This window comes from Lactobacillus gasseri ATCC 33323 = JCM 1131 (genome assembly GCF_000014425.1).
GTDB lineage: Bacteria > Bacillota > Bacilli > Lactobacillales > Lactobacillaceae > Lactobacillus > Lactobacillus gasseri.
The window spans coordinates 1,262,768-1,320,438 of the sequence record NC_008530.1; the positions used below are offsets into that span (position 1 = coordinate 1,262,768).

Genomic DNA, 57,671 nt, shown 5'->3' on the forward strand with positions numbered 1-57,671 from the left:
CATTTAATGGAACGTATCCATGAGTTAGGTTATCAGAAACGTAACCAATCATTGCAACGTTATCACCAACTGCTTTATTAGCAGCCATCCATGCATCGTCGTTACTTCCACGGTTTAATCTAGTAGCAGCAAATAAGTAATACTTGTTGCCCAAACGAACTACATCAGGACGTTCAATTTCATCACTTACCATTGGAGAACTAATAAATGGTGTGTAGACCTTCTCAACACCAGGGTTCTTAGTATCATTGTTTAACTTAATAATACCGATTGCAGCATTAGACCATTTTGCTCTATCTTTAATATCAGAGTTAGACAAGATTTGGAAGAAATCACCTAAATTATCTTTGTTAGTGCCACCGTAATTTAACCATTGATAAATTTGGTCAGCACCTTGATAATTCTCTGTACCAGTACTTGCTTCAAAGACAAGGTAACGATTACCATCTTTATCATCAATTACGTGTGCATCACGCATTGCAATATTATCTGCACCCTTGTTGGTCTTCTTCCATTGATTGTAAGTTTGGTAATGGTAGCCATCACCCTCAAAAACGATGTGGTCATTATCGACGTGTGCAATAGAAATCTTGTCTTGATCCTTTTCAAGATTTAAGTAGACAGTTGCACTTGCAATCTTTTGGTGGTTAGTGTTGTTATCACTTGTATCAACCTTAGTATAGTAAAGTTGGATTGAACCATCTTTATTTAAAGTTGCTGAGCCAGACCATTGTTGAATAACTGGAGTACCTAAGCCAAAAATAGGACCAGCATTCTTCCAATTATTAAAGTTATTGTCACCGTACTTGTTGTAAAGAAGATAAATATGATTGTCATTAGTATTTGGAACTCCCATCATTCCAACTACTAATTGATAACCATTCCAGTTAGAAACATAACCAGTTTTTGCGTCTTGAACTGGCCATGAATCCCAAATTTCTAAGTCTTCTACTTTTCCTGTTTGGGCATCCATAGTTTTTGCTGCAGGCATGTTCTTAATTTTACTTGCATTAAAGAAAGGAATAGCGTAACGAGCATCTTGTTCAATTAAAGTTTTAGCAATTTTCTTAAAGTCACTGTAAGTTAATTGAGTACCGCTCTTTGCTTCTTTAGAAAAGTTAATCTTATTTAATTCATTAATTTGATCATTGGTTAATTTACTGGTATCTACATCAGATTCTTTAACAATATCTTTAATTTGACCCTTTAATTCAGCTTTGTTATCGTTTGATGCTGTTTTTGTTGAAGTTTCGTTAGCTTTTTCTTCAGTATTTGTCTTAAATGAAGTAGCTGCTTTTTCATCTTGTTTTACTGCATCGTTCTTTTTAACATCAGCAGAAGAATTAACAGGTGTCTTCTCAGTACCATCTACTGTTTCTTTAGTAGTTGTTGTAGAGGTGGTAGCAGCTTTAACATTATTTACTGGTGAAGTATTAACAGCATCTGCTTTAACTTCTTTAGTTGCTGCTGAAGTCACAGTAGTAGCTTTTTCTGCTTTAGTATCAACACTCTTTTCTGAGCTTGAATTTACTTGATTATTATTTTTATTATTTGCTGAAGTAGTAGTACTTACTGCTACAGTTTTGTTTTCATTAACGTTGTCTGCATTAGTAGTAGCAGCATTTACAGTGGAAGCACTTAATACAATTGCTGCTGTAGACAAGGTTCCCATTAATAAAGATTTTCCGCTTAAAGACATCTTCTTATGATTTTTATTTTCCAACATCTTTTCTCCTCCTACATGCTAAGCGTTTAACATTTCATCTTACAGACTATCACCTTTTGTTATAAAAATAAATATTATTTTAAAAAAATTGTATAGATTTGGCAAAATTTACTGTTTTTGTATTCAATTGCCACTTGTCAATCGTTTATCACATTAATACTAAAAAAGCCACACCAGATAATTACTCTAGTGTGGCTTTTCCAACTATTTATGGAGATGAGGGGAATTGAACCCCTGTCCAAACGTATTCCGTCGTTAACCTCTACGATCATAGTTATATTACTTAAACTTCGCTTTGATAAAACGCCATATAACAGGGCTAAACTATCAAAACTAACCTAAGAATCTTATTTCTAACTATTAAGGTAAGTAGTTAAACGTAGCTCGTTAAATGGTAAGACCCGCAGACAGACACGAGCAATCCGTCATTGGATCACGCAGCCTGACTAAGCAGCTACTGCGTAAGAATTTTCGTTATTTGCAGTTATAATTTAACTGTGACGTTTTAACGTAGACGTGACCTACGAATCGCAGTCAACGCGAATCTACGCCTGTCGAATCCCAAAACATCCCCAGATGTTTCAATGATATCACAGTCACTGTTAAAATGCTATAACTTTGCTTTCACAGCTATTTATCTAATTTAGCTAAACGAACAACGTCACGTGCAATCATTAACTCTTCATTTGTTGGAACGATCATCGCAGTAATCTTTGATTTCGGTGTAGTGATAATTCCTTCCTTGTTAGCTTTATTAGCTTTTTCGTCATATTCAAGACCAAGCCAAGTAAGACCATCCATAATCTGTTTTCTTACACTTGCATCATGTTCACCGATTCCTGCAGTAAAGACTAAAACATCTAAGCCACCCATTTCAGTCATATAAGCCCCAATATAGCGAACAATTCGGTTAATAAAAATGTCTTTTGTAAGTTTAGCCTGTTTATCACCATTTTTAATTGCTTTTTCAATGTCTCTCATATCTGGGGAGATTCCTGAAAGACCGAGTAAACCAGATTTAGTGTTTAACATCTTAATAACTTCATTAAAGCTGGTAATGTTGCCTTTTTTCATAATAAATTGAAGCAAGGAAGGATCTACATCCCCACTTCTAGTACTCATTGTAATTCCTGCAACCGGACTGAATCCCATTGAAGTATCAAAAGACTTTCCATCTTTAATAGCAGTAACTGATGCACCACTACCTAGATGACAAAGAACCATCTTCAAATCTTCAACTGGCTTCTTTAATAAGTCAGCTGTCCGACGTGATACATAGCGAGCAGAAGTACCATGTGCACCATATTTTCTAGCACGGAACTTTTCATAATACTTATATGGTACTGAATATAAGTATTGAACAGGATCTAATGATTGGTGAAAAGAAGTATCAAAAACAGCAACCTCAGGAACGTTAGGTAAAACTTTCATAAAAGCATAGATACCGTCGGCTTCAGCTGGGTTATGCAATGGTGCATAGTCACTCATATTATAAATCTTCCAAAGATTATCATCTGTAATGACTGTACTATCAGTAAATTCTTCACCACCAGCAACAACACGATGTCCTACCCCAGCAATATCTGCTAAAGAATCGATCACATTGTATTCTTTAAGCCAGCTAAGCAACTTTTGGACTGCTTCTTCTTGATTAGCAATATCACTTTGTTCATCATGTTGACTGCCATCTGCTAAAGTCATTGTGAAAACAGATCCTGGCAAACCAACACGGTCAGCCATACCAGATGCAATTACTTTTTCATTATCTAGAGAAAATAATTTGTATTTAAATGATGAACTACCTGAGTTTACTGCTAAAACTTTTTTCATTTTATATACCTCTCGTATTATATAAATTAATCTTCACTCTTATGATACCAGTCATTTAGTTTCATATTAAATGCTACTAAAGATTCTGGTTTCTTTAATGAATCTAATTTAGCCACCAGAACCTCACGCTTAACAGCATGTTCTCCATGATTTTGAAAAACTAAAATAGATTTTTGTTGAATCTGACTTGAAAACATATCATCGGGCAAATCGACAATTGCCTGAATATTAACTTTTTTAGCTAACCAAGTCATGAATTCAGTAGATCCTTTACCAGTAAACAGTAATCTAGGTACTACTAAAAATGCAAAACCATCACGTTTAAGGTTATTTACTATTTGTTCAATAAATAAAGTATGAGCAAAAGAATGTCCCTCTTTTGCGTGATTTTCGAAGCGCTCAGCATTATTATCCAATGGATAATAACCTACTGGCACATCACTTACCACTATATCCGCCTTTTCAATCATCCATGGATCTAAAGCATCTTGACAGTATAAATCAATTTTTAAATCTTCAAGATGAGCACCAATATCTGCTAAATCCAATAATGCTTCTTCATTATCAATTCCAATTAATTTGTAATTGTTTTGTGAATGATTTTCCTGAATCAACTGTCTAATAACCGAATAAAGTAAATTTCCAGTTCCAATTGCGGGGTCAACCACAGTTTTTTTACCTTTAGAAACGATTCTTTGCCAAATTAAAGCAATTATTGTAGCAATCACTGAAGGTGTTGGCATCAAGTTATAGTCACTGGCATCTTGAGTAACTGCTTTTAAAGTTAATAGAGTAAATATTTGTACTTTTAGAGCACGTGGCAAATTATCATAATCTAATTGACGATACTCTTCAGTTAATTCAGCTACAGTTTCTTTATCTGGGGCACCCGATTCGACTTTGATCTTACCATTTTCTAGATTATCAAAGGTTTCCGTTAATGCCGATGAAAAAGAGACATTCAGAGCTTTTTGTAAATGCTCAATAGCCTTCTGAAACTTTGGATATAATTCTTCTACTTTTTGCATTTTTCTTCCTTCTTTAATATTCCTTCTAATATTTTATAGGTATCATCAAATACTAGCAAGCAAACAATGTTACTTGGAAAAATAATTTATTAAAGAAAGATTACTTTCCATATTTTCAGTAAAACTATGTTGATACATCATTACGAAAGCAATACAAATATTAATAAGCAGTAAACTACTAATTAAGGCACTTCCCTTAAGTCTTTTTACTATTATCTTTTTTCTCATCCTTTATTTTATCTTCCTTCTTCTCTGGTAAATCTGTTTTGAAAAACATCTCACTTTGCCTACCATCTTTTTCAGTTACTAAAATAGTAAAAGAATCTTTTGCAGTAGAACATTTTATTCTTTTAACTTGAAAAAGCAGTGGCATGTGCCCTCCCTCATCTGTTCTCATTCTCAAAACATCATTTGAACTCATATCAATTACATATGTATCGTAAATTAAATCACCATTCTTTTTCTTCTTATCCGATAACTTTCTAAGAACAATTTTAGTTGGATCTGAACCAGTTGTACTTACTTCAACATGTCCACTTTCTTTTAAGAAATTATTTATTTGTACATAACTATACGTAATCTCATTAACTCCGGTTTTTTGGCGATTAATTTTTCTAAGTGTACCTACAAGTCCAAATAATATTTGTGCACATAAAATAGTAACTGCGATTGCAAACACAGCTTCTAATAAGGTAAAGCCCTTTATCTTTTTCATTATTCTTACCTACGATAGAGATGATCATGCACTAATAACGTTTTTTTATCACTATGTCTAAAAATATATTCCGCATATGCCTTATCTACTCGTTTTTCAATTTGTTTCTCAGTCTGCCTATTTTGTTTAATTGTCATCCCTAAAAGCAATACTCCTAGACAAGCTATCGTAAAGCCTACACATGCTTCCCACAAAATGAAGCCCTTTATTTTTCTATTCTTCAACCATCCTACCCCATGTCATCTGTATTTTTATCTTTTTCTCTTTACTTCCACTCTTAACAGTAATTGTTCTTGGCGATATCGTTCCGCGATTGCTAATGTATAAATTATTAAAATTATAAACTCTAACATGTCGATTCAAATATACTTTTGATACTTGATGTGGCTCCATTATCTGAATTGAAGAATTATTGTCAAAATATGATAAAAAATATGACTTCTTTTCTACTGTTGAACGGTGTAAATACTTATTTATAGTTGATCTAATTTGACGCGTAGTACTATCCAAAATTATTTGTTCCTTAATATTTTTCACGTAAAGCGTTGGCATTAACACAAGTAAACAAACTATTGCTAAAGTAACTATCGTTTCAACTAAAGTAAAAGCCTTTATTCTCTTAAAAATCATTTTTGTGGTAATTTTTCATATCTCTCTTTTTGTTTTTGAGAAATATATTCTTTCTTTACCAGCTCTTCTAATGAAGTACCATCTCCATTATCTGCAGCTAATTGTCTTTGAGTCTCAACCGTTGTTCTTAAGGCTTCATCTGTTTTACTAGTTGCTCTCTCTTTTTGCTTACTTAGTCCTGGAACAATTAGCAAAATCAACATCGCAATAATGGCAATTACAATTACCATTTCAACTAAGGTAAATCCTTTTACCCGTTTATTTTTCATAATAAATTGTTTTAACTTTTTCATTTTTCCCTCTACATTGTTTCCATTAAATGATACATTGGCATTAAAATTTTCAAATACATCCCCAGAATACAAATTCCAATAAAAATAAAGCATAGTGGCTGCAAATTAACGATTAAACCATTTAATTTGAGATTTAGTTCATAAAAAAGTGTCTTGCTAAGTAATAGCGCTCTTTTCCCAATTTGCTCTCTTGTTGTTCCGGTTTCTAAAAGCATAACTAAGTTATTAGAAATAAAGGCTTCATTCTCAATAATTGTTTTAATCTCAGTTCCTTTTTCTAACTGATTCTTCACTTTTGTTCCTAAGACTTGCTGTAATGAGTTCTTTGGTTGCTGATCAGTAAGTTGGCAAATTTTTTGTAATGAAAAGCCGTTGATTAATAAAACAGCTAAGTCAGACACGATAAGATAGTGAACATATAAATTTAATGTTGGTCCAATTACAGGTATCCTAGTTAATTTCTTCAGTGCATAATAATCTTGCCTATTAAGTAGCCTGATTACCTTACTAATAAAAAATGCACCTATAATAACTAACATCACAAGTCCACCCAGCATTACATTACTCGTCCAGTCATTATCTGACATTTCTGTCTTTAAAAAAGTTTGCATACAAATTAATAGCGTAACCATCATTCCAATTAAAAGTGCTGGATAAGCTAATTCTCCTCGCAGCTTCTTTAACTGCTTATTTTTCAAGCGAATAAGTTTACTTAATTGGTCCAAACAAGACAATAAATTGCCATCAATAATTGCCATATTTATTTGTGCAGCTAAAGTACTAGAAAATCCTACTTCATGCAATACATCCCCAAGTTGCCTACCTTCTTCAACCTGTTTACTTATATAAACTAATTGATTAGAATCACCACTCCATATTTTAGGCAGCAATTTTAAACTAGCATTAAGCGAATAACCGTTAATCAGTGCTTGTCTTAAATAATCAATAAAAATTAATTGAGCAGCGCTATTTAGCTTATCCTTCTTCATAAAGATGCTTCGTATCTTCACTAATCTTTCCTCTTTCAACCAACTGCTCTAAAGCACTTTGCCAGTTGCGCAAATCATGACGCTTATCATTAGACATAATAGCTTGATCAAGTATTTTTCCATATCCAATATCCATTAAACAGGCAACTTTATTTCGATCTTTTATCGGTAACAATCTTTGATAAGAAGCAGCCGTCAAGCAATTGCACAATTCGTCTTTAGTGATTCCTAATCCTTCAAGCCGTGAAATTGTTTGTAAAGCTGTTTTTGCATGAATAGTTGCTAAAACCAAATGTCCACTTAGAGCTGCGTTAATACTGATTTTGGCAGTTTCTTGGTCTCGAATTTCTCCAATAATTAAAATATCCGGTCTATGACGTAAAGCAGCCTTTAGTAAATCTGGGTAAGTAATTCCCGCAACAAGATTCACTTGTGTTTGTAAAAAACTTGGATTCCAAACCTCGACTGGATCTTCAATAGTCATTACAACCTTTTTTTCTCCAACTAATTGCGCTAACTCATACATGGTTGAGGTCTTTCCTGATCCTGTCGGACCGCTAGTCACTATCAGCCCACGTTGATTGGTGAGTCTTTTTAGCAAATCAAATTGTTCGGGGAGAAAATAATTATTACTTTTCCCTTCATAAATTAATCGAACTACTAAAGACTCATCTCCTTCAAATTCCCCTACACTTGAGAAGCGTAAAAAGACCTTTTCACCCCGAAATTCAGTCTGATACGCCCCCACTTGTGGTCTACGACGCTCAGATATATCCATTTGCGCCTGAAACTTGAAATAATTAAGTAATTCCTTTCCTACTTTCTGGCTTAATTCTTTTATTTTACTCAAACCTAGGGCAGTTCGAATCTTTATTTCATATCCTCTAATAGCGGGAAAAATAAAGATATCACTAGCATGGCTTTCAATTGCTTTTTCTAAAATAGCTTCTGATACTTCGTTCATAATTAATCCCTCCTTTGCCATACACTTATTAGTACGCGAAAATAGGCCATATTTTTTTATCATTTTAAAAATTAAGAAAAAAAAGACTGACACAAAGGTCAGCCATAAAAAATAGACCTAACAAAATTAGGTCTACTTCTTGATAAATTATTATTCATCATCATCTGCAGCAGCAGTATAAACATTAGAAACATCATCGTTATCTTCTAATGCATCAATTAAATGAGTAAATTGCTCTTTTTTATCTGCTGGAACTGGAGTGGTGTTTTGCGGAATCATAGTTAATTCAGCGTTAGCTAACTTGTAGCCAGCTTTTTCTAAAGCATCACGTACAGCAGTAAATTGCTTAGGATCAGTGTAGATTTCGAATGCATCATCACTAGTTTCTAAATCATCCCCACCAGCATCCATAACATCAAGTAAAACTTGGTCTTCATCAGCATCAGTAGTGGAACGATCAATTACGATGTAACCCTTACGGTCAAACATGTAAGCAACGGAACCAGTTGCACCGAGTGAACCACCATTACGAGTAAAGGCAACACGGACATCAGAAGCAGTACGGTTCTTGTTATCAGTTAAAGCTTCAACTAAAACTGCAACACCACCTGGTGCATAGCCTTCATAGGTAATTTCATCATAATGTTCATCTGAATTACCTTCAGCCTTCTTAATAGCACGTTCAATGTTAGTCTTAGGCATGTTTGCTGCACGTGCTTTATCCATAACCATACGTAAAGTAGGATTTCCTGAAGGGTCAGGACCACCACTCTTTGCAGCCATATAAATTTCACGAGATAATTTTTGGAAAACTTTACCTCTCTTAGCGTCTTGCGCATTCTTGCGGCCTTGAATATTGTGCCATTTTGAATGTCCTGACATAAGAATCCTTCTTTCTTTTTATTTAATATAGTTAACCTTGTCAATCATAACGCACTCAAGGTTTAAATTCAATCTATGATTAATTAGGAATTGCTTTTTTCTTGATGGTGTCTAATCCAGTAAACAAAAATACAGAGTAAAATAGCTAAAAGCGCTCCAGCTGAATCAAGAGCAACATCGTGAAGACTTGGGGTTCTATCTCCTGTCAAATATTGATGAAATTCATCTAATCCAGCTAATCCAATAATTCCTAACCAGATAAACAAAGGTCCACACCATTTTTTAAATAAACGATCTAATCCTAAACAAGCAAATAAACCAACTAAAAAATACGATGAAAAATGGGCAAATTTTCTCATGACAAATTGTGTCATTCCAGCTTCCCCATTGTCTAAAAATGCATTATGCCAGCGACCAGCATAATAAATATTCCATTTTCCAACTATTCTTTCAATAATCGGAAAATGTCGATGAATAAATCCTGGTGACATCTCTTGTTCGTGATAAGTCATCGAACTGGAAATAAATAAACCTAAAAGCACTAAGAGCATCAAACAGACAAAGATCATTTCTCGCTTAGTTAATACTGTTTTTTTCATTTTTCAACTTTCCTACTTTCAAGTTCTTCAGCAACCAAAACAATTATTTTTTTAGCAATTTCAACTTTAGTTGTTTCTGTAATATTTTCAGTTGTTTTATCTTGCCTTAAAACCATGACTTTATCTTCATCACTACCAAATACTCCATGACTGACATCATTTGCAACAATCATGTCAGCTTTTTTCTCTTGCAATTTTTTCGAAGCATTTTCTAATAAGTTATTTGTTTCAGCAGCAAAACCAACAACAACTTGATTCGCTTTTTTTATACTTCCCATTTTTTTCAAAATATCAGGAGTTTCTTTCAAATAAATTTTTAACTCATCCCCCTGATCCTGCTTTTTGATTTTATGAGCAATATAATTTACCGGTTCATAATCTGCTACAGCTGCTGCCATAATTAAAGCATCTGCACCTAAAAAAGCTGTCTTAACTGCTGAGAACATCTGTTCTGTAGTTTCTACCTTAATGTTTTTTAAACTAGGCGAATTAGGTAATGAGACAGCAATATGACCCGAAATTAAAATCACCTCGGCTCCAGCAACAAGAGCAGCTTTAGCTAAAGCTATTCCCATCTTACCACTTGAACGGTTACCTAAAAAACGAACCGGATCAAGCGGAGATATTGTTCCACCTGCAGTAATTACAATTTTTTTACCAGCTAATATTTGTTTAGCTTGAAAAGAATCATCTATCCAAGCCATAATGTTATCTGGCTCTGGCATCCTTCCCTTACCACTATATCCTTCAGCTAAGCGCCCAGTAGCAGGATCCATTACCGCAATTCCATCTTGTTTTAATAAGGCTAGATTTCTTTGAAAGGCTGGATTACTCCACATATGACTATTCATAGCTGGAACTACATATTTAGGTGAAGCTGTTGCTAGGAAAGTTGTACTTGCCGCATCATCAGCAATACCATTTGCAATTTTAGCAATAAAATTAGCCGTTGCTGGAACTACAACAGCAATTTCTGTCCAATCGGCTAATTCAATGTGCTGAATCTGATCAGCTCTTTCTTTTTCCCAGAGATCAGTCAACACTGGATACTTAGTTAAAGCAGCTAATGTTTGCGTACCGATTAAATGGACAGCTTCTTTTGTCATAACTACTCTTACTTCATGTCCCTCTTTTTGAAAATTTCGTACAACGTTAATTGCTTTATAGGCGGCAATACTACCTGTAATATAAACTGTAGCTTTCATTTTTCTCAACCTTAATTTCATAATTTCTTTCTACTATAACACAAGCTAACTAAGACAAATTATTAAAAAATAAATTATCAAATTAAAAATCATTAACGGATTCTGATATGATTTATATTGAATAAAGATATCGATCACATACCTTGAAAGGATAAATATACAAAATGAAAAAATATTATCAAAAGATTTTTTCTCTTTTTATTGTAATGGGGGCTTTATTTCTAGTTCTTACTGGCTGCTCCAAAAAAGAAAATTCATCGTCTAACAAAATCTCGATTGTTACCAGCACCAATGTTTATGCTAATATTGCACAAAATGTTTTAGGTAAGTACGGCAAAGCAACAGCCATTATTACTAGTAGTTCCACCGATCCCCACGATTTTGAACCAACTACTGCAGATGCAAAAAAAGTTCAAGATGCCAAAATTGTTGTAGCTAATGGTTTAGGATATGATTCCTGGCTAGCAAAACTGGCTAAATCAAGTAATAAGTCTGCTGTTTTAGTTGGTGAAGACTTAATGAATTTGAAAAGCGGTGATAATCCTCATATCTGGTTTGACTTAAATATGCCAACAAAATATGTCAACTATTTGGTAAAGCGCTTATCTAAAATTGATAAAAAACACGCAAACTATTATAAAGAGAATGGAATTAAATATTTAGCAAAAATCAAAAAAGTCAAAAAAATAGCTGATTCAATTGATGGTACAAAACAAAAACCAGTATATGTTAGTGAACCAGTATTCGACTATGCTTTGAAAGCCACCCACTTTAAGATCGGCGATAAAGATTTTGAAGAGGCAATCGAAAATGAAACTGATCCGAGTGCCAAAATTGTTCATCAAATGAATCAAACTATTAATAATCGTGGTATCTCTTTCTTTGTTAAAAACTCCCAAGTAAGTAGTTCTACCGTTAACAATTTCGTTAAAAGAGCCAAATCAAAGAAGATTCCAATCTTGCAAGTTCGTGAAACTATTCCAAACAATACAACTTATTTGAAATGGATGACAGAAAATTATCAAAATTTAGCAAATATCGCTAAAAAGTTAAAATAATTACCAAAAAAGAGGCATGAGCCTCTTTTTTATTACCCTAAAATATCCTTTAATTTGTTATTAAATTGCTTAGGAATTTCTGCCATAATTACGTGACCAGTTGGTGACATAATAAAACTATCTACTTGATCATTTTTTTCTTCAAGCAACTTTTCATATCCTTCACGATAATACGGACTCTCCTTAGCAATAAAAAAAGTAATCGGAATTGTTGCGTTTTCTATAACTTTTCGCCAATCTAAGGACATATGATTTTCTAACAAGTCCACATTATCTTTTCTATTAAAGGGGTTTTCTTCTTTTGCTTTCATAAGTTTGGCATAAACACCATCATCTAGTCCTGCGAAAGTTTCATGAACATGGGGTCTTTCCTGACATTTTTTATGATAATTTTCACTTGTATAGTCCATAAAGCCATACTTCCAATTCTTATCATTAAGCATCTTAGGTGATTGATCTACCACTAATGCACGCTTAACAACAGTTGGCCATCTTTTTATTAGACAGAAAATAATCGAAGCGCCCATTGAATGTCCCATGAAAATAGCCTGTTTAATTTTCAGAAAAGAAATTAATTCTTCTAAATCTTGTGTTAAACGAACAATATTATGTCCTCTTTCTGTGCGTTGGCTCTTCCCCATATTTCGGTGGTCATAAGTAAGTACTTGATACCCTAAATTATTAAGAAATGGTACTTGAGCAGACCATATTTCTTGATATGCACCAAAACCATTTACTAGGACAATCGTCTTCCCTTTCCCAGTTAATTCATAATTAATTTTTACATTATCACTTGTTTCAAACAGCATTTTTACTCCTTATTCTGTTTAATTCTAATGAATAAACATCCAACTGCAGCAATAATCGCAATAATCAAAGCTTGACTTAATCCACTACTTAAGCTTACGTTGATCCCGTCATAAACGCTTTGCTGGAGCGAGCTTGTGGCAATTCCAGCCGCGTATGATAAAACACCATATGAACCAATTGCAGCAATCATAAGCGGTAAAATTGCAATCTTTTTACCAAATAAAACCATTACCATTGCCAAAATGTAGAGACCAATTAGTAGGAAATAAATCAAATGATAAATCTCAGCTGCTTGTTTTACATCCGCAGAATTCTGTCTTAATTGTTCATTTACTAATTGCAATATTAACTGATTAAAAACTTGTTCTTGTTGCGTATCATTATTTAGTTTTAGATCAGATGCAGCTAATTTACCATTGGCTAAATAATTAGTACTCAATTGATTTAGCCCTTGATATGATGTTTTTAATTCAATATTCTTGGGTAATTGTGATAAAAGCGTATCTTCGATTCCCGATTCTTGCAAAAAACTGACTCCCATTTGCAAATCACTATTATTCGCTTGGTCAACTACCTTATTAATTGAGCTTTTCACAAGACCAGCAGTACTATCAACTTTCAATTCAACTGGACTTGTTAAAGTCAAACTTAGTGAGATAAAGATTAATCCAATTACAACTAATCTCCAAATCCATTTTATTAATTTCATTTTTTCTCCTAACGAAAATTTTAATAGTCTTTTATAATCGCTAAAATACTACATAAAGTTTTTTTTAGTGCTATATAATAAAAGTGTAACAAATATTAAAGGAGTTCAGCATGATTGATGAAAAACTAAAAGAATTTTTCAATAAATTTCCTCATATTAAGGAAAATAAGCCTTTACAAAATACTCTGAGCAAGAAAATCAACAACCTAATAAAAAAAGAAATCCAACATGGTGCAAGTCAAGTTGAAGCGGAACAGAAAGCACTTTTAAATTTAACAGATCTAGACACTCTATTATCACAACTAAAAAATTTAGAAGAAACTGACTACAGTAAATATAATGATTTCTTTGCTAAAATCTTTGATTCAAAATTAGTTAATGAATTAAAACTTAAATTAAATCAAATTGATGAAATTCACCTTAATTACCGCTTGGGTGATATTTTAGTATTACCCACTAATTCATCAAACTTAATTGTGCATGATTTTATGTCTAGAGATATTGAAAATCTTCATTCAACGGTCGAAAAAATTGGTAACGTCTTAAAAATTACTCAAGGTCCACGTAAGCTGGTAGGAATTTTCAAAAATAAAACTTTATTATTTTTACCTAAAAATTTTACTGGCTTCCTAACAATCAGAAGTCAAAGTGGTGATATCTATATTAATAAAGTTCCAAATTATTGTATGCTGGATGTTACTGCAGTTTCTGGCGATTTATTATTGGCTCATTCTAAACTTAAACGTGTTCAAGCAGACTTAAAGTCAGGCGACATTGCTGTTTCTAATACATCTGCAAATGTATTTCACATTAATGCTCATTCTGGAATTCTAACTAGCGATCATGTTTGTGCAAAAGAAGAGATTTCTTATCATACAAGTAGTGGAAATATAGACTTAGAAAGTATTTCTACTAAAAACTTTTTTATCGATACTAAGAGTGGAAAAATTACTATTAATGACCTTAATAGCGAAAGAATGGATTTAGTTACTGATACAGGAAATATGAGCTTAAATAAGGTTAACGGTAGCGGTGATATTAAGTCTGGAATTGGGAAAATATCCTTATCAATTGCTGATAAATCTAATTTTAATTTTTCAATCACAAGTAAAGTTGGAAGTATCCGCGTAAATGTACCAAAGAAAGAATTATTTAAATTCAAAATCAATACTAAAAAAATCGGCCCTACTGATCTTCCACTTGACTCCATTATTTATGGTAATAATGAATATGATGAAATTGAAGGATATGTTGGTAATGAAAATTCAAGTAACTCACTAACGATCACAAGTGAAATTGGAAAAGTATCAATTAAGAACGAAAATTAAACAACTTCAAGCGAAAATGCTAGCAAACCTAAAATTTGCTAGCATTTTTTCTAAATTATTAAGCCTGCTTTATATCCTGCAAAAACTAAAATTAAGCCGCCACCATAGGATAATAAAGCATAAAGAAGGAATGTTTTGTAATTATGATCCTGCCAATGAGAAAGCAACTCAACATTTAATGTGGAAAAGGTCGTATAACCTCCCAGTACCCCGGTTCCAACTAAAGCATAAACAAATGGCGAAAAATTGCGCGAAAAAACTAGCCCTAACAAAAATGCCCCAGTAAGATTTATTAATAAAGTAGCATAAGGAAAGTTGCTAGACCAATGTTTTTTACCATAATTAGTAATTCCGTACCTAAGAATTGCTCCCCAAATTGCTCCAAAACCAGCTGTTACAAGTGTCGTTATCATGCTCTTATTGCCAACTTTCTACCCAATATTTTTCCTGTAATCATTCCTAAATAAGCAAATAAAAATCCAATAAAGATTGAACTAAAGAAATATATCAGCGCCTGATTATTCATTCCGCTTTCTAATTGCTTGAATGTATCCAAATGGAAACTAGAAAAGGTTGTAAATGCTCCTACAAAACCTGTACTTAATCCTGTAACTAGCCAATCTCGTCCTTCCCTAAATTCAATAAAGAAATATGTTAGAAAGGCTAATAAAAAGCAACCAATAATATTAGCTACAAAAGTTCCAGCCTGTGACCAAATCACATTTAAATAAGCACGTAATGCTCCTCCACAAAATGCAAATAAACCAACACTGATATAATTTTTCAACTTTTTATTCATTAAAAATCAACCTTCTTATTGCATACGCAATTCCATCTTCATTATTTGTTCGAGTAACATAATTAGCTCGCTTCTTTATCTCTAATACCGCGTTTCCCATAGCTACTTTATAAAAATCTGGAACGTCAAACATGGAAATATCATTCTTTTGATCACCAAAAATCATTATTTCATCTTGTCTAAGATTAAGTTTCTGCGCCAATTCTTTTAAAGCGTTTCCTTTTGAAGCTTGCTTAGAATTAATTTCGATTAATGTTTTATCAGAGGTAGAAACGTTATATTTTTCAATAACTTCTTTGGGCAGGTGCCGATAAACTCTTTCCATTTCTGATGGAGCACCTGAAAACATGGCTTTTGTAAATTTTAAATCTTTAGCTATATCTTTAAATCCACAAACCTCAATCGACATTCTAGTCAGCCAGCTTTCACGCGATAAATAATAATTAATAAAGTGATCTAATGTAATAAATTTATCACTCACTTCAATATGAAAGTTAGCCTTCAATTGTTGAGCTATTTTTTCAAAAAAAAGGAAATCTTGATAACTTAATAATTCTTCAACTACTGCATTTCCTTGTGCATTCAAAACTAGAGCACCATTAAAAGCCACAACATATTGATTAGGATCTTGCAGATCTAACTGATCTAAATACTCTTTAATTCCTGGAAATGGTCGCCCCGAACAAGGAACAATTTTAATTCCTAATCGAGATGCTTTTTGTAAAGCTTCCCTTGTTTTAACACTTATTTCTTGTTTATCATTCAATAAAGTTCCATCAAGGTCAACGGCAATTAATTTTGTCTTCATCAATTTTCTCCTATGTAATCGTTCACTTTCCTTTCTATTATACAAAAAAAGACGACACTACTCCCTTATTACACATAAGAAAGTAGGCGTCGTCAGATCTTAATCGGTTAAATTGGTGAACGCCATCACCTATTATAATTTAATAAAGACAGTTTACTTTGAACCCATCTCTTCTTCAACGACTTTAGCAACTTCTTCACAATACTTATCAGCTAATTCTTGTGTTGGTGCTTCAGTCATAACACGAAGTAAGCTTTGAGTTCCAGATGGACGAACAAAAATCCGTCCTTCATCGCTCAACTCTTCCTCTACCTTTTTAATAGCTTCGGTAATTCGCTTATGTTCTTTCCAGTCTTTCTTATCTTTGACAGGAACATTGATTAAGCGTTGTGGATATTCTTTAAAGTCGCTTAATAATTCACTTAATGACTTACCAGTATCCTTCATTACGTATAATAAATGCAATCCGGTAAGCATTCCATCACCAGTATTATGATAGTCACTGATAATAACGTGACCAGATTGTTCACCGCCTAGATTATAACCATTAGCTCTCATTTCTTCTGAAACATAACGGTCACCAACTTGAGTTCTGACATTCTTAAGGCCGCGTCTTTCTAAAGCCTTAGTAAAGCCTAAGTTACTCATTACGGTTGTAACAATCGTATCTTTCTTTAAACGGCCATGATCGGCAAGATAGGAACCAATTACATACATAATATGGTCGCCATCAACTTCATTACCGTTTTCATCAACAGCGATACAACGGTCAGCATCCCCATCGAATGCTAAGCCCAGTTGAGCACCTTGCTTTACAACTTCTTCTTGTAACTTTTTAGTATGAGTTGCACCTACATGATCATTAATATTTAAGCCATTGGGATGAGTTGCGATTGTAGTAAAATCAACGCCCATATCAGCAAATAATCTTGAAATCAAAGCACTAGCTGCACCATTTGCACCATCTACAACAACTTTAATTCCACCTAATTCTTCAGGTAAAGTATTTTCAATAAATTGCAAGTACTTTGAAGCACCTTCGTGGTAATTAGTTACAGTACCTAAGCCTTCAGCTGAAGGACGTGGAAGCTTATCTTCTGGTGCATCAATTAATTTTTCAATTTCTTCTTCTTTAGCATCAGATAGTTTCAAACCATCACTACCAAAGAACTTAATTCCATTATCTTCAACTGGATTATGAGATGCTGAAATTTGAACCCCAGCATCTGCACCTTGAGCACGAACTAAGTAAGAAAGGCCCGGTGTTGTAATCACACCAACTTCTAAAACTTCAATTCCGACGGAAAGTAAACCAGAAATCAATGCATACTCTAACATTTGTCCAGAAATACGAGTATCGCGTGAAACTAATACTTTCGCTCTTTCTCCATCTTTTTTATCTTTTGTAAGAACATATCCTCCATCACGACCTAATTTAAAAGCCATTTCTGGAGTTAAGCCAGCATTAGCAACCCCCCGTACACCATCTGTTCCAAAATATTTAAGCATAATTTAACAACCTTTCCTTGTTTTATTCTTTTTTAGCAGTAGTATCAGTTACCTTAATATGAACTGGTATTACTGATGGTGAAGCCTTAACTACGCCCTTCGGCAATTTAATTGTTACATCTTTTGTAACATCTCGATTGATACCACTTAAATCAACTTTTAAGGGAAGAGATGTTATCTTCTTTAGCGTATTCTCATCACCATATATCTCAACTGTCTCTACTTTTGCGGTTAATGAATAAACATGAGTTGATGATTCATTTTTGGACGTCACGTTTATTTTAACCTTCTTTTTCGACAAGTTAATTGGGATAGTAATGTGCGCTGTTGCTGGATCAATAGCAACATTGAGTTGATGTCCCTCTTTATCAAGTGCTACCAGCATTTCTTCACGCTCAAATGTGCTGTCTATTCCCTTTGGTAAATTTGCGTGAGCTACAACACGATCAACTTGGTTAACTTCGCTCTTAGCGCCAGTAATGTTCACAACTTCTGGATCACTCTTTGCTGTGCCAAGATTATACCCATGAGATACAGCACTCTTATTATACTCTATTTGCACAGGAAGGGTACGAGATTTTCTCTTTTGAATGTTTACACGTACTTTACTTGGACTCACACTATAAGTTAATTGAGTACTTAAACCATTTACCTTAATTGGCACCGTATGTTCTCCAGTTTTTAAATGGCTTAAATCAATATAAACACGGAAATTTTGAGTATTAATAGTAGAAGTAACCAGCGCATTTGATCCTTCTAAAGTAAGATTTATTTTTTCAGGATAACCAGTTACATAATATTTATCCGTATTAACAGAAACTTGTAGAGGAGCTTTAATTACTTGCGTCTTAGTTGCAGTTTTCAAAGTTTCTTCTCGACGTCCTTGAGTTACAAATCCCTGTTGATTAGACGAAACATAAATAGCCAGTAAAATTGCCAATATCAATGCAACAATGCGATAGAACCAAGGTTTATCAAAAAACTTTTTCATTTTTTATTTGACCCCCAATTCCAAACATGGTTTACAATTCGTTGATACCATTTCGGCTTTTCTTCTTCTTCCTTTGGAACTAGTTGAGCATTTAAGTACTTCAAATACTCTTCTCTAGTCAAATCAAGCATAAACTGGCTATTACGAGTAATTGTTACCCCACCAGTTTCTTCAGATACAACAATTGTAATCGCATCAGTAACTTCTGAAATACCTACCGCAGCCCGGTGACGAGTTCCAAGTTTTTTAGGAATCATACTATTATCTGAAAGTGGTAAATACGCAGCAGCAACTGCAATCCGATTATTTCTAATAATTACTGCACCATCATGCAATGGAGTGTTAGGAATAAAGATGTTGATTAATAACTCGCCAGTAATATCTGCATCAATTGGAATACCTGTTTCAATATAATCCTCTAAACCAGTATTTTGCTGAATTGTAATTAAAGCACCGATTCTTCTTTTGGACATATATTGAATCGCCTTATCTAGTTCTCCAATCATTTTTTCAGCGGCCTGTTTTTCAGTCATAGTTGTGCCACCAAAAATTGGCGATCTTCCTAAATGTTCAAGTCCACGTCTAATTTCTGGTTGAAAAATAACGATTATTCCAATTACAGACCATGAAAGAATTTGATCAACGAAATACGTTAGTGTATGTAAGTGCAATAAACCGGCTATAATTCTAACTATGATAATTAGTGATATTCCTTTAACTAATTGAACAGCCTTGGTTCCTCTTACCAACATAATTAAGCGATAAATAATATACCAAACAATCAGAATATCAATAATATTCATTAAATTTTGCCAAGTAAATATTTGCTCGATGTTAAATTTCACTACCCATCCCTCCTAAACCTTAATTATACCTAAACTACTGTCTTATCGACCATACATTTTAAATTCAAGAAATAGATCATTATATTCCTGAATTTTCTTAGGACCTAAATCCTGATAGACTTGTAAATTTTTCATTGCTTGTTTACTTGGATAAAATTGCTTATCGTTTTTTATCTCTTTAGGTAATAATTTTTGAGCTTTGATATTTGGCGTTGCATAACCAATATACTCCGCATTTTGAGCAGCATTTTTTGGATCAAGCATGAAATTAATAAAAGCATATGCTCCTGCTTTATTTTTGACAGTGCGAGGAATAACAAAATTATCAAACCACAAGTTTGAACCTTCTGGTGGAACCACATAATGTAAATGCTTATTATCACTTAACATTGTCCGCGCTTCGCCAGACCATGTTACACCAACTGCTGCCTCATTCTGAATCATATACATTTTTAGCTCATCAGAAATAATCGCTTTTACATTGGGACCTAATCCATCTAATTTAGTTTTAGCTAATTTAAGATCTAATGAATTAGTAGTATTTAACGACTTTCCCATCGATGCTAATGAAAGTCCCATAATATCTCTAGCAGAATCAACTAATAAAATATTATGACGATACTTTTTTGACCAAAGATCGTTCCAGTGCTTTATTTGTCCCGGTTTTACAAACTTATCATTATATACAATTCCTAAAGTTCCCCAAAAATACGGGACTGAATAAGTATTCTTAGGATCAAATGAGTGATGCAAAAATTCACTCCCAATATTTTTATAATTTGGAATTTTTTTGGTATCAATTTTCTCAAGTAACTTAGCCTTTCGCATTTTCGAAATCATGTAATCCGAAGGAACACAAATATCGTAAGCGGTGCCTCCTTGCTTTATCTTCGTATACATAGCTTCATTAGAATCAAAAGTTTCATAAATTACATGATAGCCAGTTTGCTTTTCGAATTTTTTTATCAATTTAGGATCAATATAATCACCCCAATTATAAATAATTAAATTCTTATTATTGGCGCTAACACCGCTATTATCTAACTGCTTAGCCCAAGCCTCTAATCCCAAGCAAACTGCTAGAATAGCAAAAATTCCAATCAATAACTTTTTCATTGTGCACGCCCCTTACCGATATGGGATTTATGATTAGTAATTACATAATAAATTAATACCAAAACCATTACGAAGATAAACATTAAGGTACTTAAAGCATTAATTTCTAAATTAATACCCTGCCGTGCGCGTGAATATATTTCTACAGATAACGTTGAAAAGCCATTTCCAGTCACAAAAAAAGTAACTGCAAAATCATCTAATGAATAAGTCAAAGCCATAAAAAAGCCAGCGAGAATTCCTGGTGTAATAGCTGGAATCATTACTTTACTATAAACTTGCCAAGTAGAAGCACCTAAATCTCTAGCAGCATCGACCAAAGAGTAATCAAACTCCTTTAAACGCGGCAAAACCATTAAGACAACAATCGGAATCGAAAATGCAATATGACTTAATAATACTGAACCAAAGCCCAAACCAATTCCTAAAAAAGTAAAAAAGATTAAAAAGCTGGCACCAATAATTACATCTGGTGAAACCATCAAAACGTTATTTAACGCTAATAATGTTTTTTGGCCTTTTTTATTTTTAGTCTGACTAATTGCAATTGCTCCAAAAGTTCCAATTACTGTCGCAATCAAACTAGATAAGAGAGCTAATAAGATTGTTTCTAAAAAAATTGCTAGTAGTCGATTATCGTTAAATAAGTCTTGATAATGACTCAAAGTAAATTTTTCAAAATGATCCATATTATGACCACTCGAAAAAGAATAATATATTAAATAAAAAATAGGTAAATACATCAAAACAAGGACAAAAGCAAAATAAATCCGAGACCATTTTATTTTTTTCATAGCTTGATCTCCTTTTTACGACGATGATCAGACGAAGTAAATAGCATAACAATTACCATCAATACTATTAATACAACTCCAATTGTCGATCCCATTGACCAATTCATCGTAGTCATAAAATATTCTTCAATTGCAGTACCAAGCGTAATTACTCTGTTTCCGCCAATCAATCTTGTCAACATGAATAAAGAAAGTGAAGGAATAAATACTGCTTGAATTCCCGACTCAACTCCAGATATAGAAAGTGGCCATAAAACCTTAATAAACGTTTGCCACTTACTTGCTCCTAAATCATAAGCAGCTTGAATTACAGCCGGATTAATATCACAAATTGCATTATAAATTGGCAAAATCATAAATGGAATTTCAATATAAGCTGCTACAAAAATAAAAGCAAAATCAGTAAATAAAATATTCGCTGGAGCGATGCCAAAAAGCCTTAAAAAGTTATTTAGTAATCCATGTTTGCCGAAGATTCCAATAAATGCATACGCTTTTAAAAGTAAATTAATCCAAGTAGGTAGAATAATCAAAAGCAGCCAAAATTGCTGATTTTTCATTTGACTTAAAATATATGCAATTGGGTAGGAAATCAACAACGTAATTAAGGTAATTAAAAACGCATACCAAAAAGAATTTAGCGTCATTCTCAAAAAAGTTCCATTGACAAAAAACTGCTGGAAATTTTTCAAGGTAAATCCATCATCACCTTTAAAGGCATTAATAGTAATTAAAATAATCGGAGCAATCACAAATAAACTAAGCCAAAGTACATAGGGTACAAGAAAAAATAGCCTGCTCTTTTTCATATCTTACTCGTCTCCTTCATATGCCTCTAAGCGTTTATCAAATTCTGCTTCGCTTTCACCAAAACGCATCACATGAATATCTTCAGGATCAAAATATACCCCTACTTCTTTTCCAATATTAGTTGGATTAGTTGAGTGAATCAGCCATTCATTTTCATCACTATCAATGGCTTTAATTTCAAAATGATCACCCAAAAAGAGCTGACTTTCAACCATAACTCTTAATTTTCCATGCTCAATATCAGTAATATCTAGATCTTCTGGTCTTAAAACAACTTCTACTTTTTCTCCTGGTTTAATTCCAGCGTCAGCACATTCAAAACGATGATTACCAAATTCTACTTCATAATCTTTAATCATTCTTCCACTCAGAATATTTGAATCACCTATAAAGCGAGCTACGAAATCATTAACTGGCTCATCGTAAATATCAACTGGACTTCCGCTTTGTTGGATTTTTCCTTCATTTAAAACAAAAATCTCATCACTCATAGCTAAAGCTTCTTCTTGATCATGAGTAACAAAAATAAATGTAATCCCCAGTTTCTTTTGAATTTCACGTAATTCAAATTGCATGTCTTTTCTTAAACGCTTATCTAAAGCCGATAAAGACTCGTCTAAAAGTAGAACTTTTGGCTGATTAACAATTGCTCTTGCAATTGCAACACGTTGTTGCTGCCCACCACTTAATTCAGAAATTTCACGATTTGCAAAGCCATCTAACTGAACCATATGAAGAGCTTCTTTAACAGCTAACTTTATTTCTTGCTTATCCTTTTTCTTAATTTGCAAACCAAAAGCAACATTTTCAAAAACATTCATATGCGGAAATAAGGCATAATTCTGGAAAACCGTATTAATTTTTCTCTTGGCTGCATCCAAGTTAGTAATATCTTTTCCAGCAAAAAATACCTGACCACTTGTTGGTTCACTAAATCCAGCAATTATTCTTAAAATAGTGGTCTTGCCTGATCCTGATGGTCCTAGCAATGAATAGAATTTTCCTGATTCAATCGTCAAATTAATATCTTTTAGAGCCACAAAACCATCATCATACTCTTTACGTACATGCGTTAATTTAATAATATCGCTCAATTTTTTCACCATCTCATCAAAAAAGCTACAAGCCGTTACTTGTAGCTTTGTCGTAGTATCTAATCTTTTTCTTTTCCTATAATTCTTACTTCAGTCTGCAAATCAACATCAAAATCTTTTTTGATCGTCTTTTGAATTAAATGAATTAAATCTAAATAATCAGTAGCTGTAGCACCACCAACATTAACAATAAAGCCAGCATGCTTCTTTGAATCTTCCGCTCCACCAATTCTTTTTCCTTGAAGACCAGCTTTAATTATCATTGGGCCTACAAAATGACCTGTTGGACGTTTAAAGACACTTCCACAAGAAGGATATTCAAGTGGTTGCTTTGCTCTACGTAAGCCATTGAAGTATTCCATTTTAGCCTTAATTGCCCACTTATCTCCTGGTTCAAGACCAAAAGTAGCACTAATTACAATATCTCCAGTTTCCTGAACTAGTGAATGACGATAGCCAAATTCCATTTCATCGTGAGTATAAGTTTTAAATTTGCCTTCACGAGTTAAGACTCGAACAGATTTAATGACAAATTCCGTCTCGCCGCCATAAGCACCAGCATTCATGAAGACGGCTCCGCCGACGCTGCCCGGGATTCCTGCTGCAAACTCTAAGCCACTTAAACTAGCTTCACAGGCTGCTTCAGACGTATCGATAATTCTCGCTCCAGCATCCGCAGTAACTGTTGCTTCTTCTTGATTTGCAACAATTTTATCCATCTTAGTAAGAATTAAAACTAGACCTGAAATTCCTCCATCTCTAATAATTAAGTTAGAAGCATTTCCAATAACAGTCAAAGGTAGGTTATTAGTTTTAACTGTTTCCACTAAGATTTTTAATTCATCTAAATTTTTAGGAAAAGCAAGATATTGCGCAGGTCCACCGGTCTTAGTAAACGTAAAGCGGCTCAATGGAATATTTTCTTGAATATCAATTCCCTGTTTTTTTAAGTCCATCAGTTGCATTTTCAATCTCTCTTTTCCTTAAATAATCGTCCCTTTAATCATACCGCAATAAATAGCTAGTTTTCTACCTTAAGTGTTATACTAAAAAGAAAAATAATAATTTATTTAGAGGATAAAAATGAACTTTACTGCAATGGATTTTGAAACGGCAAACAGTCATCCTGAAAGTGCATGTTCTCTTGCCTTAGTTATGGTTAGAAACAATGAAATTGTCGACCGTTTTTATACAGTTATTAATCCGCAAATGCCTTTTGATGGTCGAAATATCAGAATTCATGGTATTACTGCCGAAGACGTTAAAAATGCACCAACAATGGCTGAGGTTTGGCCTAAAATTAAAAAATTATATCAGCCGGGAATGTTAGTAGCCGCTCATAATGCACGTTTTGACTGCCGAGTGATGGAAAAGTCACTTGCTCGCTATAATATTCCAGCCCCTCACTACTTTGCAATTGATACTTTAGCAACTAGCAAAGCATTTGAACCCAATCTTCCTAATCACAAATTAGACACAGTTTCGGAAGCTTTAGATATCAACTTATGGCATCACCATAACGCTTTAAGTGACAGTGAAGCTTGCGCAGGAATTTTAATTGAAGAAAATAAACGTGTTGGGGATGATCCAATCAAAAAAATGGTTAAGCAAATTTAAGCTTAACCATTTTTTATTATTCAAAAGATTTTTTTATATCTGATAACCAGACTTGGTTTCTCTCACCAACAGTTTTAAATTCAACTATTCGTTTGGTTGAATCCCACGAATCATCAACACGCTTAATCGTTAATTCAAGATAATCATTTGGCAGATCATCAATAATAAATTGTGGCCATTCAATTACCACTAATCCATCTTCTGCTAGATATCCAGGCATATCAATACTTGATAAATCACCATCTTCTAGTCGATACATATCCATATGAAAAAGTGGCATTTTACCTTCACGATACTCTCTAACAATTGTAAATGTTGGACTTTTTACAGGACGTCTAATACCTAATGACCGAGCAATTCCTTTAGTCAAAGTGGTCTTTCCAGCACCTAAATCGCCAGATAAGAGGAGCAGATCATGCCCCTGGCTATTTTTTCCAATTGCCTGGCCTAATTTTTGCATTTGTTCATCAGAATTTATTTCTAATGATTCCATTTTACTTCTCCATATTTGCTTGAGCAGCAGTTAAAATAGCTAACAAGTATACATCTTCTGTTTTACATCCACGTGATAAGTCATTAATTGGAGCAGCTAATCCCTGCAATACAGGTCCAATTGCACTAAAGCCACCTAAACGCTCAGCAACTTTATATGAAATATTACCCGATTGAAGTTCTGGAAAAATGAAAACATTAGCATGTCCAGCAACTGCAGAACCTGGAGCTTTTGCTTCTCCTACTCGTGGAACAACAGCAGCATCAAACTGTAATTCACCATCGCAAACTAAATCTGGATACTTTTGATGTACTAAATCTGTTGCATCTTGAACTTTAGTTACCATCGGTCCCTTCGCTGATCCCTTAGTTGAAAAACTAAGCATTGCAATTTTAGGATCAAGCCCAACCATTTCAGCTGTTTTACTGGATTGGTAAGCAATTTCAGCTAATGTCTCACTATCAGGATCAATATTAATTGCACAATCCGCAAATATATATTTTTCGTCTTTGCGTTCCATAATCATAGCGCCAGAAACACGGCTCATTCCTTTTTTAGTTTTAATAATCTGCAAAGCTGGGCGAACCGTATTAGCTGTTGAATGAGTAGCACCGGAAACCATTCCGTCAGCCTTTCCTTCATACACTAACATTGTGCCAAAATATGAAACATCTTGTAGAATTTCCTTTGCTTCTGCCAAAGTATTCTTTCCTTTTCTTAATTCAACAAAATCTTGGCACATTTTTTCAAAATCTGAATAGACAGCTGGATTAATTATCTCAATTGAACCTAGATCAACATTTAATTTCTCAGCAGATTTTATTACTTCATCAGGTTTTCCTAACAAAAGTGGTTCAACAATTCCCTCTTCTGCGAGACGAACAGCAGCTTTAATTATTCGCTCATCATTTCCTTCAGGAAAAACAATCACTTTTTTTGATTCTTCTGCTTTTTTCTTAAGTGAGTCAAATACTTTCATAACAAATTAAGCCTTTCTTTTTATCTCTAGCTAATATTTTACAATTTCAATGCTTTTTCTCAAAACAAAAACTATGCCATATCTGATTGACTTACTTCCTGTGGCAATTGCCAATCAATTGGACTCTCACCAAATTTAGTCAAGGCATCATTACATCTAGAAAACGGACGAGAGCCAAAGAAACCACGGTCTGCTGAAAAAGGACTAGGGTGTGCAGACTTGATAATTACGTTCTTTTCTTCATCAATTAAAGGAATTTTATTTTGGGCAAATCTTCCCCACAAAATAAATACAACTTTTCCGCGATCACTAAGAGCTTTAATAGCTGCATCAGTGACTATTTCCCAGCCTTTTCCCTGATGACCATTAGCATTTCCATAAGGCACTGTTAATACTGCATTAAGCAATAAAACTCCTTGATCCGCCCACTTTTTCAAATAGCCATGATTTACTGGGATGGCACCAACATCATCATATAATTCTTTATAGATATTTTTTAACGATGGTGGCAAAGCAACCCCAGGATTAACGCTGAAACTCATCCCTGTGGCTTGGCCAGGGTTATGGTAAGGATCTTGACCTAAGATCACAACCTTCGTATCTGCAAAAGAAGTTAACTTAAAAGCAGTAAAAATGTGATACATATCTGGAAAAATCTGCTTTGTTCGATATTCACTTTTTAGAAAATCATGTAATTTTTGATACTGTTCACTCTCAAAAGCGGGTGCCAAAATTTCATCCCAATCATTTCCAATTAATTTTTTCATATTTATTCTATCCTCTTGTATCTCTAAGAAATCCAAGTTCATGATATCATATAGATAAAAGATCGGAGGACTTAAAATGATTAAACTTATTGCAAGCGATATGGATGGCACACTATTAAATAAACAAATGCAGATTTCTTCTGAAAATATTTCTGCTATTAAAGAAGCACAAGCTAAAGGAATCGAATTTTTAGTAGCAACTGGACGAGCACCTTCTGAATCTCAAGGAATACTGGCTAAAGCTGGACTTCACACTGGCTTCATTAACTTAAATGGCGCAATGGTTTTTAATACAGAAGGTAAACTAATTGTAAACGAGCCAATTCCTAAAGAAGAGAGTTTCAAGATTAATAAGTTACTTAAAGATTCTGGCTTCTACTTTGAAATAGTAGGAGCAGATCATGTTTATTCTGATTCTCGTTTGCGAAGGATCGCTAATTTTTCTGATCTTTTAGTTGATCTTAATAAAAAACTGACTTTTAAAAAAGCAGTTTCTTTTGCTGCTGGCTCCGACGAAATAATGAAAATCAAATACGTCCCTGATTTTAAAGACCTGCTTAAAAAGCCATCATTTGAAGCAATGAAATTTGTTGCTTTTCATCCAGATGGACCCAAAGTTTTTAATCATATTCGCCAAGAAATTAAAAAAATCGGCGATTTAATTGTTACTGCAAGCTCTTCAACTAATATTGAAATAAATAATATTAAGGCTCAAAAAGGAATTGCCTTAATGGATTACGCAAAACTGCAGGGCTATCAGCCTGATGAAGTGATGGCTATTGGTGACAATCTTAATGATGAATCAATGATTCGAATGGCTGGTATTGGTGTTGCAATGGAAAACGCCGCACCTGAGATCAAAGAAATCGCTAATTTTATCACTAAAACTAATAATGAAAATGGCGTTGCGTATGCAATTCGTCATTTCTGTAAATAAACATAATTTTCCCTAAAGGCAGATGAAATTATGCGTTATACTGTCCAACTTACTCAAGGCCAAACTTGTGGTCAAATCCCAGTTAAAAATCAACAGGGCGAGATTGTCTATATTTTAAAAGGAAATCTTAATGAGTTTAATCAACCAATCATTCTCACTGATATTAATCATATTGAGATTGGTCGGCTTTATTTAGACTCTAATCTTCTTCTAACTAGTTATAGTGTTGACGTAGTCAACCACTCCCTAGTCAAAGTTAAAAAAATAAATAGTCGATTTGCAAATTTATTCTATATTACTAGATTAAACTATTGGATAAAAGGAAGTTTAAAACAAGGTAGATATAGTTTTTATTCAGGCATTAAAAAAGTGGCTAGCGTCTGTTCGCTAGTCACTGATGCTGGACTTACTTGGAGTTGTGATATTTCACGTCCCGAAGATGTCCCATTTATTATTTTAATTAGCCTGCTCTTTACACAATGGCATACTAAGCCTTTATTCTTACCAACTTTTAATTTTCAAAATCGAGTTAACGCTCTCTCTTAGTCGGAATTTAAATAGTAGTGTGAGAAATTAAAGACTTGAAATTTATGAGAACAAATTTGTTTTTGAAAATCTATCAATTCAATAATAATTGCTAATTCTTCCAGTAAGAAGCTATAGCTTTTATTACATCCGTGGCTAATCCAAAAACAAATTCGATCATATAATAAGTTGGTCAATTGTTTAAGTATGAGTTCTGAAAAACTTCCTCTTTTATAAACATAAGATCGAATATACTTAAAGAAATGTTCTTTCATCTTTTCACACATACAATCTTGTTCACTTAAATGATAAGCATTATAAAAATACTGTTTGTTTTTCTGAATGTATTCACATAAAACATTAAGAAGTTGATTTAGACTTTCTTTTTTGTTTTTGCGTAACTCTTTTCTTAATTCAAACAAAATACAGGCTTCGATACAGTTATTTATCTTTCCATATCGCAAGTAAAAAGTTTTTCGACTAATTTTTGCTTTACTACAAAGTTTCGAAATATTTACTTTCTTTACATTTGGTTCAGATAACATACTATGTAAAGTTATTTGAACTCTTTCCAATTCTGCCAACATCTCATTTTTATTTCCTTTCTAGAAAAAGGATCACGCTACCTTTCTATGAATGACAGTTTTATTACTTTATCAGGTTTTATCAATCTAGACAATAGTAATAATGTAAATAGTGTTATTTTTAAATATTTCTTTAAATTTAATAATCAAAAAAGAGAATTAATCTACTTCACCTATGATTAATTCTCTTTTTGTTTAATTAACTTTTTTAACCATGTGATTATACAGACGATCTCCAATAGTCATGGTCGAAGTCGTTTCAAAACCCATATAATCATACAAACGAGCTGCTCTAGGGTTATCTTGATCAACGTTCAAACTTATCTTTTTATATCCCTTCTGCTTAGCAACGCCCGGAGCAAATTTAATTAATCGCTGTCCGATCCCTTCTCCCCAATGTTTTGGAGAAACTGCAATAGCATCAAGATACCATTCATGCGGTAATGCTTCTTTATCTGAAAAGATGATCGCATCAAGAGGTAATCCAACTTTAGGATAGGAACTTTTTAATGAAATATCAATTAGCCCTTGATCATCATAACCATACATTACAATCAACCCAATTGGACGATCCATTTCATCTGTTTCTACCCACATTCGATTATGAGAATATCGATAATGAGGTGAATAGAAACCATGCTTCATCAAATCATAGAATTGACTTTCTGGGAGTGCTTTAATGGTATCCATATCCATTTCATCAAAAATTTGTTTTAAAATTGGAAAAACTAACGGAAAATCAGTTAATTTTGCCTTTCTAATCATTTTACCTACCTACTTAAATTCCATACTTACGATGAATTTCTCGATCTTGATCACGTTTTTTAATTGTTTGTCGCTTATCGTATTGCTTCTTTCCCTGACCAACACCTATTAGTACTTTAGCAAAACCATGTTTCAAATAAACTTTTAAAGGAATAATTGCCATCCCTTGTTGAGCCTGAATTCCAGCTAGGCGAGCAATTTCTCTTTTATGAAGCAACAAGCGCCGTGACCTCAAAGGATCGTGATTATAGCGATTACCTTCTTTATACTCACTAATGTGAACATTCTCTAAAAAAGCAGACCCGTTAATTATTTGAACATATCCATCACGTAAATTAATTCTGCGAGCACGAATTGATTTAATCTCAGTACCAGTTAAAGCAATTCCTGCTTCAAGAGTTTCTTTAATAAAATAGTCATGATTTGCCTTTTTATTCTGAGCAATCAAATTATCTGCTTTTTGTTTCATCGTTTTCTTCCTAGTTATTTTTTATTAGCTTTAACAGTTGTATTCTTACGATGGCGAATTTTAAAACTATGACCATTATTTACATGGAAAGAGTTATTATTCTTACCATTATTGTTTCTACGTCCCTTATTAAAACTGCGCTTACCACGACTATAACCTTTTTGCGGACGTTTTGTGGCATTTGGATCATAAATTTCAAAGTCTAATTGATGTTGCTCAACATCTGCATTGATCAACTTAACTTTAATTGGCATTCCTATCTTAAATTGCTTGTGCGAATTGCGACCTGTTAAAGTCAATGACTTTTCATCAAAGTTGTAATAATCATCATTTAAGTTAGAAATATGAATCAAACCTTCAACAGTATTTGGCAATTGAATAAACATCCCAAAGCTAGTTACTGATGAAACAATAGCATCAAAAGTTTGACCAACTTTATCAGCCATAAATTCGGTCATCTTCAAATCATTTACACCACGTTCAGTATCAATTGACTTTCTTTCTTGTGTTGAAGTTTGTTCAGCAACATCAGGAAGTTGTGACTTGAAATGCTTCTGCACATCCTTATCCATCTTCTTATCTGCATATTCATGAATCATTCGGTGGACCATTAAGTCAGAATAACGACGGATTGGAGAAGTAAAGTGAGTATAATATTTAGCTGCTAAACCGAAGTGACCAAGTGGTTCTGGAGAATAATGCGCTTGTTTCAAACTACGAAGCATCATCATTTGCACAACTGCTTCTTCAGGTGTACCTTCAGTCTTAGCTACAACTTTCTGTAAATCTTTTGGTTTTACATCATTTGGATCAGCTTTTACATTTAAACCAAACGCACTTACAAACTCAAAGAATGATTGCATCTTTTCTTGGTCTGGAGTTTCGTGAACACGATAAAGAAATGGAACATGCTTCTTGTAATAATCTTCAGCTACTGTTTCATTCGCCATTAACATAAATGATTCAATCATCTTTTCAGCAGTACCACGTTCATGAAGAACAATATCAATTGGCTTACCTTTATCATCAACAATAATCTTTGCTTCTGGTTCTTCGAAATCAATTGCTCCGCGTTGGTGACGCTGTTTATATAAAATATTGTGTAAATCAGCCATGTCGTGAAGCATTGGAGCAACGTCTTCATATTTTTGCTCTAGCTTTTCATGATTATTTGGATCAAGAACTTTATTAACATTGTTATATGTTAAACGACCATGTGACTTCATAACTGATGGATATATTCTATATCCAACACGCTTACCTTCTGGTGTAATCTCCATATCACATGAAAGAACCAAACGTTCAACGCCTTCATTAAGCGAACAAATGCCGTTTGATAATCTGAATGGAAGCATTGGAATAACACGATCAACTAAATATGTACTATTACCACGAGCAAAAGCTTCTTTATCTAACGGACTTCCTTCTTTTACATAATGAGACACATCTGCAATATGTACACCTAAGTGATAATTACCATTAGGAAGCTTCCAAACTACTACAGCATCATCAAAGTCTTTAGAATCGTCCCCATCAATTGTCACAGCAGGTTGATCAGTAATATCAACACGTTTTGCTTTTTCTTCTTCTGTTACATGATCTGGAATATTATTCGCTTGATCCATAGCATCTTCAGGCCAATCAGTTCGAATATCATTGTCAACTACAATTGACATGATATCAACACCAGGATCATTCTTATTACCAATAGTTAAAAGAGCTACACCTTGCATTTCATCAGGTTGATCTTCGTCAGGGTACTTTGTAATAGAAATTTTTACCATATCACCCATTTGTGGTTTAACACCATTATCAGTGATATTAATCTTATACTTCTTTAATTTACGATTTTCACTAACTACATAACCATAAAATCCACTTGATTTTACTACTTCATCAGCATATGGACGAAATTCGACAACTAAAGTTTCAACTCCTCGTTCGGTAATCTCCTCAATTTTACCCTCGGGTCCTCTACCATTCCATGGATTTGCACCTGCAATGATCTTTACCTTAACATGGTCTCCATCAATTGCAAACTTGGTATTATGTTTATCAATGAAGGCATCTTCCATGCTTTCATCATCAAACTTAACAAAACCAAACCCCTTATCATTAGCTTTAAATGTACCCTCAGCAACCGTATTTAATTGATTCAACTGATATTTTCCTTGACCATCAGTTACAATCTTTTTACTATGCTCTAAAAAAGTTAAAGCTTTAACTAAATCTGGAAAATTCAATCTTTGATTACGGCTGAGATCATTTTCAAGTTGATCTACATCATATTGCTCTTGAGGATTATGTCTGAAAGTTTCATAAACATCAGCTAAAACTCGTTCATTTTGTGTCATTATCTAATTTGCCTCAATTTCTTTATAAGATAAGTTAAGCTAAAAGAAATTAAAAAGCCCTCCTATGACCGGAAGGCTTTTTTTACTTGGATGAAAGTATTGCCAAGATCAAAGCAAGAGCGAAAAAGAGAACCAACAATACAGCGGTAATTCTTTCCATTAATGCTTCAAATCCACGCTTCTTTGTCTGGCCACTAAATACTGCACCGCCGGACAATGCGTTTAAGGCATCTTGTTGCTTTTGCGGCTGCATCAATGTAGCAATAATAATTAAAAAGCTAACAATGATGAGTAGCGTCATGACGATATTATACAAAGCGCTGCCTCCATTACCTAAATTTCTTACTGTACTGATTTTACCATATTTAACTAACGAATGCTAAAAGAAAAAGGGAGCCACCTCAAGCGACACCCATTTTTCTTTTACTTTAAGTATTAATTAAAATTGTTTATGTAAATTGTAAAAACTGTGAATTCCCTTGTATTGAGCAGTTGAACCCAAAGCTTCTTCAATTCTCATTAATTGGTTGTACTTAGCAATTCTGTCAGTTCTTGACATTGAACCAGTCTTGATTTGACCAGCATTTGTTGCAACAACTAAATCAGCAATTGTAGTATCTTCAGTTTCACCAGAACGGTGAGAAACAACAGCAGTGTAACCTGCTTCCTTAGCCATTTCGATAGCTTCAAAAGTTTCAGTCAAAGTACCAATTTGGTTAAGTTTAATTAAGATTGAGTTAGCAACACCCATCTTGATACCTTTTTCAAGGTAACTAGTGTTAGTAACAAATAAATCATCACCAACAATTTGTACCTTATCGCCTAAACGTTCAGTAAAGGTCTTCCAACCTTCCCAATCGTTTTCGTCTAAAGGATCTTCTACAGAAATAACTGGGTACTTATCAACTAAATCTTCAATCAATGAAGTCCATTCTTCAGCAGTGTATTCACGGCCATCAGCAACAGTTACATACTTCTTAGTATCCTTGTTGTAGAATTCAGAAGCAGCACAGTCAAAGGCAATAGCAATGTCTTGACCTGGCTTGTAGCCTGCACGTTGAATAGCTTCTACTAAAATTTCAAATGGTTCTTCGTTATTCTTCAAGTTAGGTGCAAAACCACCTTCATCACCTACGGCAGTTGATTCACCACGTTCTTGCAATAAGCCCTTCAAAGTATGGAAAGTTTCTGCACCCATACGAACAGCTTCATGAAGTGATTTAGCACCAACTGGCATAATCATGAATTCTTGAATATCAACATTGTTATCTGCGTGCTTACCACCATTGATAACATTCATCATTGGAGTTGGTAAAACATGAGCATTTGGTCCACCTAAGTATTCGTATAAAGGTAAACCTAATTCATCAGCTGCAGCGCGAGCACTTGCTAATGAAACAGATAATATTGCATTAGCACCTAAACGACCTTTATTTGGAGTACCATCAAGATCGATCATAGTTTGATCGATTAAACGTTGATCAGTAACATCTAAACCGATAACAGCTTTAGCAATTTCGCCGTTAACATTTTCAACAGCAGTTAAAACGCCTTGACCACCAAAGCGAGATTTGTCACCATCACGTAATTCTACGGCTTCATGTTCACCAGTAGAAGCTCCAGATGGAACAATAGCACGACCAAAGCCGCCTAATTCAGTATAAACTTCTGCTTCAACAGTTGGATTACCACGAGAGTCAAGAACTTCACGTGCGTGAATATCAGTAATAACAGACATGGAGATTCTCCTTTTTCTAATTCCGTTTAAATAAATTGTTAATTAATCTTGGTAGTTTACTAATGCTAAGAATGATTCTGGATCAAGTGAAGCACCACCAACTAAGCCACCATCAATGTCAGGCTTAGACATTAATTCTTTAACGTTAGCTGGTTTTACTGAACCACCGTATTGAATACGAACGTTTTCAGCAGTTTCTTCGTTGTACAAGTCTTTTACAGTTTCACGAATAGTCTTGCACATTTCTTCCGCTTGATCAGCAGAAGCAGTCTTACCAGTACCAATAGCCCAAATTGGTTCATAAGCAATAACAAGCTTAGAAACTTGTTCTGCAGTTAAACCATCTAAAGCAGCTTTGATTTGAGCAACTACCCAATCTTCTTGCTTATTAGCTTCACGAGTTTCAAGAGATTCACCACAGCAAATAATTGGAGTTACGCCATTAGCAAATAAAGCTTTAGCCTTTTTGTTAATGTCTTCATCAGTTTCGTGGAAGTAGCCACGACGTTCTGAGTGACCAATAATACAGTAGTCAATACCCATTTCGTTTAAAACTTTAGGTGAAGTTTCACCAGTAAATGCACCTTCAACTTCAAAGTATGCATTTTCTGCACCAGTATGTAAATCTGAGCCTTCGGCAGCCTTCTTTAAAACGTAAAGATCAACTGCAGGTGCAGCAATAACTGATTCAACTTTACTTGGATCTGGTAACTTGCCCTTAACTGCATTTACAAATTCAACAGTTTGTTCTGGGTTCATATGTAATTTCCAGTTACCAGCAATAATTGGTGTACGCATTTAAAAATTCCTCCTAATTTTACTTGTCAGAAACACAAGCGATTCCTGGTAATTCTTTACCTTCAAGGTAGTTAAGTGAAGCACCACCACCAGTAGAAATGTGGCTGATCTTAGGAGCAATTCCCAATTGCTTAGCAGCAGCAGTTGAGTCACCACCACCGATAATAGTAACGGCATCTTTCAAATCAGCTAATGCGCGACCAACTTCCAAGGTACCTTCTGCGTAGTTTGGCATTTCGAATGCACCCATAGGTCCGTTCCATACGACGGTCTTAGCATCCTTTAAGATGTCTCTAAATTTCTCAACAGTCTTAGGACCAATGTCAAGACCCATTTCGTTATCAGGAATATCATCACCAACAACTTCGTGAGGTGCATCGTTTGAGAATTCAGTTGCTGCGACATTATCTACAGGCAATACAATCTTATCGCCAGCTTTTGCTAATAATTCTTTTGCAAGTTCAACTTTATCAGCTTCAAATAATGATTTACCAATCTTGTGGCCTTGTGCAGCTAAGAATGTGTAAGCCATACCACCACCAATTAAAATGTGATCTGACTTAGGAATTAAGTTTTCAATAACACCAATCTTGTCTGATACTTTTGCACCGCCAAGGATAGTTACAAATGGGTGAACTGGGTTTTCAACAGCATCACCTAAGAACTTGATTTCTTTTTCAAGTAAGAAACCAGCTGCTGCAGGTTTACCAGCCTTCTTCATAGCAGTTGCGATACCTACATTTGAAGCGTGACTTCTGTGAGCAGTACCAAATGCATCGTTTACAAATACATCGCCAAGACTTGCCCAGTATTCGCCAAGTTTTGGATCGTTCTTAGATTCACGTTTACCAAAGTCATTGTCAATATCTTGGAATCTAGTGTTTTCAAGAACAATAACGTCGCCATCTTTCATTTTATCGATGGTTTCTTCAACTTCTTTACCTTCATTTTCTGGTACAAAAGTTACAGGCTTCTTTAATAACTCACTTAAGCGTTCTGCTACTGGACGTAATGATAATTCCTTCTTGTCAGCATCTGACTTTACACGGCCTAAGTGACTGAGTAAGATTGCTTTACCACCATGTTCAATAATGTACTTAATAGTTGGCAATGCAGCAACGATACGGTTGTCATCACCAATAACACCATTTTTAATTGGAACATTAAAGTCAACACGAACTAAAACTTTTTTACCTTTAAGATCAAGGTCTGAAACGATTAATTTAGCCATTTAAATTAATTTACCTCCGATAGATTATTTGAAAAAAGGCGGAGGAAGTAATTCCCTCCGCCTTCTCTCGTCTGCTTACTAAAATCAGTAATTAAATTAATGATTAAAGAGTAGCAAATTTCAATAAAGTACGAACCATTTGGCAAGTGAATGAGTATTCGTTGTCGTACCAAGCAACAGTCTTAACTAATTGCTTGTCACCTGCAGTAGTTACCATGGTTTGAGTTGGGTCAAAGATTGAACCAGCAGTCATACCTAAAACGTCGCTAGAAACGATGTTGTGGTCGTTGTATGCAAATGAAGGACTTTCGTACTTCTTAACTGCTTCGTTAACTTCGTCAGCAGTTACATCCTTGCTTAAGATTGAAACCAATTCAGTTACAGAACCATCTGGAACTGGAACACGTTGTGCGTGACCATTCAACTTACCGTTCAATTCTGGAACAACAAGACCAATAGCCTTAGCAGCACCAGTTGAGTGAGGAATAATGTTGATAGCTGCAGCACGAGCAGAACGTAAGTTACCACCACGTACAGGACCATCTAAAAGCATTTGAGTTGAAGTGTAAGCGTGGATAGTAGTCATAGTACCAACTTCAATGCCGAATTCCTTTTGTAAAGCATTAACCATTGGTGCTAATGAGTTAGTAGTACATGAACCAGCTGAAACAATCTTGTCGTCAGCAGTCAAAGTATCATCGTTTACGCCGTAAACAATGGTCTTCAAGTCTGAACCAGCAGGTGCAGAAATTAATACACGCTTTGCACCAGCCTTAAGGTGAGCTTCTGACTTAGCTTTGCTAGTGTAGAAACCAGTACATTCAAGAACGAAGTCAACACCATCGTTCTTAACCCAAGGAATGTTTTGTGCTTGTGGTTCAGCGTAAACACGGTACTTCTTACCGTCAACTACGATTGAGTCATCAGTTGCTGAAACTTCGTGGTTGAAAGTACCATGAGTTGAGTCGTACTTAAGTAAGTGAGCTAAAAGTGCTGGAGTAGTCAAGTCGTTGATTGCAACAACTTCAATATCTGAAGACTTTTCGCCTAAATCCATAATACGACGGAATGCTAAACGACCAATACGGCCGAAACCGTTAATACCAATTTTAACTGTCATATCCTATATTCCTCCTTAGGAAATATGTAAGTAACAATTTATTTTAAACGGGAATTACTTCCCCTTTAAAACCAAGTTTGAGGCTCCTTCATCCGTGATCAACCACGTCTGTTTTGGAGCATGATGCATGTAAGCTACAATTGCCGCCGCCTTGCTGGCACCAGCAGCAATTGCAAATACATGAGGTATTTTATCTAAGTCCTCTAGTTGAAGACCAATACGAGGGATACGTTTAACAAGTCTACCTTGTCGGTCGAAGAAATACCCGAAACATTCAGCCACAGCTCCATCATTTCGGAGCTTAGAATTAGTCATAACATCAAGCCCACGTCTCTTTGACATGACATCTGCTCTACCAATTCCATGTATCACCATATCACTATTATAAATGTTTGAAATCGCATTCGCAATATCTGTGTCTTGAAGTAATAAAGTCAAGGCTTCAGATGATACATTTTCTGGAAGATATAGGCCTTTGTGCCTGCCTCCCGTTTCAGATGCCATCATCTGAGCTACAGTATTGCTTTGAATTTCAACACTTTCTCCAACTGCTCCCCTTCCAGGAACAAACAATAAATCGCGATAGCGACTTAATTTAGGAGAAAGATGACGAGCTACTCCAGCAACTGTAGTACCACCTAATACGGTAATAATACTTTTTCCTAGCGGTAAAAGAAGATCTAGAGCAGAATTAAGTTGTTCGCCCATCAAATCAACTACACGCTCTTGACGATCCATATCACCTGGAACAATAATTGCTCGATCAATACCCAATTTCTGTGCCAATTCAATTTCAGTTTGACTTGCATTGAATAAACGATCAATTAATGGAGCGGCTTCTTTTAAAGTTCTCTTTCCTTTATCAGTTAATTCCATCCCATAGCTCTGAATATTGATCAGACCTAACTGTCGTAAATAATCAGTTTCAGTTCGCACATTGCGCTCGCTTAATCCTAATTTTTTAGCAACAACTCGTCGCCCAACTGGAGCTAACAGCGAAATCTGTTCAAGAACAAGAAAACGTTGCCGAATTATTTTTAAAACATCAGGAACTAAGCTTTGCAACAAGGTTAAATCCGAGTCCATTGCTCGCTCCCTCTATTGGGTCAAAATTGATACCGCTACATGACGGTTGGCGACCCAAAAAGCTTAAAAATATTAGAGAGACGCGAATTGATTAACTTCAGATTCACATTTCTCTCTCGACATTTTTTAGTATAGCAATATCTTTTTTTAAATTCAAGATATATCCTTCAGAATAATTAATTTGTACTTTCTTCTTTTTTTGATATACTTATTTTAGTTTGTCGTGCCCTTAGTGTAATGGATCGCACGTAAGATTCCGGTTCTTAAAATCTGAGTTCGACTCTCAGGGGGCGCATAGTACAAGACAGTCAGTCAATCTGGCTGTCTTTTTTGTATTTTTTCACTTTATTTAGAAAAAATCTATCATCTGTAAGCATTTTCGTTATAATTAAATTTGGCGTTAATTATGTACATAGACAGAAAGGTTATTTTATGATCGAAGAAGAAAAAAAGTCTAATGCCAAAAAAATGCTCTGGCCAACGCTAGCGATGATGGCATTTTCAACTGTTTGGGGCTTCGGTAACGTTGTTAACGGGTATGTTTACTTCGACGGTACCAAAGTTGTATTCAGTTGGATATTAATGTTCCTACTATACTTTGTTCCCTATGCATTAATGGTTGGAGAACTAGGTGCAACCTTTAAAAATGCTAATGGTGGTGTTTCCTCATGGGTTAATGCCACTATGGGTGCCAAGTGGGCTTATTATGCAGGTTGGACATATTGGGCCTGCCACGTAGTATATATTTCAAGTAAAGGTACTGGTGGTTTAAGAGCCATGGCGTGGGGAATCTTTGGCAACACTAAATGGTACGATGGTCTTCCAACTGCTTGGACTCAATTCGCTACTTTAGTAGTCTTCCTCTTTTTCTGCTGGGTTACTACTAAAGGTATTCCAGTACTTAAAAGTTTGGCTACTATCGCTGGATCATCAATGTTTATTATGTCAATTTTATTCATTATTATGATGTTTGCTGCACCAGCAATTAACCCACATGCAGGATATTATTCAATCAATTTTAATTGGAAGAGTTTAATGCCAACATTCAACCTTAAATATTTAACATCTCTTTCAATCTTAGTTTTTGCTGTTGGTGGATGTGAGAAAATATCTCCTTATGTAAACAAGGTTAAAAATCCAACCAAAAACTTTCCAAAAGCAATGATGGCTTTAGCAATTATGGTTATGGTTTCTGCAATTTTAGGAACTTTTGCTATGGCTTTAATGTTTGATCCTAAAGTTGTTAACAGTAATCTAAATGAATATATTTCAAACGGTGCATACATGGCCTTTCAACGTTTAGGAGAATATTACCATGTTGGTGGTTTGTTTATGTATATTTATTCATGGTGTAACGTTATTGGTCAATTCTCTACTTTAGTTATCAGTATTGATGCTCCTTTAAGAATGCTACTAGGTAGTAAAGAAGCCAAAAACTTCATTCCTAAGAAACTTCTTAAGATAAATAAACATGGTGCTTACATCAATGGTATCTGGATGGTTGTAATTCTTTCAGGGGGGTTAATTGCAGCACAAGCTTTATTGCCTGATGCACAAGCGGTTATGGCTCAATTAGTTAAATTAAATTCAACTACAATGCCAATGCGTTATTTATGGGTCTTCGCAGCATATATTGCACTTAGAAAGCAACAAAAGAAGTTTGATACTTCTTACCAAATGACCAAGAATCAAGGACTGGCTTACACAGCTGGAATATGGTGTTTTATTGTTACAGCAGCATGTTGTATTTTAGGAATCTACTCACCAGATCCATTTACCCTATTCCTTAACATCATTACTCCAATTATCTTGATTGTTTTAGGCTTAATTTTGCCAGCAATCAAAAAAAGAGAAGATGGCACTAACCCATTAATGAAGTAACTTCAAATGAGCGATATGATTGTCATATCGCTCATTTTTTCTACATAAAATTAAGTTTGATTAGTTGACATGATTAAAAGTAAGTGATTTAATTAGCACTGTACTTATCAGAGTGCTAATTTTGTTTAGGAGGTAAAATTAATGCTCGTACCTACAGTTATTGAACAAACTGCACGTGGTGAACGTGCTTACGACATTTACTCAAGATTATTAAAAGATAGAATCATTATGCTTAGCGGTGAGATTAACGACCAAATGGCCAACTCAATCATCGCTCAACTTTTATTCTTAGATGCACAAGACAATACTAAAGATATTTCTCTATACATTAACTCTCCAGGTGGTGTTATTACCTCTGGTCTTGCAATTATGGACACAATGAACTTTATTAAGTCAGATGTATCTACAATTGCAATCGGTATGGCTGCTTCAATGGCTTCAATTCTTTTAACTAGCGGAACTAAGGGTAAACGTTTTGCATTACCAAATTCAACAGTTCTTATTCACCAACCTTTAGGTGGTGCACAAGGTCAACAAACAGACATTCAAATTGCAGCTAATGAAATCTTGAAGAGTCGTAAGAAGCTTAACCAAATTCTACATGAAACTACTGGTCAACCTCTTGATAAGATTCTTAAAGATACTGAACGTGATAATTACTTATCTGCAGAAGAAGCTAAAGACTATGGTCTAATTGATGAAATTTTGGTTAACCAAAAGAAAGATTAGTTTAATTTAACAAAAAATAGAGCTCACATCTGTCGTGAGCTCTATTTTTTTTGACTAATTTTCTTCTTTTAGCTGTTGTGCCATTTCACGAATTTTTTGAAAACGGTGGTTAACTCCTGACTTTGAAATTGGACCATCTGGTACTTGAGCTGCAACTTCTTTGAGTGAAAGTTCAGGATGCGTCAGCCTAAAATGTGCTAAGATTGCTAATTTTTCTGGTAAATTTTCTAACCCAACTTTTTTCTCAATTAGTTGAATATCCTCAACCTGCTTAGCTGCTGCATTCGCAGTCTTTTTCAAATTTGCTGTATCGCAATTTACTAATCGATTCACTGAATTACGCATATCTCGCATAATTCTTAAGTCTTCAAATGCTAGCATTGCATTGACGGCACCTACAATATGTAGAAAATCACCAATTTTTTCAGCCTCTTTCAAATATACAATATATCCATTACGTCTTTTCGTAGCTTTTGCATTTAAATAAAAGAAACTATTCATTAACTTTAGTAAATCATTATTATGATTTTCATAAAGAGAATAAATCTCTAAATGATATCGACTCGTTTCAGGATTATTCACACTTCCAGCTGCTAAGAAAGCTCCTCTTAAATAAGACATTGCCCTTTGTTCTGAGGTCATAATCTTCTCAGGAATTCCGGTAATCAAGCCATTATCACTGTCAAATATCTCTAAATCGCTTAAAATTTCATGAACTTGTTTTTGAAGTCTAACTAAATATTGATAATTTTTCTTTAACTTCATTTTCTTAGAAACAATTAACAGTGGCTCGATTCCATAAGCAGTTTTAATTAAAGAAAATATTCTTCTTGCAATAGCTGGATTTTCAGTTGTGATATCTAGACTAAATTGATGATCATGAAGACTAAGTACCCCGTTCATTCGCAAAAAAGCCGCTAGTTCTGCCTTAGCATGTTCTGGATGAACTGGCAGACTAGTAAGTTCTTTTTTTACATCACTTGCGTATGAAACCATTAACTAATCCTGTTCCTTTTTTCTGCGGCAATATGCTTCAAAAGCCAAATTCAAAATTTCATCGGCTACTTTTTTACCATCATGAAAAACTAATCCACTATGCTGATCAATAAAGTCAGCTGTAATTACGCGGCAATCTTGAGCCCGTAATCCAGCGAAATCATTTCTTACCGGTTCAAGATAGGCATCATAATCGGCTGGATTAAACTTACTCATGTCAATTTTAGCCCCATTAACCAAGGCCGTATTAATATAGTGACCACCTAAATGATCATTAATAACTTGAACGTGTTCCGCTGCCGTGAAATGATCTGTTTCACCTTGTTGCGTCATGATATTACAGATATAAATCACTTCAGCCTTAGTTTGTCTCACAGCATCCCCTAAATTAGAAATCATCAAATTAGGTAAAATTGAAGTAAATAAGCTACCTGGCCCTAAAACTACTGCGTCCGCTTGCATAATTGCGGCTAAAACTGGCAAAACTGCTTTCGGCTCATCGTCAGAATCGGTATCAGTTACCCATACACGTTTTATGCGCTTATCCTTTGAAGTGATTTCTGTTTCACCAGCTTCAGTTGTTCCGTCAATAAATTCTGCATTTAAAGTTAAAGGCTCATTTGAAGCAGGGAAAATTCGACCATCAATTCGCATCATTCTTGATAATGATTGAACAGCATCAAAAATATTCCCCTGCATTTCATCCAAAGCAGCAATAATTAAATTTCCAATCGCATGCCCTGCAAAAAATGAGTCAGACGAATTAAAGCGATATTGAAAAATATCTTTTTCTTCCTGTGGTAAGTCAGATAAGGAAACTAACACATTTCTAATGTCGCCTGGTGGCACCACATTAATATAATCTCTAATTGCACCTGATGATCCACCATCGTCTGCCACAGTTACAATAGCTGTTATATCGGCATTTTGTTCTTTTAAAGCATTCAAAATAACAGGTAACCCTGTTCCACCACCAATAACAACAATCTTAGGGCGACGTCCGCGAATGACACGTACAATTTTATTTTCTCCGTACGCCATCTCCCAACAATCTCCTTTATTGTCCAATATAACGACTAATTTCTCGATGGGAAATATCAACAGGATATTTCTTAGCTAAATCAACTGCTAATTGGCGAGCAATTGAAACACTTCGGTGTTGACCACCAGTACATCCAATTGCAATAGTCAATTTTTCTTTTCCTTCCGCAATATATCCCGGAATAGCCGTTTCTAACATGTCTAAAAATTTAGCATAAAACTTTTTAGTTTCTTTCTTGCTCATTACATAATCAAAAACTCGGCGATCTAAACCAGTAAATGGTTTGAGTTGAGGAATGTAGAATGGATTAGGTAAAAATCTAACATCCATTACAATATCGGCATCAATTGGAATACCATACTTAAAGCCGAAACTCATTACTTCAATTGAAAAAGTTCGAGTTTGATTATCTCCAAACTTATCTACTAATTTAGCCTTTAATTCCTTAGTAGTTAAACGGGAGGTATCAATGATTATATTAGAAATATTTTTGGTTCTTGATAAAATAGCTCTTTCTTCTTGAATTCCATCAAGTAGGCGGCCTGTATGAGCTAATGGTGGCAAACGTCTTGTTTCCTTATACCGAGATACTAATACATCATCTGAAGCGTCTAAAAACAAGACAGTCGACTGAACATTTTGACTATCTTCTAAAGACTTAATTTCATCAACCAAATCTTTATAAAAACTTTTTACTCTTAAGTCAACAACAACTGCTGCCTTACTAAAGTCTGAAGAATTGTTAATTAATTCCCAGAAACTTCCCAATAATTCTGGTGGCAAATTGTCTACCACAAAATATCCCATATCTTCTAAAGCTTTGATTGCCACAGTTTTACCTGCACCACTCATACCCGTAACAATTAATAATTGTTTCTTCTGTTCAGCCATAGCTATCCCTCCTTAATCGCTATTATAACATACCGGGTGTTTCATTTTTTGAATAAAAATAAAAAGTCGTTGTCACAAGTAGTTATCAAACTCAGCTACTTCAAAAACGACTTTTTATTTTTATCTATGCATCCATGAAACAAAAATTTCATTGATTCCAAAGACCATTAACCAAAATGCTACCAAGTAAACCAAAGTAATAGCAGCAAGCACTGGGTTAAATAACAAGGCAAAAGCGATGATCAAGCTAATAATGTTCAAAATTAAGCAGAGAACAAAATAACCAGTTGAATATTCCCGCAAGTGCCATGAAAAGATAATTCCAATAATTGAATCGGCTAAGAACCAAATAGCAAATAAAATAGCTAAAGTTAATCCACCAATTTCACGTGAACATAAGAATAAAACTCCGATTACAATATCGACAATTGCTGAAATTAGTGTTACCCAGCTCAAATCAAAAATGTTATGGAATTTTACATATGCGGAAATCCAAATAATTCCTTGTAAAATTGATAAAATACCAAATACAAATACAAATGCTGTTAGACCACGACCTGGGTAGCGTAATAGTAAAAATGATGCAACAACAAACAAAATTCCTGCTATAAATGAGCCCCAATCAAAGCCTTGGTGTCTAGAATTATAAATATCGTTCATTTTTATTTCCTCCCAGATAATATTCTACACTTAATTTACTAAAACACCATTAACTTTATTCCTGATCACCCTTGCTATTCATTAGCTTTTTAGTTAACTTAGTATCTCGCTCAAGAACTGGCTTTAAGTATTGTCCTGTATAACTTTCTTTAACCTCAGCAACTTCTTCTGGAGTACCAGTAGCCACAACTTGACCACCGCCATCTCCACCTTCAGGGCCTAAATCAATTAACCAGTCGGCATTTTTAATAACATCTAAATTATGTTCAATAATTAAAACAGTATTTCCTTCATCAACTAAGCGCTGCAAGACTTCTAATAAACGTTTAATATCATCTGTATGCAATCCCGTTGTTGGTTCATCTAAAATATAAAAATTATTACCCGTGGAAAGCTTTTGTAATTCAGAAGCTAATTTCATTCTCTGCGCTTCTCCACCAGATAAAGTTGTAGCTGACTGCCCAAGTTTTACATAACCCAGACCAACATCAACGATTGTTTGTAGCTTACGATGAATTTTGGGAATATTTTCAAAGAATTTGCAAGCTTCATTAATTGTCATATTCAAAACTTGTGAGATATTTTTTTCACGATAAGTTACCTCAAGAGTTTCCGAATTATATCTTGTACCATGACAAACTTCACAAGGTACATAAACATCAGGTAAAAAATTCATCTCGATTTTAATAATCCCATCGCCGTGACAAGCTTCGCATCTTCCACCCTTAACGTTAAAAGAAAATCTAGCTTTCGTATATCCACGCATTTTTGCTTCATTAGTTTGTGCAAATAAAGCTCGAATATCATCAAATACACTGGTATAAGTTGCAGGATTACTACGTGGTGTTCGGCCAATAGGGCTTTGATCAATATCGATAATTTTTTCGATATTTTTATATCCTTTAATAGACTTGTATTTTCCTGGTTTAGCAGAATTATTATTCAATTTTTGCGCTAGAGCACGTTTCAAAATCAAATTTACAAGAGTTGATTTTCCAGAACCTGAAACGCCGGTCACCACGATAAATTTGCCTAGAGGAAAATCTACTGAAATGTCCTTCAAATTATTTTCAGCAGCACCAGTAACAGTAATTTTCTTACCATTACCCTTTCTTCTTTCTAGCGGTACAGGAACAATTTTTTTACCTGATAAATATTGTCCAGTTAAAGATTTAGGATTCTTCATCACTTCTTCAGGCGTCCCGGCAGCCATTACTTTTCCACCATACGCTCCTGCTCCTGGTCCCATATCAACTAAGTAATCTGCTTGTTTCATAGTCTCATCGTCATGTTCAACTACAATTAAAGAATTACCAAGATCCCTCATCTTTTTAAGAGAAGAAATAAGGCGGTCGTTATCTCGTTGATGAAGACCAATTGATGGCTCATCTAAAATATACATAACGCCAGATAAATTGGAGCCAATTTGGGTGGCTAATCTAATTCTTTGTGCTTCTCCACCTGACAAAGTTCCAGCAGAACGAGATAAAGTTAGATAATCTAAACCAACATTTTTTAAGAAAGTCAATCTATCCCGTACTTCTTTCAAAATTGGTTTTGCTATCATTTTTTCTTGCTCGCTTAATTTTACTGAATTAAAGAATTTAAGCGACTTAGAAATTGACAGATCTGAATCTTCCGCAATATCTTTGCCATTAACTTTTACTGCTAATGCCTTTTCATTTAATCGCTTACCGTGACAAGTTGAACAAGTAAGTTCGGTCATGTACTTACCCATTACATCACGCATAAATTTTGACATTGGGTGATGATAACGGCGACTGATATTATTTAAAATTCCTTCAAATTCTTGAACAGTATCATTTACACCAAAGTCACCTTCAAGATGAAATTTGATTTTCTTTCCCTTAGATCCATTTAAAATCAAATCTTTTTGTCTTTTAGTCAATTTTTTGTATGGCTTGTCTATCGGTATTTTCAAAGCTTTACATGCTTGCTCAAGCATAGCCGTATAATATTTTGAATTAGACCATGGTGCTAAAGCTCCCTCTGCCAAAGTTTTATCCTTATCAGGAATAACTAAATCTTCATCAACTGACAATTTCATTCCCAATCCATCACAATCAGGACAAGCTCCAAAAGGCGCATTAAACGAAAATAAACGTGGTTCCATTTCGCCAACAGTAAAACCACATACAGGACAGGCATAATATTCTGAAAAATTAATACGTTTACCTTTAATCACATCAACATCCATGTAGCCATCTGCTAAACGAAGAGCAGCTTCAACGGAATCAAATAAACGGCTTCGAATATTTTCTTTAACAATTAAACGGTCAACAACAATATCAATACTGTGTCGTTTATTTTTATCTAGGTCAAAATCATCAGTAATTTCATGCATTTCACCGTCTACAATTACACGAACATAACCCGCGCGTTGGATTCGTTTAAAGACTTCCTTATGTTCTCCTCTTTTAGCACGAATAACCGGAGCTAAAATCTGAATTCTACTTCTTTCGGGTAGATCCATTACTCGATCTACCATCTGATCCACGCTTTGCCTCTCAATCAAAGTCCCATCATTTGGACAAATTGGATGACCAACGCGTGCCCACAATAAACGTAAATAGTCATTAATTTCTGTTACAGTTCCAACCGTTGAACGCGGATTATGAGATGTTGTCTTTTGATCAATAGAAATTGCGGGATTTAAGCCATCAATTGAATCAACATCAGCCTTATCCATTTGACCTAAAAACTGTCTAGCATAACTTGACAGTGACTCAACATATCTTCTTCTTCCTTCAGCATATAAAGTATCGAAAGCTAATGAACTTTTTCCAGATCCAGATAAGCCGGTAATAACTACTAATTTATCTTTTGGGATCGATAAATTTATATCTTTTAAATTATGTTCACGCGCTCCATGAATTACGATTTTATCATTTACCATTTAGCTTTCCTCCTCTACTTTTTCTTTTCATGTACCTGCTTTTGTAAATCCATAATTGCATCACGTAAGTTAGCTGCTTCTTCAAAATCTAGTTTCTTCGCAGCTTCTTGCATTTGGGCAGTTAAAGTTTTAATCATAGTTTGCTTTTGTTTCTTAGTTAATTCATCAAAGTTTAGATCAGCAAAACTCTCTTTATTTTCCTTTTCATCACTATCTTTAGTAATTGAAATGACATCCCTGATAGGTTTAACAATAGTCTTAGGTGTAATTCCATGTTCCTTGTTAAACTTCATCTGCAAACTACGTCTTCTTTCTGTAGCATCAATTGCTTCTCGCATCGAATCCGTAATTGAGTCTGCATACATAATCACCTTACCATTTGAGTTTCTGGCAGCACGACCAATCGTTTGAACTAAAGGTCTAGTTGAGCGTAAAAATCCTTCCTTATCTGCATCTAAAATTGCAACTAAAGACACTTCCGGCACATCAATTCCTTCTCGCAAAAGATTAATTCCAATTAAAACGTCAAATTTGCCAAGTCTTAAGTCCCTAATAATCTCTAGACGTTCTAATGTCTTGATATCTGAGTGTAAATAGCGGACTTTAATTCCAAGATCTTTCAAATAATCGGTCAAATCTTCTGCCATTTTTTTAGTTAAAGTTGTCACAAAAACACGTTCATTACGGTCAATTCGCTTATTAATCTCACCAACTAAATCGTCAATTTGTCCTTTAATTGGTCTAACTTCAATCTCTGGATCAAGCAATCCAGTAGGACGAATAATTTGTTCCACTTTATGATCAGTCTGATTCAATTCATAGTCTCCGGGAGTTGCTGAGACATACATTATCTGATTTACATGCTTTTCAAATTCTTCTAATTTTAGTGGTCGATTATCTAGCGCTGAAGGTAATCTAAAACCATAATCAATCAAAGTTTGCTTACGAGCGCTGTCTCCGTTATACATCGCCTTTAATTCTGGCATGGTAGCATGTGATTCATCAATTAAGATTAGAAAATCATCAGGAAAGAAATCAAGTAAAGTATGCGGAGGTTGCCCAGCTTTCCGCCCTTCCATATGCCTAGAATAGTTTTCGATTCCGTTAGTGTAGCCAACTTCACTCATCATTTCCATATCATAGGTGGTTCTTTGCTTAATTCGTTGAGCTTCTAGAAGCTTACCTTCCCCTTCAAATTTTTTGACCTGAATATTCATTTCATCTTTAATTGAAGCCAAAGCCCTTTGCATAATTTGTTCATTAGTAACAAAGTGCGTTGCTGGGAAAATAGAAACTTGTTCACGTTCACCAATTACCTCACCAGTTAAGGAATTCACTTCAACAATCCGATCAATTTCATCGCCAAAAAATTCAACTCTAAACGCATGATCAGAATAACCAGCAGGGAAAATCTCTACCACATCTCCGCGGACTCTAAAACGGCCACGTTGAAAATCAATATCATTGCGATCATATTGAATATTCACTAAATCCCGCAATAATACATCACGGCTAATTTCTTGACCTCCAGAGATAGATACTACACTAGCTGCATATTCTCTAGGATCACCTAAACCATAAATACAAGACACTGACGCAACAACAATTACATCATTTCTTGACATTAAATCACTAGTAGTTTTATGACGTAACTGGTCAATTTCATCATTGATTGATGAATCCTTCTCAATATATGTGTCCGACTGTGGTACATAAGCTTCAGGCTGATAATAATCATAGTAAGATACAAAATAATCAACGGCATTTTTAGGGAAAAACTCTTTAAATTCACCATAAAGCTGTCCAACAAGAGTTTTATTATGCGAAATTACCAAAGTAGGTTTATTTAATTTGGCAATTACATTCGCCATAGTAAAAGTTTTACCAGTTCCTGTAGCACCCTCTAAAATCTGCGCCTTTTCACCTTGTTCAAAACCATCAGTCAACTTTTTAATTGCTTGCTCTTGATCACCTGCTGGTTGAAACTTAGAGACAAGTTCAAATTTCTTGTTTTTTTGTCGTCTAATCATTTTCGATCCTCCGCAAAAAAAGTTGGACTAAAATAGCCCAACTTCTATTAACGTATTTATTTTACTACAGCGAACGTATTTTCGCACTATTTTTGCATTACTTTAATAAATTTGCTAATGCATCTTGATATTCTTCAGCTGCTTTTTCTGCAGTTTCAATATCCTTCTTATTTACACCAACATAAGCCTTAATTACAGGTTCAGTTCCTGATGGACGAAGAGCAACCCAAGTTTCATCATCTAAGAAGTACTTTAAGACATTAGATTTAGGAAATCCAGTTAATGGTGTCTTCTTATCGCCTTCAATGGTTTCTTGAGTTTCAAAGTCTTGGATCTTAACAACTTTGGCACCATTAATTTCAGTTAAGTGTTCTTTACGCAATTTACTCATTAATTCAGCCATCTTCTTTTGGCCACCAATACCTGGCATTTCAATGGCCTTGGTGATTTCGTAAGCTACACCATACTTTTGCCAAATTTCTTGCAAGCCATCAAAAACAGTCATGCCTTTAGATGCATAGTAACTTGCCACTTCTGCAAACATCAATGCACCTTGCATAGCATCTTTGTCTCTGGCAAATGGTTTGAATAAGTAACCGTAACTTTCTTCAAAGCCCATTAAGAATTTACCGTCATTTTCTTTATTCATGCGGTCAACTTCTTCACCAATGTACTTGAATCCAGTTAAGACATGCTTGGTCTTAATCCCAAAGTCATCAGCGATCTTAAATGGAAGTGCACTAGAAACTACTGAAGTTACTAATTCATAATCAGGTGATAAAGTTCCGTTTTCTTTCATGTGAACTAATAAGTAGTATGCCATTAAAGTAGCAATTTGATTACCAGTTAAAACTTGGAAATCACCATCTGATTTTCTAACAGCAGCACCCATTCTATCAGCATCTGGGTCGGTTGCAATAATAACATTTGCATCTACTTCATTAGCTAACTTAAAGCCTGGTTCAAACACATCACGGTATTCAGGATTTGGCTTAATAGTTGTAGGAAATTCAGGATCAATAATTGATTGACTTGGAACTGGAATTACATTATCAAAACCGCCTTGTCTGAATGCGCGATCGTAGAGCATCTTACCAGTACCATGCAATGGAGTATAAATAATCTTTAGCTTATCAGCGTTAGCTTTAACCATTTCAGGATCAACAGTAACATCCTTCAAATGAGCTAAGTAAGCTTCATCCACATCTTCACCAATTAATTGTAATGTACCATTAGCACGTAATTCTTCTACTGGAGCAGCTTTAACACCAAAAATATCATCAACTTTTTGAGCGTAAGCAAACAAACGATCGGCGTTTTCTGGAGCCATTTGAGCACCATCTTCACCATATACCTTGTAGCCGTTATATTGCTTAGCATTATGCGAAGCAGTGATATTAATTCCAGCAAAAGTATTTAAATGACGAACAGCAAATGACAATTCAGGGGTTGGTCTTAAATCATCAAATAAGTAAACATGAATTCCATGTGCACCTAAAATACGAGCAGCATGCTCAGCAAACTCCCTTGAGTGATAACGTGAATCAAAAGAAATTGCGACACCACGTTTTTTAGCTTCTTCACCATTTTCGTCAATTAATCTGGCAAGACCTTCGGTTACTCTTCCCACAGTAAACAAGTTAATTCTGTTAGTACCTGGTTCAAGCCGGCCTCTCATCCCAGCAGTACCAAAATTAATATCTTGTCCGAAAGCATCTTCAATCCACTTTTCATCTTTACCTAATTTGTCTAATTGATCTTTTAAATAATCAGGTAAATTATTTGCATTAGTCCATTGACTATAAATTTCTTTTGCGTTCATAATTTCCTCTTTACGTAAATTTTATGGTTTCATCTGCTATTTTAACGCAAGTTATAATGAAATTGCTATCATAATTAACAATTTAATTATTCTGCTCGCAAAAGATCTAACACTCCTTTTCTATTCAATATTAAAAAAATATCCTATCAATATTAAAAAAATATCCTATTAACTAAAGTTCCAGTTAATCTTTCGCTCAAACTCTTCATAAGGAAGTAGAGTGATTTCACCTAAGTTTATTCCCTCTGCTGGTGGACATTGTGCTTCTAAAGTAATTCCGTCATATTGACCAATATTATTTGCAATACCAGTATGATTAAAGTGGTTAGCTGTATAGGTGACAATTGCAGGAGCATTAGTTGTCATAACCATTTTATGTTTATCAGATGTTAAAATTGCTGCTGGTTGCATCCCATTTAAGATAAAAGGATGATCTAAGCCATTGCGTAATTTAATTTGACTATCATCACTACCTAAAGTTTCAGCTATTTTTTTACCTTGGCGAAAATCAAAAACCGTATTTTCAACACTTTGCATTCCTTGATTTGGTAGTCCATCTTTACCCACTGGTAAATAGTAGTCGGCTGCAAGTTGCAAGTTTAAATCAGTTGCTTTTTCACCCAAATTAAAATAGGTATGGTTTGCTGGATTAAAAATAGTCAATTGATCACTAACCGCTTCAAGCTTATATGACACATTATTTTTATTATCAAGTTTGTAAGTTACATGCAATTTCATATTGCCAGGATAGCCATTGTCCCCATCTGAATCAAAAAGGAAAAGGTCAGCTTGAGACTCCTGATCAGAATTTTTTAATTTAAAATTCCAAACCTTCATATCAGTACCAATACCACCATGAATATGATTTTCTCCATCATTTTTAGGTAGTTGATAAATATGATTTCCATGCTTCCATTGTCCTAAACGAACACGGCCACAAATTCGGCCAACTGTTCCACCTAGAAAATTTCTTTCTTTTGAATAATCTTCTGGACTATTTAATGACAAAATCATATTTTCGCTATTAAGTAGAACTTTTTCTAAAGTTGCTCCGTAATTAAGAAGCTTAACTTTCATCCCATGATCATTTTCTAGGCTAATCTCGCATAGGTCTTGCCCATCTTTTACACCATATTTTATAAAACTTGTTTTCACTTTATTTGTCTACCTCGCTCACTAAAGCCTTAGTAAAGCTTTGCCAACCAGCTTCTCCATCTTTATTATTTTTAAAGACACCAGCGCATTCAAGAACTTGATCAAACACTTCAACTAAAGCCTGTTGCAATATGCTATTTACATTCTCTCTAGTAATCTGATGCTCTGCTTTAATTTTCTTAGCCCACTCAAGATGGCTATCAGCTATTTCATTATCTTCATTAAGTAAATATTTTTTAACTTCTTCTAGTTCTTTCTTAAGTCTTCCTGGTAGAATGGCCCTTCCCATAACTTCGATTAAGCCAATATTTTCTTTCTTAATGTGCCAAAGCTCAGCATGCGGGTGAAAAATTCCTAATGGATATTTATCACTAGTATTGTTATCACGAAGAACTAAATCTAAAACGAAATCTTCTCCTTCACGATGCATAATTGGAGTTACTGTATGATGTCTAGTTTCACCATCAAAAGCTTTAATTTGACGATCTTGGTCACTATAGTGATCCCAAAAATCAATAATCTTACTGCCCAAATCAATTAAATCTAAAGAATTTTTACTAGTTAAGCGTAAATCACTCATAGGCCAGTCAACTACTCCAGCTTTAACTTCTGGGTATTGATCAAAATTAATCACTTTTTTAATTTTCGCCTTCATCATTGGAAAGACATGACGGCCACCTTGATAGTGCTCGTGAGCGAGCATCGAGCCACCAACAATTGGCAAATCAGCATTTGAGCCAACAAAATATTCTGGTAGTTGTTTTTCAATATCTACTAAATTAATTAAAGTTTGCTGATTAATTATCATCGGAATATGCTTTTGATCTAAGAAAATACAATGTTCATTAAAGTAAGCATATGGTGAATACTGAAAGCCCCACGGACGGCCACCAATCATCATCCGAATTATTCGTAAATTACTACGTACATTCTTTCCATATCCGCCAACATAACCTTCATTTTCAAGACAAAGTGCACATTGAGGATACTTATTACCAGTACTATGAGCTGCAGCAGCAATCGCTTTAGGATCCTTTTCAGGTTTTGAAAGATTAATCGTAATTTCTAATTCATGATCCTTAGAGCTCTTTCCTGAAAAGACAATATTTTTAGCGATAGCTTCTTTTTTTACGTAATTATTATCAACGCAAAGCTTATAAAACCAATCAGTTGCTGTATTAGCAGATTTTTGCATTTTTTGCCAGAAAATTTCATTTACTTTTGAAGGCGTTGGCGTCTTTAAATCATATAACTTATCATTCAAAACTTCGCGTGAAGTATTGTCATCAGGGATAATTTTACGATCAACAGCCATTTGAACAAGTTGTTTTACTGACGATTGTTTTCCATCATATTCTTGATCATCATCGCCTACTAAAGCCTTGATCTTATTAATTACATATACACGATCTAATTCTTTATATGCTCCACTCGCAATGACTTCATCTGCAAATTTTTCAATAATCTTCATTTCTGTAGCCCCTTAAGCTTAAATTCTCTTAGTTCCATCTACAATTTCTGCATCATAGAAGCTTGCATCGTAACCAACAGCATCACGATAAATTTTTCCAACATTTTGCTTAAACTTTTCAGCTTCATCTTTTTTTACAATTGCAATGGCACTACCACCAAAGCCGCCACCAATCATTCTGGCACCCAATACACCATCTTGCTTCCAAGCTGCTTCAGCTAAAGTATCAAGTTCTTTACCAGTTACTTCGTAGTCGTAATGAAGAGAAATATGGGATGCATTGATTAAACGTCCTAGCTTTTCTAAATCATTATCTTCCATTGCTTTAGTTGCTCTGATAGTTCTACCATTTTCACTAACAGCATGACGAGCACGTTTTAACTCTGTCTCATCGTTAATTAAGTATGAATACTCATCAAAAGTATTGTCGTCAAGTTCACCTAAAGCCTTAATATCAAGTTTAGTTTGTAGCTTTGCTAAAGCATTGTGACATTCGCTAACACGATCATTATAGGCAGAATCTGCTAAAGTATGTTCTTTGTTAGTCGACATAATAATAATTTCGTAGTCACCTAACTTAAGTGGCTTATATTCATACTTCATTGTGTTGCAATCAAGGAAAATAGCACTATCTTTTTTCCCCATAATGCATGCAAATTGGTCCATAATTCCTGAGTTTAATCCCACGAATTCATTCTCAGTTTTTTGACCCAGTCTTGCTAAACTAGGGCGATCTACATCTAAATCAAATTCATCCTTTAAAATTATCCCCATTAACATTTCAATCGCAGCACTTGAAGATAAGCCTGATCCCGATGGTAAATTAGCTTTAACATATAGGTTAAAACCATGATTAATCTTTTCTCCATCTTCTCTTTGACGAAGGTAAGTAATCATTCCTTTAAAGTAATTAGCCCAAAAGCGATCATCTTTTTCTACTGAATCATCATTTAAATCAAATTCAACAATATCCCCATCGACATTACCTGAATAAAGACGAACTTTATTATCAGTCCTTGGGCCATAAACACCATAAACACCTAAACTAATTGCTGCTGGAAAAACATGACCACCATTATAATCGGTGTGTTCTCCGATTACGTTAATCCGACCAGGTGAGAAAAAGACATCTTTTCCTGCTTCACCAAATATTTCTTGATAGTCTTTCAGTAATTCATCTTTATTCATAATTTTTACCTCGTAAATCAATTATTTATTTGTAATCGTTTTCATTAATGATTATAAAACTATTTATCAATTTAGTAAATATATTTACTAAGTTTCATAATAAAAAGTGTATTGACCTATTTCAATACACTTAGTTAAAGCTCTTTCTTATAATTAAATTAGTATTCATCGTCACATGAACCTTGGGTAAATCTGAGTTGGTTATTCTCATCAGTAAAACAGAAATAGCTAATTTGCTCAAAGCAGTTTGATCAATATTATATGAAGTAAGCGGTGGTGAAATATATTTTGCTACTTCACTATTATTAATACTAATAATAGCAGTGTCTTTGGGAACCCTAATCCCTACCTCATTAAAGTATTGTAAAACCCCAACACTTAAGGTATCTGAAGCAATAATAAAGGCATCTGGTAAGTTTTTGCCTAATTTTTTAACTACTTCTTTTGCTAATTGATAACCATTCTTTACACTAACAATTCCTTTAGCAAAAACTTCATTTTTTTCTATTCCTTGTGTTTTACAAAATTCTGTAAATGTAATTTCACGAATATCGCGTTGAGGTTGATGGTCTAAAGTAAAGCTTTCAGCTCCAATATAGCCTAAGTTTGTGTATCCTCGGGCAATTAACTTCTTAATTGCATCTTGTACAGTTAATTCAAGATTAGGTTGAACTGAATCAAACAACTGTGGAGCTGGATTAATATCAATAAATACACCACTTGGTAAAACATTGTGCAATCTCTCTAGTTCTTTATAGTTAAGTTCAGCTGTACCTACTCCAAGAAAGCCCTGAAAAAGTGAAGCTTGCTTTATCAATTCATCTACTTTCGTAAATAATGTTATCTTAATTTCTTTTTCTGCAGCTACTTTGCTAATGGCATCACGTAAGAAAGAAAAATATTCATCCTGCAGTTGCTCATTTCCGTTTACACGGTAAAGCACAGCAATTTCTGGTTTCAGATTATTAACTTTATTACTGTTCTTTTTAAAATATCCCAATTCATTTGCAACCTTTAGAATTTTACTTTTTGTTTCAGAAGTAACTGAAAGACGTGGATCGTTACTTAATAAACGTGATACAGTTGCTGGGGAAAATCCAGATTTAGCAGCGATTTCTTTAATTGTTGTCATATGTCCACCACTTTTCTCTATTCACAAATACTTTATCACAGTCTTAAGAAATGTGCTATTACTAAATTATTTACTAATTAAATAAACTATTTATTTTCGTGCTATAATGTAATCGATTCCAAAAAATAATTAAGTAAAGGAGCACACCATGCGAGTATTAGTTATCGGTGGGGCCGGTTATATCGGCTCTCACGCTGTTAGAAAGTTAATTGAAGAAGGCAACGATGTCGTTGTCCTTGATTCTCTCTACACTGGCCACAGAAAGGCTGTTGACAAGAAAGCTAAGTTTTACCAAGGCGATATTGAAGATACTAATTTAGTAAGCAAGATCTTACGTGATGAAAACATTGATGCTGTAATGCACTTCGCCGCTTACTCATTAGTTCCTGAATCAGTTAAGAAACCATTGAAGTACTACGACAATAACGTTTCAGGTATGATTTCTCTTCTGCAAGCAATGGACGACGCTAAAGTTAAGTACTTAGTATTCTCATCTTCTGCTGCAACTTATGGCATTCCAAAGACATTGCCAATTACTGAAGATACACCGCTTGATCCAATCAATCCATACGGTGAAACTAAGATGATGATGGAAAAGATTATGCACTGGGCTGACAAGGCTGACGGCATTAAGTCAATTGCTCTGCGCTACTTTAATGTGGCTGGCGCTTCAAGCGATGGTTCAATTGGTGAAGACCATGGTCCTGAAACTCACTTAATTCCAAACATCTTAAAGAGTGCTATTTCTGGTGATGGCAATTT

General features: G+C 34.5%; 55 protein-coding genes, 1 other RNA gene, 1 pseudogene and 1 riboswitch (2 of these 58 running past the window's edge). Of the genes and pseudogenes, 8 read left to right on the forward strand and 49 right to left on the reverse strand.

Annotated elements, in window-relative coordinates; all coding sequences use genetic code 11:
• The 12 genes and pseudogenes from LGAS_RS06220 to coaBC all read right to left on the reverse strand — a co-directional run.
• Positions 1-1,726 (reverse strand): annotated as a pseudogene (locus LGAS_RS06220) (glycoside hydrolase family 68 protein) (it extends 641 nt beyond the left edge of the window).
• Positions 1,727-1,934: 208 nt separating this feature from the next.
• Positions 1,935-2,300, reverse strand: a transfer-messenger RNA (tmRNA) gene (ssrA, locus tag LGAS_RS09485).
• Between the two features lie 56 nt (positions 2,301-2,356).
• Positions 2,357-3,556 carry an acetate/propionate family kinase gene (locus tag LGAS_RS06225; RefSeq protein ID WP_003647049.1) on the reverse strand — a complete coding sequence of 400 codons (1,200 nt, stop codon included), beginning with the start codon at positions 3,554-3,556 and terminating at the stop codon, positions 2,357-2,359.
• A 26-nt stretch (positions 3,557-3,582) separates the two neighbouring features.
• The gene (locus LGAS_RS06230; RefSeq protein ID WP_003647048.1) at positions 3,583-4,584 is read right to left on the reverse strand and encodes a class I SAM-dependent methyltransferase; all 1,002 of its coding nucleotides are present in this window, start codon (positions 4,582-4,584) and stop codon (positions 3,583-3,585) included.
• Between the two features lie 196 nt (positions 4,585-4,780).
• The gene (gene comGF / locus LGAS_RS06235; protein ID WP_003647046.1) at positions 4,781-5,299 is read right to left on the reverse strand and encodes a competence type IV pilus minor pilin ComGF; all 519 of its coding nucleotides are present in this window, start codon (positions 5,297-5,299) and stop codon (positions 4,781-4,783) included.
• A gap of 213 nt (positions 5,300-5,512) precedes the next feature.
• Positions 5,513-5,809 carry a hypothetical protein gene (locus tag LGAS_RS06245; protein WP_003654195.1) on the reverse strand — a complete coding sequence of 99 codons (297 nt, stop codon included), beginning with the start codon at positions 5,807-5,809 and terminating at the stop codon, positions 5,513-5,515.
• A 116-nt stretch (positions 5,810-5,925) separates the two neighbouring features.
• Positions 5,926-6,222 carry a competence type IV pilus major pilin ComGC gene (gene comGC / locus LGAS_RS06250; RefSeq protein WP_003652043.1) on the reverse strand — a complete coding sequence of 99 codons (297 nt, stop codon included), beginning with the start codon at positions 6,220-6,222 and terminating at the stop codon, positions 5,926-5,928.
• A gap of 8 nt (positions 6,223-6,230) precedes the next feature.
• Positions 6,231-7,211 (reverse strand): type II secretion system F family protein, encoded by a 981-nt coding sequence (locus LGAS_RS06255; RefSeq protein WP_003652041.1) that lies wholly within the window; start codon positions 7,209-7,211, stop codon positions 6,231-6,233.
• Entirely contained in the window at positions 7,198-8,175 is a 978-nt protein-coding gene (gene comGA / locus LGAS_RS06260) for a competence type IV pilus ATPase ComGA (protein ID WP_003652038.1), read from the reverse strand. The genes LGAS_RS06255 and comGA overlap by 14 nt, the downstream gene beginning before the upstream one ends.
• A 150-nt stretch (positions 8,176-8,325) precedes the next feature.
• A complete protein-coding gene (locus LGAS_RS06265) occupies positions 8,326-9,057 on the reverse strand; it encodes a YebC/PmpR family DNA-binding transcriptional regulator (RefSeq protein ID WP_003647041.1) in 732 nt (243 codons plus the stop codon).
• Between the two features lie 83 nt (positions 9,058-9,140).
• Positions 9,141-9,656 (reverse strand): VanZ family protein, encoded by a 516-nt coding sequence (locus LGAS_RS06270; protein WP_003647040.1) that lies wholly within the window; start codon positions 9,654-9,656, stop codon positions 9,141-9,143.
• Entirely contained in the window at positions 9,653-10,861 is a 1,209-nt protein-coding gene (gene coaBC, locus LGAS_RS06275) for a bifunctional phosphopantothenoylcysteine decarboxylase/phosphopantothenate--cysteine ligase CoaBC (protein ID WP_003647039.1), read from the reverse strand. The genes LGAS_RS06270 and coaBC overlap by 4 nt, the downstream gene beginning before the upstream one ends.
• A 164-nt stretch (positions 10,862-11,025) precedes the next feature.
• On the opposite strand from coaBC, the gene LGAS_RS06280 reads away from it, so the two are divergent.
• Positions 11,026-11,919, forward strand: a complete 894-nt coding sequence (locus LGAS_RS06280; RefSeq protein WP_003652564.1) for a metal ABC transporter solute-binding protein, Zn/Mn family — start codon at positions 11,026-11,028, stop codon at positions 11,917-11,919.
• Between the two features lie 32 nt (positions 11,920-11,951).
• Here the strand turns inward: LGAS_RS06280 and LGAS_RS06285 are convergent, their stop codons facing one another.
• Positions 11,952-12,728 carry an alpha/beta fold hydrolase gene (locus tag LGAS_RS06285; protein ID WP_003647037.1) on the reverse strand — a complete coding sequence of 259 codons (777 nt, stop codon included), beginning with the start codon at positions 12,726-12,728 and terminating at the stop codon, positions 11,952-11,954.
• A gap of 2 nt (positions 12,729-12,730) precedes the next feature.
• The gene (locus LGAS_RS06290; RefSeq protein ID WP_003647036.1) at positions 12,731-13,438 is read right to left on the reverse strand and encodes a hypothetical protein; all 708 of its coding nucleotides are present in this window, start codon (positions 13,436-13,438) and stop codon (positions 12,731-12,733) included.
• Between the two features lie 110 nt (positions 13,439-13,548).
• Between LGAS_RS06290 and LGAS_RS06295 the strand changes: the two genes are divergently transcribed.
• Positions 13,549-14,766 (forward strand): DUF4097 family beta strand repeat-containing protein, encoded by a 1,218-nt coding sequence (locus LGAS_RS06295; protein WP_003647035.1) that lies wholly within the window; start codon positions 13,549-13,551, stop codon positions 14,764-14,766.
• A 50-nt stretch (positions 14,767-14,816) separates the two neighbouring features.
• Here LGAS_RS06295 and crcB read toward each other — a convergent pair whose 3' ends face one another.
• The 11 genes from crcB to murB form a co-directional block, all read right to left on the reverse strand.
• A complete protein-coding gene (gene crcB, locus LGAS_RS06300) occupies positions 14,817-15,179 on the reverse strand; it encodes a fluoride efflux transporter CrcB (protein ID WP_003647034.1) in 363 nt (120 codons plus the stop codon).
• Positions 15,176-15,565, reverse strand: a complete 390-nt coding sequence (locus LGAS_RS06305; RefSeq protein ID WP_003647033.1) for a fluoride efflux transporter FluC — start codon at positions 15,563-15,565, stop codon at positions 15,176-15,178. The genes crcB and LGAS_RS06305 overlap by 4 nt, the downstream gene beginning before the upstream one ends.
• Positions 15,558-16,373: a Cof-type HAD-IIB family hydrolase gene (locus LGAS_RS06310; protein ID WP_021314857.1), complete on the reverse strand. Its 816-nt coding sequence runs from the start codon at positions 16,371-16,373 to the stop codon at positions 15,558-15,560. The genes LGAS_RS06305 and LGAS_RS06310 overlap by 8 nt, the downstream gene beginning before the upstream one ends.
• A gap of 76 nt (positions 16,374-16,449) precedes the next feature.
• A riboswitch (Fluoride riboswitch) is annotated at positions 16,450-16,512 on the reverse strand.
• Positions 16,513-16,526: 14 nt separating this feature from the next.
• Complete coding sequence (glmM, locus tag LGAS_RS06315; RefSeq protein WP_003647032.1) at positions 16,527-17,882, reverse strand: phosphoglucosamine mutase; 1,356 nt, start codon at positions 17,880-17,882, stop codon at positions 16,527-16,529.
• 22 nt (positions 17,883-17,904) lie between these two features.
• Positions 17,905-18,873, reverse strand: coding sequence for a CdaR family protein (locus LGAS_RS06320; RefSeq protein ID WP_003647031.1), 969 nt, complete (start codon positions 18,871-18,873; stop codon positions 17,905-17,907).
• The gene (gene cdaA / locus LGAS_RS06325; protein WP_003647030.1) at positions 18,870-19,718 is read right to left on the reverse strand and encodes a diadenylate cyclase CdaA; all 849 of its coding nucleotides are present in this window, start codon (positions 19,716-19,718) and stop codon (positions 18,870-18,872) included. The genes LGAS_RS06320 and cdaA overlap by 4 nt, the downstream gene beginning before the upstream one ends.
• A 42-nt stretch (positions 19,719-19,760) precedes the next feature.
• On the reverse strand, positions 19,761-20,834 hold the full coding sequence (locus LGAS_RS06330) for an ABC transporter substrate-binding protein (RefSeq protein ID WP_003647029.1): 1,074 nt from the start codon (positions 20,832-20,834) through the stop codon (positions 19,761-19,763).
• Entirely contained in the window at positions 20,831-21,628 is a 798-nt protein-coding gene (locus tag LGAS_RS06335; protein ID WP_003647028.1) for an ABC transporter permease, read from the reverse strand. The genes LGAS_RS06330 and LGAS_RS06335 overlap by 4 nt, the downstream gene beginning before the upstream one ends.
• The gene (locus LGAS_RS06340) at positions 21,625-22,437 is read right to left on the reverse strand and encodes an ABC transporter permease (protein ID WP_003647027.1); all 813 of its coding nucleotides are present in this window, start codon (positions 22,435-22,437) and stop codon (positions 21,625-21,627) included. The genes LGAS_RS06335 and LGAS_RS06340 overlap by 4 nt, the downstream gene beginning before the upstream one ends.
• A 3-nt stretch (positions 22,438-22,440) precedes the next feature.
• A complete protein-coding gene (locus LGAS_RS06345; RefSeq protein WP_003647026.1) occupies positions 22,441-23,532 on the reverse strand; it encodes an ABC transporter ATP-binding protein in 1,092 nt (363 codons plus the stop codon).
• A gap of 59 nt (positions 23,533-23,591) precedes the next feature.
• Positions 23,592-24,497 carry a UDP-N-acetylmuramate dehydrogenase gene (gene murB / locus LGAS_RS06350; protein ID WP_025012207.1) on the reverse strand — a complete coding sequence of 302 codons (906 nt, stop codon included), beginning with the start codon at positions 24,495-24,497 and terminating at the stop codon, positions 23,592-23,594.
• A 118-nt stretch (positions 24,498-24,615) separates the two neighbouring features.
• Here murB and LGAS_RS06355 point away from each other — a divergent pair, with 118 nt between their 5' ends.
• Complete coding sequence (locus tag LGAS_RS06355) at positions 24,616-25,149, forward strand: 3'-5' exonuclease (RefSeq protein WP_003647024.1); 534 nt, start codon at positions 24,616-24,618, stop codon at positions 25,147-25,149.
• A gap of 16 nt (positions 25,150-25,165) precedes the next feature.
• Here LGAS_RS06355 and tsaE read toward each other — a convergent pair whose 3' ends face one another.
• From tsaE to LGAS_RS06370, 3 genes are all read right to left on the reverse strand, one after another.
• Positions 25,166-25,642, reverse strand: a complete 477-nt coding sequence (tsaE, locus tag LGAS_RS06360) for a tRNA (adenosine(37)-N6)-threonylcarbamoyltransferase complex ATPase subunit type 1 TsaE (RefSeq protein ID WP_003647023.1) — start codon at positions 25,640-25,642, stop codon at positions 25,166-25,168.
• A gap of 1 nt (position 25,643) precedes the next feature.
• Entirely contained in the window at positions 25,644-26,621 is a 978-nt protein-coding gene (gene pta, locus LGAS_RS06365; RefSeq protein WP_003651464.1) for a phosphate acetyltransferase, read from the reverse strand.
• 71 nt (positions 26,622-26,692) lie between these two features.
• Positions 26,693-27,388 carry a uracil-DNA glycosylase gene (locus LGAS_RS06370; RefSeq protein WP_003651462.1) on the reverse strand — a complete coding sequence of 232 codons (696 nt, stop codon included), beginning with the start codon at positions 27,386-27,388 and terminating at the stop codon, positions 26,693-26,695.
• A 76-nt stretch (positions 27,389-27,464) separates the two neighbouring features.
• Between LGAS_RS06370 and LGAS_RS06375 the strand changes: the two genes are divergently transcribed.
• Together LGAS_RS06375 and LGAS_RS06380 are read left to right on the forward strand one after the other, a co-directional pair.
• Complete coding sequence (locus tag LGAS_RS06375; RefSeq protein ID WP_003647021.1) at positions 27,465-28,325, forward strand: Cof-type HAD-IIB family hydrolase; 861 nt, start codon at positions 27,465-27,467, stop codon at positions 28,323-28,325.
• Between the two features lie 30 nt (positions 28,326-28,355).
• Positions 28,356-28,871: an LURP-one-related/scramblase family protein gene (locus LGAS_RS06380; RefSeq protein WP_003647020.1), complete on the forward strand. Its 516-nt coding sequence runs from the start codon at positions 28,356-28,358 to the stop codon at positions 28,869-28,871.
• On the opposite strand, the gene LGAS_RS06385 is transcribed toward LGAS_RS06380, so the two are convergent.
• The 10 genes from LGAS_RS06385 to LGAS_RS06430 form a co-directional block, all read right to left on the reverse strand.
• Positions 28,868-29,437, reverse strand: coding sequence for a TetR-like C-terminal domain-containing protein (locus LGAS_RS06385; protein WP_003647019.1), 570 nt, complete (start codon positions 29,435-29,437; stop codon positions 28,868-28,870). The two genes, LGAS_RS06380 and LGAS_RS06385, sit on opposite strands and share 4 nt — an antisense overlap.
• A 192-nt stretch (positions 29,438-29,629) precedes the next feature.
• Positions 29,630-30,199 (reverse strand): GNAT family N-acetyltransferase, encoded by a 570-nt coding sequence (locus LGAS_RS06390; protein ID WP_003651457.1) that lies wholly within the window; start codon positions 30,197-30,199, stop codon positions 29,630-29,632.
• A gap of 13 nt (positions 30,200-30,212) precedes the next feature.
• Positions 30,213-30,668 carry an SsrA-binding protein SmpB gene (gene smpB, locus LGAS_RS06395; RefSeq protein WP_003647017.1) on the reverse strand — a complete coding sequence of 152 codons (456 nt, stop codon included), beginning with the start codon at positions 30,666-30,668 and terminating at the stop codon, positions 30,213-30,215.
• Positions 30,669-30,682: 14 nt separating this feature from the next.
• The gene (rnr, locus tag LGAS_RS06400) at positions 30,683-33,022 is read right to left on the reverse strand and encodes a ribonuclease R (protein ID WP_011678922.1); all 2,340 of its coding nucleotides are present in this window, start codon (positions 33,020-33,022) and stop codon (positions 30,683-30,685) included.
• Between the two features lie 82 nt (positions 33,023-33,104).
• Complete coding sequence (gene secG, locus LGAS_RS06405; protein WP_003647016.1) at positions 33,105-33,338, reverse strand: preprotein translocase subunit SecG; 234 nt, start codon at positions 33,336-33,338, stop codon at positions 33,105-33,107.
• Positions 33,339-33,461: 123 nt separating this feature from the next.
• Complete coding sequence (eno, locus tag LGAS_RS06410; RefSeq protein WP_003647015.1) at positions 33,462-34,760, reverse strand: phosphopyruvate hydratase; 1,299 nt, start codon at positions 34,758-34,760, stop codon at positions 33,462-33,464.
• Positions 34,761-34,802: 42 nt separating this feature from the next.
• Positions 34,803-35,558, reverse strand: a complete 756-nt coding sequence (gene tpiA / locus LGAS_RS06415) for a triose-phosphate isomerase (protein ID WP_003647014.1) — start codon at positions 35,556-35,558, stop codon at positions 34,803-34,805.
• Between the two features lie 19 nt (positions 35,559-35,577).
• The gene (locus LGAS_RS06420; RefSeq protein ID WP_003647013.1) at positions 35,578-36,789 is read right to left on the reverse strand and encodes a phosphoglycerate kinase; all 1,212 of its coding nucleotides are present in this window, start codon (positions 36,787-36,789) and stop codon (positions 35,578-35,580) included.
• A 103-nt stretch (positions 36,790-36,892) separates the two neighbouring features.
• Entirely contained in the window at positions 36,893-37,909 is a 1,017-nt protein-coding gene (gene gap / locus LGAS_RS06425; RefSeq protein ID WP_003647012.1) for a type I glyceraldehyde-3-phosphate dehydrogenase, read from the reverse strand.
• A gap of 54 nt (positions 37,910-37,963) precedes the next feature.
• Positions 37,964-38,995 (reverse strand): sugar-binding transcriptional regulator, encoded by a 1,032-nt coding sequence (locus LGAS_RS06430; RefSeq protein ID WP_003647011.1) that lies wholly within the window; start codon positions 38,993-38,995, stop codon positions 37,964-37,966.
• A 432-nt stretch (positions 38,996-39,427) separates the two neighbouring features.
• Here LGAS_RS06430 and LGAS_RS06435 point away from each other — a divergent pair, with 432 nt between their 5' ends.
• Both LGAS_RS06435 and clpP read left to right on the forward strand, forming a co-directional pair.
• Positions 39,428-40,876, forward strand: coding sequence for an APC family permease (locus LGAS_RS06435; RefSeq protein ID WP_003647010.1), 1,449 nt, complete (start codon positions 39,428-39,430; stop codon positions 40,874-40,876).
• A gap of 141 nt (positions 40,877-41,017) precedes the next feature.
• Positions 41,018-41,605: an ATP-dependent Clp endopeptidase proteolytic subunit ClpP gene (gene clpP / locus LGAS_RS06440; protein WP_003647009.1), complete on the forward strand. Its 588-nt coding sequence runs from the start codon at positions 41,018-41,020 to the stop codon at positions 41,603-41,605.
• A gap of 54 nt (positions 41,606-41,659) precedes the next feature.
• Here clpP and whiA read toward each other — a convergent pair whose 3' ends face one another.
• The 11 genes from whiA to LGAS_RS06495 all read right to left on the reverse strand — a co-directional run bounded on the left by whiA (position 41,660) and on the right by LGAS_RS06495 (position 56,909).
• Entirely contained in the window at positions 41,660-42,601 is a 942-nt protein-coding gene (gene whiA, locus LGAS_RS06445; protein WP_003647008.1) for a DNA-binding protein WhiA, read from the reverse strand.
• Between the two features lie 3 nt (positions 42,602-42,604).
• On the reverse strand, positions 42,605-43,642 hold the full coding sequence (locus tag LGAS_RS06450; RefSeq protein ID WP_003647007.1) for a gluconeogenesis factor YvcK family protein: 1,038 nt from the start codon (positions 43,640-43,642) through the stop codon (positions 42,605-42,607).
• A gap of 16 nt (positions 43,643-43,658) precedes the next feature.
• The gene (rapZ, locus tag LGAS_RS06455; RefSeq protein WP_003647006.1) at positions 43,659-44,534 is read right to left on the reverse strand and encodes an RNase adapter RapZ; all 876 of its coding nucleotides are present in this window, start codon (positions 44,532-44,534) and stop codon (positions 43,659-43,661) included.
• Between the two features lie 120 nt (positions 44,535-44,654).
• Entirely contained in the window at positions 44,655-45,194 is a 540-nt protein-coding gene (locus tag LGAS_RS06460; RefSeq protein WP_003647005.1) for an HdeD family acid-resistance protein, read from the reverse strand.
• 55 nt (positions 45,195-45,249) lie between these two features.
• Positions 45,250-48,111 (reverse strand): excinuclease ABC subunit UvrA, encoded by a 2,862-nt coding sequence (gene uvrA / locus LGAS_RS06465; protein WP_003647004.1) that lies wholly within the window; start codon positions 48,109-48,111, stop codon positions 45,250-45,252.
• Positions 48,112-48,125: 14 nt separating this feature from the next.
• Positions 48,126-50,141: an excinuclease ABC subunit UvrB gene (gene uvrB / locus LGAS_RS06470; RefSeq protein ID WP_011678925.1), complete on the reverse strand. Its 2,016-nt coding sequence runs from the start codon at positions 50,139-50,141 to the stop codon at positions 48,126-48,128.
• A 97-nt stretch (positions 50,142-50,238) separates the two neighbouring features.
• On the reverse strand, positions 50,239-51,963 hold the full coding sequence (locus tag LGAS_RS06475; protein ID WP_003647002.1) for a phospho-sugar mutase: 1,725 nt from the start codon (positions 51,961-51,963) through the stop codon (positions 50,239-50,241).
• A 168-nt stretch (positions 51,964-52,131) separates the two neighbouring features.
• Entirely contained in the window at positions 52,132-53,118 is a 987-nt protein-coding gene (locus LGAS_RS06480) for an aldose epimerase family protein (RefSeq protein ID WP_003647001.1), read from the reverse strand.
• Position 53,119: 1 nt separating this feature from the next.
• Positions 53,120-54,589, reverse strand: coding sequence for a UDP-glucose--hexose-1-phosphate uridylyltransferase (locus LGAS_RS06485; protein ID WP_003647000.1), 1,470 nt, complete (start codon positions 54,587-54,589; stop codon positions 53,120-53,122).
• Positions 54,590-54,607: 18 nt separating this feature from the next.
• On the reverse strand, positions 54,608-55,777 hold the full coding sequence (locus LGAS_RS06490) for a galactokinase (RefSeq protein WP_003646999.1): 1,170 nt from the start codon (positions 55,775-55,777) through the stop codon (positions 54,608-54,610).
• A 130-nt stretch (positions 55,778-55,907) separates the two neighbouring features.
• Positions 55,908-56,909 carry a LacI family DNA-binding transcriptional regulator gene (locus LGAS_RS06495; RefSeq protein ID WP_003651442.1) on the reverse strand — a complete coding sequence of 334 codons (1,002 nt, stop codon included), beginning with the start codon at positions 56,907-56,909 and terminating at the stop codon, positions 55,908-55,910.
• A 148-nt stretch (positions 56,910-57,057) separates the two neighbouring features.
• Between LGAS_RS06495 and galE the strand changes: the two genes are divergently transcribed.
• Positions 57,058-57,671, forward strand: partial view of a UDP-glucose 4-epimerase GalE gene (gene galE / locus LGAS_RS06500; protein WP_003646820.1) — the 5' portion only. Its footprint extends 379 nt past the window's final position; 614 of the gene's 993 nt are visible here — the first part of the coding sequence; its start codon is at positions 57,058-57,060; the stop codon falls past the right edge of the window.

Coding starts and splice junctions, on each gene's coding strand:
- tpiA (WP_003647014.1), bottom strand. CDS start 35,558: ATGCGTACACCAATTATTGCTGGTAACTGGAAATTACATATGAACCCA.
- pta (WP_003651464.1), bottom strand. CDS start 26,621: ATGAAAGTATTTGACTCACTTAAGAAAAAAGCAGAAGAATCAAAAAAA.
- murB (WP_025012207.1), bottom strand. CDS start 24,497: ATGCAACTGATGGACTTAAAAAAACAGGGAATTGATATTCAAGAAAAT.
- rapZ (WP_003647006.1), bottom strand. CDS start 44,534: ATGGCTGAACAGAAGAAACAATTATTAATTGTTACGGGTATGAGTGGT.
- LGAS_RS06230 (WP_003647048.1), bottom strand. CDS start 4,584: ATGCAAAAAGTAGAAGAATTATATCCAAAGTTTCAGAAGGCTATTGAG.
- LGAS_RS06460 (WP_003647005.1), bottom strand. CDS start 45,194: ATGAACGATATTTATAATTCTAGACACCAAGGCTTTGATTGGGGCTCA.
- LGAS_RS06295 (WP_003647035.1), top strand. CDS start 13,549: ATGATTGATGAAAAACTAAAAGAATTTTTCAATAAATTTCCTCATATT.
- comGF (WP_003647046.1), bottom strand. CDS start 5,299: ATGAAAAAGATAAAGGGCTTTACCTTATTAGAAGCTGTGTTTGCAATC.
- comGC (WP_003652043.1), bottom strand. CDS start 6,222: ATGAAAAAGTTAAAACAATTTATTATGAAAAATAAACGGGTAAAAGGA.
- LGAS_RS06330 (WP_003647029.1), bottom strand. CDS start 20,834: ATGAAAAAGTTATTGATTGGAATTTTTGCTATTCTAGCAGTTTGCTTG.
- LGAS_RS06285 (WP_003647037.1), bottom strand. CDS start 12,728: ATGCTGTTTGAAACAAGTGATAATGTAAAAATTAATTATGAATTAACT.
- LGAS_RS06340 (WP_003647027.1), bottom strand. CDS start 22,437: ATGAAAAAGAGCAGGCTATTTTTTCTTGTACCCTATGTACTTTGGCTT.
- whiA (WP_003647008.1), bottom strand. CDS start 42,601: ATGGTTTCATACGCAAGTGATGTAAAAAAAGAACTTACTAGTCTGCCA.
- LGAS_RS06495 (WP_003651442.1), bottom strand. CDS start 56,909: ATGACAACAATTAAAGAAATCGCTGCTAAATCTGGATTTTCCCCAGCA.
- glmM (WP_003647032.1), bottom strand. CDS start 17,882: ATGCTTAAATATTTTGGAACAGATGGTGTACGGGGGGTTGCTAATGCT.
- LGAS_RS06450 (WP_003647007.1), bottom strand. CDS start 43,642: ATGGCGTACGGAGAAAATAAAATTGTACGTGTCATTCGCGGACGTCGC.
- uvrB (WP_011678925.1), bottom strand. CDS start 50,141: ATGATTAGACGACAAAAAAACAAGAAATTTGAACTTGTCTCTAAGTTT.
- comGA (WP_003652038.1), bottom strand. CDS start 8,175: ATGAACGAAGTATCAGAAGCTATTTTAGAAAAAGCAATTGAAAGCCAT.
- LGAS_RS06265 (WP_003647041.1), bottom strand. CDS start 9,057: ATGTCAGGACATTCAAAATGGCACAATATTCAAGGCCGCAAGAATGCG.
- coaBC (WP_003647039.1), bottom strand. CDS start 10,861: ATGAAAGCTACAGTTTATATTACAGGTAGTATTGCCGCCTATAAAGCA.
- LGAS_RS06290 (WP_003647036.1), bottom strand. CDS start 13,438: ATGAAATTAATAAAATGGATTTGGAGATTAGTTGTAATTGGATTAATC.
- LGAS_RS06420 (WP_003647013.1), bottom strand. CDS start 36,789: ATGGCTAAATTAATCGTTTCAGACCTTGATCTTAAAGGTAAAAAAGTT.
- LGAS_RS06355 (WP_003647024.1), top strand. CDS start 24,616: ATGAACTTTACTGCAATGGATTTTGAAACGGCAAACAGTCATCCTGAA.
- LGAS_RS06225 (WP_003647049.1), bottom strand. CDS start 3,556: ATGAAAAAAGTTTTAGCAGTAAACTCAGGTAGTTCATCATTTAAATAC.
- LGAS_RS06375 (WP_003647021.1), top strand. CDS start 27,465: ATGATTAAACTTATTGCAAGCGATATGGATGGCACACTATTAAATAAA.
- LGAS_RS06380 (WP_003647020.1), top strand. CDS start 28,356: ATGCGTTATACTGTCCAACTTACTCAAGGCCAAACTTGTGGTCAAATC.
- LGAS_RS06335 (WP_003647028.1), bottom strand. CDS start 21,628: ATGAAAAAAATAAAATGGTCTCGGATTTATTTTGCTTTTGTCCTTGTT.
- LGAS_RS06370 (WP_003651462.1), bottom strand. CDS start 27,388: ATGAAAAAATTAATTGGAAATGATTGGGATGAAATTTTGGCACCCGCT.
- LGAS_RS06490 (WP_003646999.1), bottom strand. CDS start 55,777: ATGAATAAAGATGAATTACTGAAAGACTATCAAGAAATATTTGGTGAA.
- LGAS_RS06320 (WP_003647031.1), bottom strand. CDS start 18,873: ATGAAAAAGTTTTTTGATAAACCTTGGTTCTATCGCATTGTTGCATTG.
- LGAS_RS06305 (WP_003647033.1), bottom strand. CDS start 15,565: ATGAATAAAAAGTTGAAAAATTATATCAGTGTTGGTTTATTTGCATTT.
- gap (WP_003647012.1), bottom strand. CDS start 37,909: ATGACAGTTAAAATTGGTATTAACGGTTTCGGCCGTATTGGTCGTTTA.
- rnr (WP_011678922.1), bottom strand. CDS start 33,022: ATGACACAAAATGAACGAGTTTTAGCTGATGTTTATGAAACTTTCAGA.
- tsaE (WP_003647023.1), bottom strand. CDS start 25,642: ATGGAATCATTAGAAATAAATTCTGATGAACAAATGCAAAAATTAGGC.
- LGAS_RS06270 (WP_003647040.1), bottom strand. CDS start 9,656: ATGAAAAAAACAGTATTAACTAAGCGAGAAATGATCTTTGTCTGTTTG.
- LGAS_RS06485 (WP_003647000.1), bottom strand. CDS start 54,589: ATGAAGATTATTGAAAAATTTGCAGATGAAGTCATTGCGAGTGGAGCA.
- LGAS_RS06385 (WP_003647019.1), bottom strand. CDS start 29,437: ATGTTGGCAGAATTGGAAAGAGTTCAAATAACTTTACATAGTATGTTA.
- LGAS_RS06430 (WP_003647011.1), bottom strand. CDS start 38,995: ATGGACTCGGATTTAACCTTGTTGCAAAGCTTAGTTCCTGATGTTTTA.
- LGAS_RS06310 (WP_021314857.1), bottom strand. CDS start 16,373: ATGAAGACAAAATTAATTGCCGTTGACCTTGATGGAACTTTATTGAAT.
- LGAS_RS06435 (WP_003647010.1), top strand. CDS start 39,428: ATGATCGAAGAAGAAAAAAAGTCTAATGCCAAAAAAATGCTCTGGCCA.
- smpB (WP_003647017.1), bottom strand. CDS start 30,668: ATGAAACAAAAAGCAGATAATTTGATTGCTCAGAATAAAAAGGCAAAT.
- uvrA (WP_003647004.1), bottom strand. CDS start 48,111: ATGGTAAATGATAAAATCGTAATTCATGGAGCGCGTGAACATAATTTA.
- LGAS_RS06475 (WP_003647002.1), bottom strand. CDS start 51,963: ATGAACGCAAAAGAAATTTATAGTCAATGGACTAATGCAAATAATTTA.
- eno (WP_003647015.1), bottom strand. CDS start 34,760: ATGTCTGTTATTACTGATATTCACGCACGTGAAGTTCTTGACTCTCGT.
- LGAS_RS06255 (WP_003652041.1), bottom strand. CDS start 7,211: ATGAAGAAGGATAAGCTAAATAGCGCTGCTCAATTAATTTTTATTGAT.
- clpP (WP_003647009.1), top strand. CDS start 41,018: ATGCTCGTACCTACAGTTATTGAACAAACTGCACGTGGTGAACGTGCT.
- LGAS_RS06390 (WP_003651457.1), bottom strand. CDS start 30,199: ATGATTAGAAAGGCAAAATTAACTGATTTTCCGTTAGTTTTTCCAATT.
- LGAS_RS06280 (WP_003652564.1), top strand. CDS start 11,026: ATGAAAAAATATTATCAAAAGATTTTTTCTCTTTTTATTGTAATGGGG.
- crcB (WP_003647034.1), bottom strand. CDS start 15,179: ATGATAACGACACTTGTAACAGCTGGTTTTGGAGCAATTTGGGGAGCA.